The 57,459-nt window shown below is 70.7% G+C and carries 47 protein-coding genes, 5 pseudogenes and 1 riboswitch (1 of these 53 cut by a window edge); of the genes and pseudogenes, 25 read left to right on the forward strand and 27 right to left on the reverse strand.

The features are described 5' to 3' along the window. The 6 genes from OG322_RS03380 to OG322_RS03405 all read right to left on the reverse strand — a co-directional run. On the reverse strand, window positions 1–49 hold the start of the coding sequence (locus OG322_RS03380; protein WP_266410614.1) for a 6-phospho-beta-glucosidase. The gene continues 1,292 nt to the left of window position 1, outside the view; the window shows 49 of its 1,341 coding nt (coding positions 1–49); its start codon is at window positions 47–49; the stop codon falls past the left edge of the window. A gap of 144 nt (window positions 50–193) precedes the next feature. Continuing rightward, on the reverse strand, window positions 194–1,762 hold the full coding sequence (locus OG322_RS03385; RefSeq protein ID WP_266410616.1) for a cytochrome P450: 1,569 nt from the start codon (window positions 1,760–1,762) through the stop codon (window positions 194–196). A 93-nt stretch (window positions 1,763–1,855) separates the two neighbouring features. After that, window positions 1,856–2,470 carry a GTP-binding protein gene (locus OG322_RS03390; protein WP_329306013.1) on the reverse strand — a complete coding sequence of 205 codons (615 nt, stop codon included), beginning with the start codon at window positions 2,468–2,470 and terminating at the stop codon, window positions 1,856–1,858. Further along, window positions 2,451–2,822 carry a DUF742 domain-containing protein gene (locus tag OG322_RS03395; protein ID WP_123464317.1) on the reverse strand — a complete coding sequence of 124 codons (372 nt, stop codon included), beginning with the start codon at window positions 2,820–2,822 and terminating at the stop codon, window positions 2,451–2,453. The genes OG322_RS03390 and OG322_RS03395 overlap by 20 nt, the downstream gene beginning before the upstream one ends. Beyond that, window positions 2,819–3,226, reverse strand: a complete 408-nt coding sequence (locus OG322_RS03400) for a roadblock/LC7 domain-containing protein (protein WP_123464316.1) — start codon at window positions 3,224–3,226, stop codon at window positions 2,819–2,821. Before OG322_RS03400 ends, OG322_RS03395 begins: the two co-directional genes overlap by 4 nt. Further along, window positions 3,223–4,836, reverse strand: a complete 1,614-nt coding sequence (locus OG322_RS03405; RefSeq protein ID WP_123464313.1) for a sensor histidine kinase — start codon at window positions 4,834–4,836, stop codon at window positions 3,223–3,225. The genes OG322_RS03400 and OG322_RS03405 overlap by 4 nt, the downstream gene beginning before the upstream one ends. 488 nt (window positions 4,837–5,324) lie before the next feature. Between OG322_RS03405 and OG322_RS03410 the strand changes: the two genes are divergently transcribed. After that, a complete protein-coding gene (locus OG322_RS03410) occupies window positions 5,325–6,107 on the forward strand; it encodes an IclR family transcriptional regulator (RefSeq protein ID WP_124285682.1) in 783 nt (260 codons plus the stop codon). Window positions 6,108–6,142: 35 nt separating this feature from the next. Here OG322_RS03410 and OG322_RS03415 read toward each other — a convergent pair whose 3' ends face one another. Together OG322_RS03415 and OG322_RS03420 are read right to left on the reverse strand one after the other, a co-directional pair. After that, window positions 6,143–6,649, reverse strand: a complete 507-nt coding sequence (locus OG322_RS03415; protein WP_123464309.1) for a MarR family winged helix-turn-helix transcriptional regulator — start codon at window positions 6,647–6,649, stop codon at window positions 6,143–6,145. Continuing rightward, window positions 6,646–8,358 carry an FUSC family protein gene (locus OG322_RS03420; RefSeq protein WP_124285681.1) on the reverse strand — a complete coding sequence of 571 codons (1,713 nt, stop codon included), beginning with the start codon at window positions 8,356–8,358 and terminating at the stop codon, window positions 6,646–6,648. The genes OG322_RS03415 and OG322_RS03420 overlap by 4 nt, the downstream gene beginning before the upstream one ends. Before the next feature lie 138 nt (window positions 8,359–8,496). Between OG322_RS03420 and OG322_RS03425 the strand changes: the two genes are divergently transcribed. The 3 genes and pseudogenes from OG322_RS03425 (at window position 8,497) to OG322_RS03435 (ending at window position 9,909) form a co-directional block, all read left to right on the forward strand. Beyond that, a complete protein-coding gene (locus tag OG322_RS03425) occupies window positions 8,497–9,255 on the forward strand; it encodes a VOC family protein (protein ID WP_124285680.1) in 759 nt (252 codons plus the stop codon). Window positions 9,256–9,464: 209 nt separating this feature from the next. Continuing rightward, window positions 9,465–9,512 (forward strand): annotated as a pseudogene (locus OG322_RS03430) (hypothetical protein); the annotation flags it as partial. Between the two features lie 94 nt (window positions 9,513–9,606). Continuing rightward, a complete protein-coding gene (locus OG322_RS03435) occupies window positions 9,607–9,909 on the forward strand; it encodes a hypothetical protein (protein ID WP_329306014.1) in 303 nt (100 codons plus the stop codon). 73 nt (window positions 9,910–9,982) lie between these two features. Here OG322_RS03435 and OG322_RS03440 read toward each other — a convergent pair whose 3' ends face one another. Then, entirely contained in the window at window positions 9,983–10,843 is an 861-nt protein-coding gene (locus tag OG322_RS03440; RefSeq protein WP_123464301.1) for a phospholipid scramblase-related protein, read from the reverse strand. Between the two features lie 114 nt (window positions 10,844–10,957). On the opposite strand from OG322_RS03440, the gene OG322_RS03445 reads away from it, so the two are divergent. The 4 genes from OG322_RS03445 (at window position 10,958) to OG322_RS03460 (ending at window position 14,129) form a co-directional block, all read left to right on the forward strand. Beyond that, a complete protein-coding gene (locus OG322_RS03445; RefSeq protein ID WP_329306015.1) occupies window positions 10,958–11,383 on the forward strand; it encodes a hypothetical protein in 426 nt (141 codons plus the stop codon). 80 nt (window positions 11,384–11,463) lie between these two features. Then, window positions 11,464–12,114: a DUF3105 domain-containing protein gene (locus OG322_RS03450; RefSeq protein ID WP_329306016.1), complete on the forward strand. Its 651-nt coding sequence runs from the start codon at window positions 11,464–11,466 to the stop codon at window positions 12,112–12,114. A 26-nt stretch (window positions 12,115–12,140) separates the two neighbouring features. Next, window positions 12,141–12,758 carry a DUF305 domain-containing protein gene (locus OG322_RS03455; protein ID WP_443066587.1) on the forward strand — a complete coding sequence of 206 codons (618 nt, stop codon included), beginning with the start codon at window positions 12,141–12,143 and terminating at the stop codon, window positions 12,756–12,758. Between the two features lie 123 nt (window positions 12,759–12,881). Then, entirely contained in the window at window positions 12,882–14,129 is a 1,248-nt protein-coding gene (locus OG322_RS03460) for an ROK family protein (RefSeq protein ID WP_329306018.1), read from the forward strand. A gap of 76 nt (window positions 14,130–14,205) precedes the next feature. Here OG322_RS03460 and xylA read toward each other — a convergent pair whose 3' ends face one another. After that, window positions 14,206–15,375, reverse strand: a complete 1,170-nt coding sequence (xylA, locus tag OG322_RS03465) for a xylose isomerase (protein ID WP_123464293.1) — start codon at window positions 15,373–15,375, stop codon at window positions 14,206–14,208. A gap of 250 nt (window positions 15,376–15,625) precedes the next feature. Between xylA and xylB the strand changes: the two genes are divergently transcribed. From xylB to OG322_RS03480, 3 genes are all read left to right on the forward strand, one after another. After that, the gene (xylB, locus tag OG322_RS03470) at window positions 15,626–17,119 is read left to right on the forward strand and encodes a xylulokinase (RefSeq protein WP_266410619.1); all 1,494 of its coding nucleotides are present in this window, start codon (window positions 15,626–15,628) and stop codon (window positions 17,117–17,119) included. Between the two features lie 139 nt (window positions 17,120–17,258). Then, window positions 17,259–18,533 carry a VWA domain-containing protein gene (locus OG322_RS03475; RefSeq protein ID WP_164494476.1) on the forward strand — a complete coding sequence of 425 codons (1,275 nt, stop codon included), beginning with the start codon at window positions 17,259–17,261 and terminating at the stop codon, window positions 18,531–18,533. Beyond that, window positions 18,530–19,360 (forward strand): hypothetical protein, encoded by an 831-nt coding sequence (locus OG322_RS03480; RefSeq protein WP_123464287.1) that lies wholly within the window; start codon window positions 18,530–18,532, stop codon window positions 19,358–19,360. The genes OG322_RS03475 and OG322_RS03480 overlap by 4 nt, the downstream gene beginning before the upstream one ends. Window positions 19,361–19,829: 469 nt before the next feature. Here OG322_RS03480 and OG322_RS03485 read toward each other — a convergent pair. The 4 genes and pseudogenes from OG322_RS03485 to OG322_RS03500 form a co-directional block, all read right to left on the reverse strand. Further along, window positions 19,830–20,063: pseudogene (locus tag OG322_RS03485) on the reverse strand (alginate lyase family protein); the annotation flags it as partial. A gap of 24 nt (window positions 20,064–20,087) precedes the next feature. Beyond that, window positions 20,088–20,771 carry a ThuA domain-containing protein gene (locus OG322_RS03490; protein ID WP_329306020.1) on the reverse strand — a complete coding sequence of 228 codons (684 nt, stop codon included), beginning with the start codon at window positions 20,769–20,771 and terminating at the stop codon, window positions 20,088–20,090. A 90-nt stretch (window positions 20,772–20,861) separates the two neighbouring features. Then, on the reverse strand, window positions 20,862–22,049 hold the full coding sequence (locus OG322_RS03495; RefSeq protein WP_123464283.1) for an SGNH/GDSL hydrolase family protein: 1,188 nt from the start codon (window positions 22,047–22,049) through the stop codon (window positions 20,862–20,864). Between the two features lie 80 nt (window positions 22,050–22,129). Further along, the gene (locus tag OG322_RS03500; protein ID WP_123464280.1) at window positions 22,130–22,699 is read right to left on the reverse strand and encodes a TetR/AcrR family transcriptional regulator; all 570 of its coding nucleotides are present in this window, start codon (window positions 22,697–22,699) and stop codon (window positions 22,130–22,132) included. Between the two features lie 526 nt (window positions 22,700–23,225). Between OG322_RS03500 and OG322_RS03510 the strand changes: the two genes are divergently transcribed. Together OG322_RS03510 and OG322_RS03515 are read left to right on the forward strand one after the other, a co-directional pair. Then, window positions 23,226–24,593: a cytochrome P450 gene (locus tag OG322_RS03510; protein ID WP_329307699.1), complete on the forward strand. Its 1,368-nt coding sequence runs from the start codon at window positions 23,226–23,228 to the stop codon at window positions 24,591–24,593. A gap of 157 nt (window positions 24,594–24,750) precedes the next feature. Beyond that, complete coding sequence (locus tag OG322_RS03515) at window positions 24,751–25,287, forward strand: DUF4232 domain-containing protein (RefSeq protein WP_329306021.1); 537 nt, start codon at window positions 24,751–24,753, stop codon at window positions 25,285–25,287. Between the two features lie 63 nt (window positions 25,288–25,350). Here the strand turns inward: OG322_RS03515 and yicI are convergent, their stop codons facing one another. Next, complete coding sequence (gene yicI, locus OG322_RS03520) at window positions 25,351–27,633, reverse strand: alpha-xylosidase (RefSeq protein WP_124285677.1); 2,283 nt, start codon at window positions 27,631–27,633, stop codon at window positions 25,351–25,353. Window positions 27,634–27,694: 61 nt separating this feature from the next. After that, window positions 27,695–30,610, reverse strand: a complete 2,916-nt coding sequence (locus tag OG322_RS03525) for a glycoside hydrolase family 3 C-terminal domain-containing protein (RefSeq protein ID WP_329306022.1) — start codon at window positions 30,608–30,610, stop codon at window positions 27,695–27,697. Between the two features lie 520 nt (window positions 30,611–31,130). Between OG322_RS03525 and OG322_RS03530 the strand changes: the two genes are divergently transcribed. The 7 genes from OG322_RS03530 (at window position 31,131) to OG322_RS03560 (ending at window position 42,227) form a co-directional block, all read left to right on the forward strand. Next, on the forward strand, window positions 31,131–32,732 hold the full coding sequence (locus OG322_RS03530) for an extracellular solute-binding protein (RefSeq protein WP_329307700.1): 1,602 nt from the start codon (window positions 31,131–31,133) through the stop codon (window positions 32,730–32,732). A 100-nt stretch (window positions 32,733–32,832) separates the two neighbouring features. After that, complete coding sequence (locus tag OG322_RS03535) at window positions 32,833–33,969, forward strand: ABC transporter permease (protein WP_123464267.1); 1,137 nt, start codon at window positions 32,833–32,835, stop codon at window positions 33,967–33,969. Then, window positions 33,966–34,937, forward strand: coding sequence for a carbohydrate ABC transporter permease (locus OG322_RS03540; RefSeq protein ID WP_123464265.1), 972 nt, complete (start codon window positions 33,966–33,968; stop codon window positions 34,935–34,937). The genes OG322_RS03535 and OG322_RS03540 overlap by 4 nt, the downstream gene beginning before the upstream one ends. 61 nt (window positions 34,938–34,998) lie before the next feature. Then, complete coding sequence (locus OG322_RS03545) at window positions 34,999–37,245, forward strand: WD40/YVTN/BNR-like repeat-containing protein (protein ID WP_329306023.1); 2,247 nt, start codon at window positions 34,999–35,001, stop codon at window positions 37,243–37,245. Window positions 37,246–37,260: 15 nt separating this feature from the next. Further along, window positions 37,261–39,237 (forward strand): beta-galactosidase, encoded by a 1,977-nt coding sequence (locus OG322_RS03550; RefSeq protein ID WP_123464261.1) that lies wholly within the window; start codon window positions 37,261–37,263, stop codon window positions 39,235–39,237. Next, complete coding sequence (locus tag OG322_RS03555; RefSeq protein ID WP_329306024.1) at window positions 39,234–41,486, forward strand: glycosyl hydrolase family 95 catalytic domain-containing protein; 2,253 nt, start codon at window positions 39,234–39,236, stop codon at window positions 41,484–41,486. The genes OG322_RS03550 and OG322_RS03555 overlap by 4 nt, the downstream gene beginning before the upstream one ends. Before the next feature lie 27 nt (window positions 41,487–41,513). Then, complete coding sequence (locus OG322_RS03560; protein WP_329306025.1) at window positions 41,514–42,227, forward strand: glycoside hydrolase family 12 protein; 714 nt, start codon at window positions 41,514–41,516, stop codon at window positions 42,225–42,227. 64 nt (window positions 42,228–42,291) lie between these two features. Here OG322_RS03560 and OG322_RS03565 read toward each other — a convergent pair whose 3' ends face one another. From OG322_RS03565 to OG322_RS03575, 3 genes are all read right to left on the reverse strand, one after another. Beyond that, window positions 42,292–43,299 carry a LacI family DNA-binding transcriptional regulator gene (locus tag OG322_RS03565; RefSeq protein WP_123464255.1) on the reverse strand — a complete coding sequence of 336 codons (1,008 nt, stop codon included), beginning with the start codon at window positions 43,297–43,299 and terminating at the stop codon, window positions 42,292–42,294. 495 nt (window positions 43,300–43,794) lie between these two features. Continuing rightward, window positions 43,795–45,051 carry a cytochrome P450 family protein gene (locus tag OG322_RS03570; RefSeq protein ID WP_123464253.1) on the reverse strand — a complete coding sequence of 419 codons (1,257 nt, stop codon included), beginning with the start codon at window positions 45,049–45,051 and terminating at the stop codon, window positions 43,795–43,797. Beyond that, window positions 45,048–46,343: a cytochrome P450 gene (locus OG322_RS03575; protein ID WP_123464251.1), complete on the reverse strand. Its 1,296-nt coding sequence runs from the start codon at window positions 46,341–46,343 to the stop codon at window positions 45,048–45,050. Before OG322_RS03575 ends, OG322_RS03570 begins: the two co-directional genes overlap by 4 nt. Window positions 46,344–46,447: 104 nt before the next feature. Here OG322_RS03575 and OG322_RS03580 point away from each other — a divergent pair, with 104 nt between their 5' ends. Continuing rightward, entirely contained in the window at window positions 46,448–46,627 is a 180-nt protein-coding gene (locus tag OG322_RS03580; RefSeq protein WP_329306026.1) for a hypothetical protein, read from the forward strand. On the opposite strand, the gene OG322_RS03585 is transcribed toward OG322_RS03580, so the two are convergent. Further along, on the reverse strand, window positions 46,618–47,007 hold the full coding sequence (locus tag OG322_RS03585) for a hypothetical protein (protein ID WP_124285671.1): 390 nt from the start codon (window positions 47,005–47,007) through the stop codon (window positions 46,618–46,620). The two genes, OG322_RS03580 and OG322_RS03585, sit on opposite strands and share 10 nt — an antisense overlap. Window positions 47,008–47,055: 48 nt before the next feature. After that, window positions 47,056–47,165: riboswitch (SAM riboswitch) on the reverse strand. A gap of 163 nt (window positions 47,166–47,328) precedes the next feature. Further along, window positions 47,329–49,395, reverse strand: coding sequence for a phosphocholine-specific phospholipase C (locus OG322_RS03590; protein WP_123464249.1), 2,067 nt, complete (start codon window positions 49,393–49,395; stop codon window positions 47,329–47,331). Window positions 49,396–49,717: 322 nt separating this feature from the next. Here OG322_RS03590 and OG322_RS03595 point away from each other — a divergent pair, with 322 nt between their 5' ends. The 3 genes and pseudogenes from OG322_RS03595 to OG322_RS03605 form a co-directional block, all read left to right on the forward strand. Then, window positions 49,718–50,302: a hypothetical protein gene (locus tag OG322_RS03595; protein ID WP_260146922.1), complete on the forward strand. Its 585-nt coding sequence runs from the start codon at window positions 49,718–49,720 to the stop codon at window positions 50,300–50,302. A gap of 73 nt (window positions 50,303–50,375) precedes the next feature. Beyond that, on the forward strand, window positions 50,376–50,993 hold the full coding sequence (locus OG322_RS03600; protein WP_123464247.1) for a hypothetical protein: 618 nt from the start codon (window positions 50,376–50,378) through the stop codon (window positions 50,991–50,993). 250 nt (window positions 50,994–51,243) lie between these two features. After that, window positions 51,244–51,462, forward strand: a pseudogene (locus tag OG322_RS03605) (hypothetical protein); the annotation flags it as partial. Between the two features lie 72 nt (window positions 51,463–51,534). Here OG322_RS03605 and OG322_RS03610 read toward each other — a convergent pair. From OG322_RS03610 to OG322_RS03630, 5 genes and pseudogenes are all read right to left on the reverse strand, one after another. After that, window positions 51,535–51,774, reverse strand: a complete 240-nt coding sequence (locus OG322_RS03610; RefSeq protein ID WP_123466338.1) for a DUF397 domain-containing protein — start codon at window positions 51,772–51,774, stop codon at window positions 51,535–51,537. Window positions 51,775–51,788: 14 nt separating this feature from the next. Next, window positions 51,789–52,406: pseudogene (locus tag OG322_RS03615) on the reverse strand (DUF5753 domain-containing protein); the annotation flags it as partial. A 381-nt stretch (window positions 52,407–52,787) separates the two neighbouring features. Beyond that, complete coding sequence (locus OG322_RS03620) at window positions 52,788–53,699, reverse strand: NADP-dependent oxidoreductase (protein ID WP_123464245.1); 912 nt, start codon at window positions 53,697–53,699, stop codon at window positions 52,788–52,790. Between the two features lie 66 nt (window positions 53,700–53,765). After that, window positions 53,766–54,326: an NADPH-dependent FMN reductase gene (locus OG322_RS03625; protein ID WP_123464242.1), complete on the reverse strand. Its 561-nt coding sequence runs from the start codon at window positions 54,324–54,326 to the stop codon at window positions 53,766–53,768. Further along, window positions 54,323–54,877 (reverse strand): MarR family winged helix-turn-helix transcriptional regulator, encoded by a 555-nt coding sequence (locus tag OG322_RS03630; protein ID WP_123464239.1) that lies wholly within the window; start codon window positions 54,875–54,877, stop codon window positions 54,323–54,325. The genes OG322_RS03625 and OG322_RS03630 overlap by 4 nt, the downstream gene beginning before the upstream one ends. Window positions 54,878–54,922: 45 nt before the next feature. Here OG322_RS03630 and OG322_RS03635 point away from each other — a divergent pair, with 45 nt between their 5' ends. Further along, complete coding sequence (locus OG322_RS03635) at window positions 54,923–56,389, forward strand: MDR family MFS transporter (RefSeq protein WP_123464237.1); 1,467 nt, start codon at window positions 54,923–54,925, stop codon at window positions 56,387–56,389. Window positions 56,390–56,404: 15 nt separating this feature from the next. Here OG322_RS03635 and OG322_RS03640 read toward each other — a convergent pair. After that, a pseudogene (locus OG322_RS03640) lies at window positions 56,405–57,335 on the reverse strand (IS5 family transposase). Window positions 57,336–57,459: the final 124 nt, after the last annotated feature.

A 57,459-nucleotide genomic window follows, 5' to 3' on the forward strand; every position in this document is an offset into this window, starting at 1 on the left:
ACACCAGAGGAACCCGGAACCCGCCGCCACCCAGAATTGTCAGCTTCACGCTTCCGCATGGTACGTGGGGCACCGCGCACGGCTCCCCGCGACGGGCCGGTACTGCCGCCGGGCGGAAGGCGGACGGACGACGGCCCGGTGGCAGGGGATACCGGTCCCCTGCCACCGAGCCGTCGTCGTCATCCGCAGCCGGTCAGCAGCCGTTCCACCAGCGGGCCACGACGCGCCACAGCCGGGCCGGGGCCGGCCGGCGTTGCTGCGGGATCAGGCCCGCCGTCGCCTCGCCGGGTGCTGCCGCCGAGCCGTCGGCCGCGGCGGTCGCTCCCGTCGGGCCGCCGTCCGCCGACGCGGGGGCCGGTTCCGACGGTACGGGGGCGCGCACCGGGATGGGCGCCGTGTGGCGGACCGCCGACTGCACCTCCCAGTCCTGGCGGGTCGGGTTCGGCTTGCCCATGGACGGCGGTTCCCTGTCGTCCTGCGGGGAGCGCGCCGCGAACTCGGCGGGCATGGTCACCAAATGACGGCCCAAGATGTTACCGACCCACTGGAGCTCGCTGTCGTCGACGGCGAGTTCGAGGTCGGGCAGCCGCATCAGCAGCGCCTCGACACCGACGTCGGCGATGGCCCGCCCGATGTCCTGCCCCGGGCATTCGTGCGGTCCGCCGCTGAACGCGAGGTGGGCGCGGTTGCCCTCCATGTTGGCGCCGAGGTCGGGCCGTACCACCGGGTCGGTGTTGGCCGGGGCGATGCCGACGATCATCGCGTCGCCCGCCTTGATGCGCTGCCCGCCCAGCTCGGTGTCGCCGACCGCCCAGCGGCCGAAGACCGCGGTGAACGGCGGCTCGTCCCAGAGGGTCTGCTCGACCGCCTCCGGGACGGTCATGTGACCGCCGCTGAGCCTGGCCCGGAACCGCGGGTCGGTGAGCACCATGCGGAGCACGCTGGCGATCAGGTTGGTGGTCGCTTCGTAGGAGGCGATCAGGATGAGCCGCAGATGTTCGGCGACCTCCTGGTCGTTCATGTCCGCGGGGTGCTCGACGAGCCAGGTGGCGAAGTCGTCCGCGGGTTCGCGACGGCGCCGTTCGACGAGACGGCTCAGCGCGGCGAGCACATAGGCGTTGCTCTGGACGGCGGTGGCGGTGCCCCGGGTCATGTCCCGGGCGGCCTGCACCATCCGGTCGTTGTACTCCTCGGGCATGCCGAGGATCGCGCACATCACCATCATCGGCAGCCGCTCGGCGAAGTCACCGACCAGGTCGGTGCGGCCCTCCCGGCAGAAGTCGTTGACGAGCCTGTTGCTGTAGCGGTTGACGTGACGGCGGACGCCGCGGGTGTCGATCCGGCCCATGGAGTCGGTGACGGCGCCGCGCTGGCGCTCGTGGGTCGCGCCGTCGGCGAAGACGCAGATCGGCTGCCAGGTGAAGATCGGGGCCAGCGGGTGGTCCGGCGCCACGCTGCCGTCCTGCAGGGCCCGCCAGCGGCGGGAGTCACGGGAGAACTGCGAGGGGGTACGGGTCATGTGCAGGTTCTCGCTGTGCCCGAGGACCAGCCAGGCCGGCACGTCGCCGTGCAGCAGCACGGGCGCCACCGAGCCGTGCTCGGCGCGCAGCTTGTCGTACAGGCCGTGCGGGTCCTGCTCGGCCTCGGGGCCGTAGAACCGTCGCAGGCCGCCGGGGCCGATGCCGAGGCCGTGGGCCGGGCACTCGGGGGGCGGAACCGGCCCAGTGGCCGCTCCGGGCTCGTAGTGGAATGGGGTTGTCACGATCGCTCCAGGGATCAGGCTCGCAAGGGCCGGACGAATGGGGCACGCGGTGGGGGCGCGTGGAACGGGGGCGCGGGACGCGTTCGGGGAAGGTCAGCCGCGCGGGACCGCCGCACTGTGCAGATACCGCATCAAGGTCATCAGCACATCGCGGCTGGAGACGCGCAGCCGGGCGTCGCAGTCGATCATCGGGACCTCGTCCGGCAGGTCCAGGGCGCTGCGCAGGGCCTCGACGGGGTGCTTCGGCCCGTCGGGGAAGGTGTTGACGGCGACGACGAACGGCACGCCGCGTTCCTCCAGCCGTCCGATGACGTCGAAGCTGACCTCCAGCCGGCGGGTGTCGATGAGGACGACGGCGCCGAGTGCTCCCTCGAACAGGCCGTTCCACAGGAACCAGAAGCGTTCCTGGCCGGGGGTGCCGAACAGATAGAGGATCAGCTCCTCACTGATGCTGATCCGGCCGAAGTCCATGGCGACCGTGGTGGCGGTCTTGCTCTCCACGCCGAAGTTGTCGTCCACGCCGACGCCGGCCTGGGTCATGGTCTCTTCGGTGGTCAGCGGCCGGATCTCGCTGACCGATCCGACCATCGTCGTCTTGCCGACCCCGAACCCGCCGACGATCACGACCTTCACCGCGGCGGTGGCCGTGGTGGGAAGGACGTCCTCGCTCCGGGGGCCCGTGATCGTGTCAGAGTTTCTGAAGTCCATGCATCACCGCTTCGAGGAGGGACCTGTCCGGGAGGGTTGCGCGGATGATCGGCGCTCGCGATTCGATCAGTTCGGTCGCGAGGAGCTCGGTGAGGAGCGAGGTCACCACGCTGAACGGCAGGCTGAGGTAGGCGGAGATCTCGGCGACGGACAACGGGGCCTGACAGAGTCGCAGGATCACGGCCTGCTCGGGCTGGACCGTCGGTGTCGGTTGTGACTTCGAGACCACCATCGTGACCAGGTCGAGTGCTGCCCGCTCGCTGCCGTCGGGATCGCCGGTGATCACGTAGAGCCGTTCCGGATCGCTCAGCTCCGGATCGACCGTGCGGCGTTCTCGTCGGATAGAACTCATCCGGCCTGCCCGTCGTGCCGGGGCGGGCTCGTCAGATGGGCGCCGATCCGTACGACCATGTCGCGCATCCGCGATCCGACCAGGCCCGCGTCCACCGTCTCACCGGCGAGCACGGCGAGATACGCACCGGTCCCCGCGGCCATCAGGTAGAAGAATCCGCCGGTGACCTCGATGACGACCAGCCGCATCCGTCCGTCGCTGTACGGGATTTCCGAGGCGACGGCCGCGGCCAGGCTCTGCAGTCCGGCGCAGGCCGCCGCGAGCCGGTCGGCGACATCGGGGTCGCCGCCGTGCCGGGCGATGCGCAGGCCGTCCGCGGAGAGCACCACGATCTGGTGGATGTCCGGAACGTCGTCGGCCAGCTCTTTGAGCATCCAGTCCATGTTTCCCCGTTGCTGGATCACTTCAGGTCTCCCTTGTCCCACGCGTCATCGGAGTCTTCGTCGGGCCTGGGCTCCCGGGGAACGCCGTTGGCCGCCTTGGTGAACGCCTCCAGCCAGATCCCGGGAGGCGGTTCCTTGCCGTTCTCATGGCCGTTTCCGTGGCCGTTGGTCCGGCCCGCGGTGGGATCCGCGGGCTGCGCGGGGAGGTTGTGGGAACCCAGTGGTGCGCGGCCGCGGCTGCGTCGTTGCGGGAGTCCGCCCGCGGTCCACTCCGTCACCACGGGGAGTTCGTCCTCCATGGCTACGGCCGGGGTGGCGGGGATTGCGGGCCGGGTGGCGGGTGCCACCGGGCCGGTGGCCGAACGGGCGCCCAGGGGGCTGGGCTTGCGGTGGGTGCTGCGTGCCGGGACGACGTGCTTCATGTCCGCGAGGTCGATATCGCTGGTGGGCCGCGATGTGGCGCCGATGCCGTGGGCGATACCGGGAGCGGGACCGGTGGTGATCATGGAGCGGGGCACGATGAGCACCGCGCGGACGCCGCCGTACGCGGACTGCCGCAGCGAGACCTGCAGGTCGTACATGCGCGACAGCCGGCCGACGACCGCCATGCCGAGCCGCGGGGACTCGCCGAGGTCGTTCATGCTGGAGCCGGCCTGGGCCCTGGCGAGCATGTTCTCGGCCCGGGCGCGGGCCTCCTCGCTGAGGCTGACGCCGCCGTCCTCGATCTCGATGGCGATGCCGGTCTGCACCTCGACGGCGGTGACGTGCACGCGGGTCTGCGGCGGCGAGTACCGGGTGGCGTTGTCGAGCAGTTCGGCGCAGGCGTGGATGAGCGGTTCGACCGCGGTGCCGACGACGGCGACCTTGGCGATCGAGTGCAGATCGACGCGCGGGTACTCCAGGATCCGTGACATGGCACCGCGCAGCACGCTGAACAGCGGTACGGGCTTGGGCCACTGGCGGCTGGGACGGGCGCCGCCGAGGACGGCGATGGAGTCGGCGAGCCGTCCGATCAGGGCGGTGCCGTGGTCGATGCGGAGCAGGTCGTCGAAGACGTCGGGGTTGCGCCCGTGATGCTCCTCCATCTCCCGCAGTTCACTGGCCTGCCGGTGGACGATCGCCTGGACGCGGCGGGCGACGTTGACGAAGGCGCGCTGCGCGGAGTCACGCGTCGCCTCCTCGTTGTCGATGATGTCCAGCACCGTGTAGACGAGGGAGCGCTGGGCGTCGGGGAGGTGCCGGTAGACCGGGTCGGCGTCCACGACGTCGCGCAGCACCTCGTCGGGGGAGTTACCCACCCGCAGCCGGTGGATCGCGGCGGGAAGGAGCTCCTTGCTGATCCGTACGGTCTCTTCGTCGTGGCTGGCGAGACGCCGCTCCAGGCCGGTGCAGCGGTGCTCGTACTCGGCGCGCTGCCGGCGGATCGTACGTCCGCGGCGAGCGAGTTCGGCGGTGAGCGCGGCGACCACGACGGTGGCGAAGGCGCCGCACCAGACGACTGGCATCCGCGCGGCCTCGGCAACCAGTGCGACGGCGGCGGCAGTCGCGCCCGCCATCACGACAACGGGCAGCAACACGGCGCGGACGACGGGTGTTTCTCGGTCGATCGGCGGTGATTCAACACGAACCATCTAAAACCTCTGGCGGTTGACTCGGGAGGTATACGCGCTTACAGGGTAGTTGGGAACAAGCGCTCGAATTCATATCAACTCGACTTCACTGCGCGTGAGCTTAGTCAGATCGAAACAGTGCTTCGGCACATTCACCCAACCCCCTGCGCGAGCACTCCAGCGGTAATACACTCGCGGGTTTTACACACACCGCCTCCGAGCGTGCGCAGGGAGTGACGGTGTGGAAGGTTTCGGGAGAATCACTCCCCCACGTCCCGCACTGCGGGACGGACTTCCCATCCCGCAACCCTGGAGAGACCTCAACACCCGGCAAACGTAAGGTGAATGGGCAAGTCGGCGAGCGCATCCTCTCCTGGGTGAGCCATTCCGTACCGGACCACGGGACAGGGGCACATGTGATCGAACTGGATCGAAAGGAACAGATTCATGACCGACACGCGAGTGGAGCGCACGGTCGCCGTACGAACGAACAGGGGAACGGGCATCTCATGGGGACGACGCGGGACTACACCATCGAGTCACTCGACACCGGACTGCGGCTGATGCGGCTGTTCCTCACGCATGACTCGCTCACCGTCTCCGAGGCGGCCGTGAGGCTCTCGGTCGGCCGCTCCACCGCCCACCGCGTGCTCAGCACACTGGAGGGGCGCGGTTTCGCGATCAGGGACTCCTCCGGCCGCGGCTACTCCCCCGGCCCCGAACTCGTGCGGCTGGGCCGCCCCGCCGGATTCGGCACCGATGTCCGCGAACAGGTCGGTGCGGTACTCGACGACGCGGTGCGGCGCACCGGCGAGACCGTGCAGAGCGCCGCGCTCATCGGCGACCGGATCGTCGTCACCGACGGCCGCGAGTCCCCGCACCCGGTGCGGGTGGTGCTGGAGCCGGGCCGCACCCACCCCGCGCACGCCACATCGGGCGGCAGGATGCTGCTCTCCCGGATGACCACGGAACAGGTCTGCGCCCTGTATCCGCAGGAGCGGCTGGACGAGGACACCCCGCACCCGGCCGGCTCGCGGTCGGCGCTGCTCGACGAACTGGCGGAGATCCGCGCGTGCGGATACGCCCTCAGCCGCGGCGAGTCGGCGCCGGGCATGAACACGGTCGCCGTACCGCTGACGGGTTCCAGCTGGCGGGACCGGCTCGCGCTGATGGCCTGCGCGCCCGCCGACCGCGGTGACGATGCCGCACTGGTGCGCCGCGCCGAGGAGCTGCGGCGGTCCGCCGCGCTGCTGTCCGTGGCCGGGCGGCCGCCGGTGCCGCACGGCTCCTGACGAAGCCGGCGGCGGGGCGGCCGCGCTTCGGACGGTCAGCGGCGGGCGCCGCCGATGCGTCCCTCCAACTGGACCAGCAGCTCGCTGAGCTGGGCACTGAGCCGGTCGCGGGACTCCGCGTCGAGACCGGAGAGCACCGCGCGTTCGTACGCCAGCTGCTGCGGCAGCAGTCCGTCGACGAGCTCCCGCCCCTCGTCGGTGAGCCGGACGTGCGCGACCCGGCGGTCCCGGTCGTCGCTGCGGCGGTCGGTGAGGCCGCGCTCCTGGAGGACCCGCAGGCGCTTGGTCACGGCCGCTCCGGAGGAGAACGTCTCCCTGGCCAGTTCGCCGGGGGTGAGTTCACGGTCGGTACGGCGCACGGCACCGAGCAGGTCGAACTCGGCGCGGGTCAGTCCGGCCGCCCGCAGCGGGGCGTCCTCGGCCTGCTGAAGCAGGGCGGCGCAGCGGTTGATCCGGCCGATGAGCTCCATGGGTCCGGTGTCGAGGTCCGGGTTCACTGCCCGCCACTGCCGTACCACCGAGGCGACGATGTCGTCGGTCACACCGCTCCGTTCTCCGGGGCCGGGGCGATCAGCCCCTGCCGTATTGCTGTCGCCGCGAGCGTACGGTGTCCGGCCTGCTCGGCTGCGAGTACCTCCTCCTGGGGCAGGTCGCGCTGCCACCATTCGCCGGCCGCCGTGTCGTCCGCCTCGCGCAGCTCGACCAGGGATGCGGTGAGCCTGCGGCGGGCGGCTTCGAGGGCGGTGGGGGCGGGGCCGGGAGCCGCGAGGGTCTGCACGGCGTGGGCGCGGGCCAGTTCGGCGGCCGCGAGTGCGCTCTCCACCCGGCCGGTGGCCCGGCGGTTGGTGACGAGCATCGCGGCGAGGAATCCGACGGCGGCGCCGATGACGGTGTCCAGGACCCGGTCGCCGATGAGTTCACCGGCCGGGTGGCTTCCGGCGTACTCCAGGACCAGCAGGGCCATCGGGGTGACGGCGACGGAGCCGAGCCAGTAGTTGCGGGTGATCAGGGCCTCGGCGGCGAAGCTGAAGAAGAGGCAGCAGCCGATCAGAGCCAGCGGGCCGGTCCGGGTCACCGGGAGGACGGCGGCGAAGACCAGGACGCCGATGAGGTTGCCGAGGGTGCGCTGGAGGGTCCGGTTCCAGGAGAGCGTGACGTTGGCCTGGTAGAGGGAGGCCGCGGTGACGATCGCCCAGTAGGGGCGCCCGACGCCGGCGGCCGACGAGACGTAGCCGGCCAGGGCGCAGCCGATCAGGGCGCGTGCGGCGATCGGCAGCAGCGGGGACCCGGGGCCCAGGCGGCGCAGCAGTGCGCGGCGCGCCTGACCGGGGGCGGTGGGGCGCAGGACCGCGCGTTCGGCGTCGATGCCGAAGAGTTCGGCGGCCGTTCCGGGGGCGGCCGGCGGGGTCGGCACCGGTCCGCGGGCCCGGGTCCGCGCGGCCCAGTCACGCAGTACCGCGGGGTCGGCGGCGGGAGCTCCCCCGTCCGCGGCCGGTGCGCCCGCGGAGAGTGCGGCCTCCGCGTGTACGACGAGGCGTTCCAGGGCGCGGCGTACGGGGGTGGGGCGTCCGGCGGCGAGGAGGGTCTGCCACGCCGCGTGCACGGCGGCGACCGCGGCGCGCCGGGTGCGGTGACCGGGCTCGGCGGCGTAGGCCGCGGCGGCGTTCAGGGCGCGGGCCGTCGCGTGGCGCTCGGGCCCTTCACGGCGGATCAGCGCGGGACCGGCGACGGTGACCAGCCAGGAGACCGCGCCCGCACCGAGGGTCAGGGCGAGGTGACCGGGCACCTGGCCGAGCTGCTGCGGGGAGAACAGGGCGGCGGAGCTGACGAATGTGAAGATCAGCGGTCCGGGCGGCCCGATCCGGGTGGCGTCGCAGAGCAGCTTCTGCCCGGCTGCCAGGAGTGCGCCGACGGCGATCAGGACGGCGGTCGAATCGGTCAGCGATGCCGTGACCAGGGATACCGCCAGGCCGGCGAGCATCCCGAGGACGACCGCGACGACGGTCCGGGCGCGTCGCGCGTACGGCAGGCTGTGGCCGTACAGCGCGCAGAGCGAGCCGGCCATCGTGTACATCACGAGGTCGAGGCGGTCGATGGAGAACAGCACCAGGTTGGGTATCGCCGTGGCCACGACCACGCTGGACGCCGGTTTGAGCCACATGTCCGAGGGCCGGGCCAGGCGCAGCGGGGCCGCCAGGGGGAGTCTGCGGACGGAGGGCTGCCGACGGGGCCGCGTAGTTGTATCGCTCACTTAAATACGTTAGCAGGTATTACACATATAAAACACTTCGATCGGGATCTCCGCACCGATGGCCCGCCGCCACGCCCGGCCATAGCGTTCACACAGGCAGGAGAGTCGCACAGACCGACATACAGACGGAGGAATCGAATGAGGCTCACCGCACCAGTGCCCGGTGGTCCCTGCTGGATCGAGCTGAGCACTTCCGACGTCCAGGCGGCCACGTCGTTCTACGCGACGCTCTTCGGCTGGCGGTGCGAGACCGATCCGCGCGAGGAGGCGGGCGGCTACACCACGGCGCACCTCGGCGATGCCCGCGTCGCCGCGCTCAGCCCCGTCTACCAGCCCGGGCAGCCGCCGGCCTGGACGGTCTCCTTCGCCACCGAGGACGCGGACGCCTCGGCCGGGAAGGTGACAGCGGCGGGCGGTTCGCTGCTGGTCGGCCCGATGGACATCTTCGACCAGGGCAGGTTCGCCGTGGCCGCGGACCCGTCAGGCGCGGTGTTCTCGCTGTGGCAGGGCCGCGCGTTCGCGGGCGCCGACCTGTTCAACGACGCGGGCACACTGGGCTGGGCCGAGCTCGTCACCCGTGAGGCCGCACCGGCGCTCGCCTTCTACCCCGCCGTCCTCGGCTGGACGGTCAGCGCGTCGGAGACGTACCCGCAGTGGGGCATCGACGGCGCGGACTTCGGCGGCGTGCTGACGATGGACGAGACGTTCCCGCCGCAGGTGCGGCCGCACTGGCTGCCGTACTTCGTCGTCACGGACGTCGACGCGACGGCCGCCTCGGCGCAGGGAGCCGGCGGCGATCTGCTGATGGCGCCCACGAGCATTCCGCAGGGCCCGCGGATCGCCGTGATCCGGGACCCGCAGGGGGCCTCGTTCGGCATTCACCGGACGGACCAGTGAGGGCGAAGCGCTGCGCGTCACCGGCGCCGTGAGGTCCGGCCGGCCCGGACGTGGCACATCGCTCGACCGCACCGGCTGAGGCGCCCCGGTCAGCCGCTCTGTTCGTCCGTCGCCCGGACGTGGTCCGCGATGCCGACCGCCAGGACATCCCGCGGATCCGCGCCGACGCCGTCACCTCGCTGGGCGCCGGGGTCTTCGGTACGTCGCTGATGGTGACCAGCGCCGAGAACATCGGCATCGTCCAGCTGACCCGGGTGCGCGGCCGGTTCGTCACGGCCGGCGCGGGGGTGCTGCTGATCCTGTGCGGTCCCATCACGCCGCTCCCGGCTGCTCGCCGCCATCCCGGAGCCGGTGGTCGGCGCCGCGGGGCTGATCATCTACGCGGTGATCGCGACGATGGGCTTCGGCATGCTCAGCCGGGAGAACCTCACGCACGGCACCAACGCAATCGTGGTGGCGCTCGCGCTCTGCGTCGGGCTGCTGCCGGTCTTCGCCCCCGAGATGTACGCGGGGACGCCGGTGTGGGCCCGGACGGTCTTCGGCAGCGGCGTGGCCGCCGGGGCACTGGCCGCGGTGATCCTCGCGGCGGTGTTCGCCAGGCTGGGGCCGCCGGAAGCCGTGCCCGATGGAGAGAAGGACGCCCCGGAGGCCTGAGTACGCGCAACCGCCCGCGCCCCGCACACCTGTGCTGTGCGGGGCGCGGGCGGTCGGGTGCGCGGGGCCGGACTCAGCCGAGGCCGCGGGAGTCCTGCTTGAGGGCGGTGTCCACGGTCAGCGCCGTCGCGACCACCAGGCTCAGCAGCGGCTCGGGCAGCTGGTAGTGGATCTGCAGCACGTAGTTGTCCGCCGTGGTGAACAGCGTCTTGGCGAGGCCTTCCCAGGTCTTGGTGATCCGGGCTATCTCGGCGTCGTTGTGGTCCACGATCGCGAAGTTCCAGGCGCGCCAGTTCTCCGCCTTGATCGCACCGACCTGCTGTCCGTCGACCATGATCGCGAAGTTGATCTTGCCGATGGCGTTCTGCTGGACGATCTCGCCGACCTGTCCGCCGTCCGGCCGCTGCACGATGACCCGGGACTTGATGAACTTCGCCGGGCGGGTGAGCAGGAGCTGCGGCTGACCGTAGGCGTCACGGATCTCAAGACGGTGGGTCAGGTACTGGTCGATGCTGGTGAGGAAGCGCAGCACCTTGCGGAACGCGCCCTGACCGACCTCGACGACCGAGCCGACGGTGTTGCCGTGCTGGTCGAAGACGCTGTACTCGTTCGTCACCTCGATCAGCTTGGCCTTCTGGTTCACCACCAGGACCTGCTGGTTGAAGAGCGAGCCCGCACCCGGGGCGCCCCCCTGCTGCGGCGCCGCGGCCGACTGCTGGGCAGCCGCCTGCTGCTGGTACTGCTGCTGCGGAGCGGCCTGCTGCTGCGGTACCTGCGCCTGAGCGGGGGCCTGGCCCTGAGCCGGGGCCTGCGGCTGCCCGCCCGCCGGGTTGGTGTGCTCGGTCCACTGGGAGCCGTCCCAGTAGCGCAGCAGCTGGGGCGCGCCGTGCGGATCCGGATACCAGCCCGCAGATACGTTCGAGTGCGTTGTCACCGGAGCACACTATCCCGCCGTGACGCCGGCGGAACCCCTTCCCCCGCACATCCACAGCTTCCCGAACCGGCATCCGCACTCATTGAATCTTCACGCACCGGTACGATGTCCGGGATGAACAGGCCGAGTGGACGAACCGACCGGGTACGCGACGCCCGCGCCTCGGTGCTGCTCAGCTGGGTGTTCGTCCTGCTCGCCATGGTGTCGTGCTGTTCGCTCGCCTCCGCGCAGTCCGCCGAGGCGCAGCACCGTAGCGCCCCCTTCGCCGCTCCCCGGACCATCACTCCGGCGCCCGCGGCCGCGGCGCGGATCGTGGTGGCCGACGCTCCGGGAGACAGGGGCATCGGGAGTTCCTGCCACATCACACCCGACGATGCGACGCCGGTCGTCCTGCCCGCCCCACCCGCCCCGGCCGCGCTCCCCTGCGCCCCGGCCGTCCTCCCGGCCGGCTCCCTCACCGGCGCCGCCGGCATCCGGGGCCCCTCCAACGACGCCGTCGGCGACGTCGACAGCCTGCGCCTCCAGGTTCAACGGATCTAGCAGCAGGGCCTGTCCCCGCACCCCGGGGACACATACGCCTGTCTGCGAACCGTCCGGCTCACCGAACCCGAGGACCCGTCATGACCTCCGCCAAGAAGCAGCACACGCCTGCCACCGCCCGCCGCGCCAAGCTGGAGGAGGCCCGCCGCAAGGAGCGGGCCCGTGAGCGCCGCAGCCGCATCATCACGATCACCGCCGCCGTCGCCGTCGTGGCCGGCCTCGTCGTGGGCGGCGGCTACCTGATGAACACCGCCGACGAGCAGGACAAGGCCGAGACGGCCGCCAAGTCCTCGCCCGTCCAGGGCGAGAAGAGCTGGGAAAAGCTCTCGCGGGAGCACGTCGACAAGAAGGTCGACTACCCGATGAACCCGCCGGTCGGCGGCGACCACAGCCAGGTGTGGATGAACTGCGACGCCGATGTCTACACGGAGGCGATACCGAAGGAGAACGCGGTCCACTCGCTGGAGCACGGCGCCGTCTGGGTCACGTACAACGGCAAGGCGAAGCCCGCCGATGTCAAGAAGCTCGGCGAACGGGTCTCGGCCACCCCGTACTCCCTGATGAGCCCCGTCGAGGACCAGGCCGCCCCGCTCATGCTCAACGCCTGGGGAAAGCAGCTGACCGTGAAGAGCGCCACCGACGCCCGGGTGGCGCAGTTCTTCACGAAGTACGTCCAGGGCCCGCAGACCCCTGAGCCGGGCGCCGCGTGCAGCGGCGGGATCGCCAAGTGACCTCCTCGGCGCGTGCGTCCCGTCCGATGGTGCTGGCCGGCGGTGCCCTGCTGGTGCTGGCACTGGCCCTGGTCGCGCTCATGCTGGCACGCCCCTCGTCCTCTGCCCCCGCTCCGACCGCGGCGGCGTCCGCCCCTGCCGAGACCTCGGCGGACGTGGGGTTCGCCCGCGACATGGCGGTCCACCACCAGCAGGCGGTCGAGATGTCGTTCATCGTCCGGGACCGGACCACCGATGTGGCGGTGCGCCGGCTCGCGTTCGACATCATCAACACCCAGGCCAACCAGCGCGGCATGATGCTGGGCTGGCTGGAGATGTGGGGCCGTGCGAAGAGTTCGCCCGGCCCGCCCATGGAGTGGATGGGCCACACCGTCACCCCGCGCGGCGAGGGGGCGCTGATGCCCGGCATGGCGACCGACGCCGAACTCGACGCGCTGCGGGCGGCGAAGGGCAGGGACGCCGAGGTGCTGTTCCTGCGGCTGATGACCGCGCACCACCGGGCCGGTGCGGACATGGCGCAGGCCGCCGCGGCCGCGGCGGGCACCGCCGAGATCAAGAACCTGGCGTCGGGCATGGTGCTGGGCCAGCGGTCGGAGATCGCGCTCATGGCGGACATGCTCAAGGAGCGCGGGGCCGCGGTCTGATCCCACCGGCCCCGGCCACACCCATGGACCGGCCACGCCCCTTGAGCAGGGCGTGGCCGGTGCCGTCGGGCCCGCGCATCCCGACCGTACTGGCGTACGGGATCGCATAGGCTCGGCAGCGATATGAAGAGCAACCTCACGCCGCTGGGGCCCAAGGCCGACAAGGACACCGTCCGGCGCAGCAACCTCAGCCTCGTGCTGCGGGCCGTCCGCGACGAGAGCGAGGGCGAGGCGACCCGGGCCGGGGTCGCCTCGCGGGTCGGGCTGACGCGGGCCGCCGTGTCCTCGCTCGTCGAGCAGCTGCTCGACAGCGGGTTCCTCACCGAGTCCGGCAAGACGTTCAGCGGACAGGCGGGCAGGCCCGGTACCGCGCTCAAGATGGCCCGGACCGGTCCGGCCGGGCTCGGCGTCGAGGTCAACATCGACTATGTGTCGGTGTGCGTCGTCGACCTTGCGGGCACCGGCCGGGTCAGGCTCACCGAGCACCTCGACAACCGGGGCGCGCCGCCCGCAGAGGTACTGGCGCGGGCGGCCAGGATCGCCGCGCGCACCATGGAGTCGGCGGGCGAGCAGGAGCTGTTCCCCGTCGGGGTCACGTTGGCGCTGCCCGGTCTGGTCTCGGGCGGCGCGGTGCGCCAGGCCCCGAACCTGGGCTGGAACCAGGTCCCGGCCCAGGAGCTGTTCGCGGCCTCACTGGCCGACGAGCGCCCCGGCCGCGAGGCGCTGACCGTGAGTTCGGAGAACGAGGCCAATCTGGCGGCGCTGGCCGAGCTGTGGTTCGGCGGGCTGGAGCGGATCCGGAGCTTCCTGTACCTGACCGGCGAGATCGGCGTCGGCGGCGCCCTGGTCATCAACGGCGAGCTGCTGCGCGGGGCGCACGGGTTCGCCGGGGAGATCGGGCATGTGGTGGTGGACTCGGAGGGGCCGCAGTGCCGGTGCGGTTCGCGCGGCTGTCTGGAGCAGTACGCGGGACAGGCGGCGCTCCTGCGGGCCGCCGGTATCGAGGAGACCGGCAGCGGCGTCGGGATCGCCGAACTGGAGCGGCGCATCCGGGCGGGCGACGAGCGGGCGGTGGCCGCGGTCGCCGGTGCGGGCCGGATGCTGGGCCGGGTGCTGTCCGGGGCGGTGAATCTGCTGGACCCCGACGCCGTGGTGCTCGGCGGGATCTACCGGAACCTGATGCCGTGGCTGTCGCCGCCCGTCGACCGGGAGCTGACGGACCGGGTCGTGTCCGGGCTCTGGTCGCCGGGAAGCGGCCGGCTCCGCGCCTCGTCCGTCGCGGGTGACGCGGCACGGGGTGCGGCGGCACTGGTCATGACGGACGTGCTCGCCGACCCGGTGGCGTACGCGGGGCGGACCGCGGTCCGTTGAGCCGAGGAGGACGCAGGGGGCGGACGCGCCGCGCGTGTCCGCCCCCTGCGGCACGGCCGCACCCCGTGCGGCAGGGTCAGCGGACCCCGAGCAGGTGGTCCATCGCCAGCTGGTCCAGGGCCTCGAACGCCATGCCGCGCTCCGCCGCGGCCGTCACGTCGAAGTCCTCGTAGGCGGAGCGGTCGGCCAGCAGTCCGGCCACGCCGTCGGCGGCGGTGGGCTGTGCCAGCTCGTCCAGCCGGGAGGCGCGCAGCGCGTCCCGCACGGCCGGGTCGGCGCGGAAGGCGGCGGCGCGCTCCTTGAGGATCAGGTAGTTGCGCATGCAGCCCGCGGCAGAGGCCCAGACACCGTCGTAGTCCTCGGTCCGCGGCGGCTTGAAGTCGAAGTGGCGCGGACCCTCGTAGCCCGCCGTCTCCAGCAGGTCGACGAGCCAGAAGGCCTGGCGCAGGTCGCCGGCGCCGAAGCGGAGGTCCTGGTCGTACTTGATGCCGGACTGGCCGTTGAGGTCGATGTGGAAGAGCTTGCCCGCCCAGATCGCCTGGGCGATGCCGTGGGCGAAGTTCAGTCCGGCCATCTGCTCGTGGCCGACCTCGGGGTTCACGCCGTACAGTTCCGGGCGCTCCAGACGCTCGATGAAGGCCAGGGCGTGGCCGACGGTCGGGAGCAGGATGTCGCCACGCGGCTCGTTCGGCTTGGGCTCGATGGCGAACCGGAGGCCGTAGCCCTGGTCGACGACGTACTCGCCGAGCAGGTCGAACGCCTCCTTCATCCGGTCCAGCGCGACCCGCACGTCCTTCGCTCCGCCGGACTCCGCACCCTCCCGGCCGCCCCAGGCCACATACGTCTGGGCACCCAGTTCGACCGCGAGGTCGATATTGCGGATCACCTTGCGCAGCGCGAACCGGCGCACGTCACGGTCGTTGGACGTGAAACCGCCGTCCTTGAAGACCGGGTGCGTGAACAGGTTCGTCGTCGCCATCGGGACCTTGAGACCGGCCGCGTCCAGCGACTGACGGAACCGCTTCACGATGCCTTCGCGCTCGGAGTCCGTCGAGCCGAACGGGATCAGGTCGTCGTCGTGGAAGGTCACACCGTAGGCACCGAGCTCCGCGAGCTTCTGGACGGAGTCGACCGGGTCGATCGCCGCGCGGGTCGCGTCGCCGAACGGGTCGCGCCCCTGCCAGCCCACGGTCCACAGGCCGAAGGTGAACTTGTCCTGCGGGGTGGGGGTGAAGCGTTCGGTCATGGTCCATCCGCCTTCGGTGCCATGGGTCCGCAGCCGGTCGGGCAGCCGAACCTCTATTTGTTCACTGTCATGATTAATCATGCACGGACCATCCCGGCGACGTAACCCCCTCGTCGCCACGTCGTCGGAAATCCACTCCTCACCTCTGTTCCCCGCACGTTCGATCACCTAATTTGTTCTTCGTACGAGCAAATGCCCGCAGAGCGAGACCGCAGCGCGGGATCCCTGAGGCCAGAGAATGAGGTCAGCCATGCCGCCGCATACCGTCGTCATCGGTGTGGACAGCTCCACCCAGTCCACCAAAGCGGCGTTCGTCGACATCGCGACCGGCCGGCTGCTCGCCGTCGGCCGCGCCCCTCATGCCGTCACCGGGGAGGCCGGGGCCCGCGAGACGGACCCCGAGGTGTGGTGGCGGGCGCTGCGCGACGCGGTCGCCGCCGGGCTGAAGGAGTCCGGTGTCCCCGCCGAGGCCGTCACCGGCATCGCCGTGGCGGGCCAGCAGCACGGCCTGGTCGTCCTGGACGCGGACGGCAGCCCGCTGCGCCCGGCGCTCCTGTGGAACGACACCCGCTCCGCCCCGCAGGCCGCCGCCCTCACCGAGGCGCTGGGCGGGGCCGACGCCTGGACCGCGCGCACCGGATCGGTGCCGGTGGCCGCGATGACGGCGTCGAAGTGGATGTGGCTGCGGGAGAACGAACCGGCCACCGCCGCGGCGGCCACCGCGATCCGGCTGCCGCACGACTTCCTGACCGAGCGGCTGTCCGGCGTCGCCGTCACCGATCCCGGCGACGCGTCCGGCACCTGCTGGTACTCCACCGCGACCGGCGCCTACGACCCCGAGCTGCTCGAACTCCTCTCCATCGAGCCCGCGTCGCTGCCCGAGGTGGCTTCGAGCGGGGCGGCCCGCATCGGGTCCCTGACCGCCGGGGCGGCCGGGGCGCTCGGCCTGCCGGCCGGTATCGCCGTCGCGGCGGGCACCGGTGACAACATGAGCGCCGCCGTCGGACTCGGGCTCGGCGGCGCCGGGCTCCTGGACCACCCGGTACTCAGCCTCGGGACCTCGGGCACGGTCTTCGCCGCCTCCCGGACCAGGCCCGCCTCGCCCGCGCTCTCCGGCTTCGCCGCGGCCGACGGCACATACCTCCCGCTGGCCTGCACCCTCAACTGCACGCTCGCCGTGGACAAGGTCGCCGCTCTGCTCGGCCTGGACCGCGCCGACGCCGCACCCGGCGGCGAGGCCGTGCTCCTGCCCTACCTGGACGGTGAGCGCACCCCCGATCTCCCCACCGCCTCCGGCCTCCTCACCGGACTGAGGCACGACACCACCCCCCAGCAACTCCTGGGCGCCGCCTACGAGGGCGCGGTCTTCACCGTGCTGCGCGCGCTCGACGAACTGCTCCGGGCCTGCGGGCTCGACCCGGAAGACCCGGAGGTGGCGGCCCGGCCGCTGCTGCTGATCGGCGGCGGCGCCCGGGGCCACCAGTGGGTGGAGACCGTACGGCGCCTGTCCGGACGGCCGGTGACCGTGCCGGCCGGCGGGGAACTCGTCGCCATGGGTGCGGCGGCCCTCGCGGCGTCGGCCGTCACGGGCAGGGACCCGGTGGCGATCGCCACCGGCTGGCAGACCGGCGAGGATCCGCAACTGGCAGCGGTCGAAAGGGACCTGGCCACCTGGGCGCGGATCGGCTCGGTCCTGGACCGGGCATCGCAACCGCTGCTGGGCGCGGACCGGCCGCGGGGCTGAGTGCGAGACCCGGCGGACAGCGCCGACCGGGCCCCTGGCCTGACCTGCTGTCACATTCCGTCGTACGTCGGGTACAAGCGGGCGCGAAGGCCGGCGCACCGGTTTTGGATAGCGAACTGATGTTCACTACTATCCGGCGATGATCATAAGAAGAAGGCTGACGGTCGGGGTGGGTATTCTGCTCGCCACCCTGACCGCCGGGCTCGGCTCGGCGCTCCCCGCCGCGGCCGATGAAACCCCCACCAAAGCGTCCCCCAAGGTCGAGCTGGTGCTCGATGTCAGCGGCTCCATGCGGACCCGCGACATCGACGGCCAGTCCCGGATGACCGCGGCGAAGCAGGCGTTCAACGAGGTCCTGGACTCGGTGCCCGAGCAGGTGCAGCTCGGCATCCGCACCCTCGGCGCCGACTACCCGGGCGACGACCGGAAGGTCGGCTGCAAGGACACCAAGCAGCTCTATCCGGTCGGCCCGCTGGACCGCACCGAGGCCAAGACCGCGGTCGCCACCCTGGCCCCCACCGGCTGGACCCCGATCGGACCCGCTCTGCTGGGCGCCGCCGACGATCTGGAGGGCGGCGACTCCACCCGCCGGATCGTGCTGATCAGCGACGGCGAGGACACCTGCGGCCCGCTCGACCCCTGCGAAGTGGCCCGCGACATCGCCGCACGCGGCATTCACCTGGTCATCGACACCCTCGGCCTGGTGCCGAACGAGAAGATCCGCAAGCAGCTGACCTGCATCGCCGAGGCCACCGGCGGCACCTACACCGCCGTCCAGCACACCGATGAACTCTCCGGCCGCGTCAAGCAGTTGGTCGACCGGGCGGCTGAACCCGTCGTCACCCCGGTGGCGGCCGAGGGCGCGGACAGCTGCACCGACGCCCCGAAGCTCAAGGCGGGCCTCTACACCGACCGCGAGAAGTTCGGCGAGCACCGCTGGTACCGGGTGGACGTGCTGCCCGGCCAGGAGCTGCGCGCCTCGGCCAGCGTCTTCGCGGACCGCGCCGTGAACAACGACTACGGGACGCTGCTGCGAGCGGTGACCGTGCACGGCCGGGAGATCGTCAGGGGTTCCGAGTCCGGCACCGGGCGCACCGACGCCATCTCGTCCGGGCTGCGCTACCCGAAGCCCGAGCAGGACACGGGCGACGACGAGCCGGTCGCGGAGACCGTCTGCCTCCAGGTCAGCAACTCCTTCTCGGCGCCCGCCTCGGTGAAGACCTCTCCCGGTATGCCGGTCGAGCTGACCGTCGACGTGGTGGACGGTCCCGACAACGCGGCCGACGTCGCCGCGTTCGGCCTCGGCCGCGGCTGGTGGCTGCTCGGCGTGCTCGTCCTCACCGGACTGATCGCGGGCCTGCTGACCGGCTGGATCTCGCGCTGGCGCATCGCCGTCTGGAGGACCAACCGATGATCCGTACGACACGAGTACTCGCGGGTGCGCTGCTGACCGGCCTCGCCGTGCTGACCGGGGCGGGAGCCGCCGTCGCGGACGACCCGTCGGCGAGCCCGAGCCCCAGCGCCTCCGGCGACGGCTCCGGCCCCACGGAGGCGGGCACCGCCTTCCGTACCGCCACCGCGATCCAGCAGAACCAGACCGCCACCGCCGGCGGCTCCACGGGCGACTACCTGTACTGGGTGTTCCCGGCCGACGCGGGCCAGCGGGCCACCGTCAAGGCGAAGGTCACCCTGCCCGAGACCGCCACCCGACACGGCGCCTCGACCTGGCAGGTCGACGTGTACGACGGTCTGCGCCGCCGCCAGGCCTGCATGTACGGCAAGCAGACCGGCAAGGCCGCGGCCGACGCCGCCACGGTCGAGCTCACCTGTGTCCTGCGCACCGTCAGGGCTTGGTCCGAGCCGTGGGCCAACGACCCGCTGCCGGGCAGCTACTACGTCCGCCTCACGGTCGTCGATCTGCCCTCGGCGGATCTCGGTCTGCCGGTGCGGACCGAGATCGAGGTCACCTCGACCGGGAAGGGCGGTGCCGGGGACGTCGACGGCACGCTCGCCAAGCCGCTGGTACCCGGTGTCTCCTCGGTCGAGCAGGCCGCCGACGGCGCCTCGGCCGCCCCGGTCCCGCTCGCGGGTGAGCCCGAGGACGGCTGGGCGTCCGGCTGGTGGACCGACCGCTGGCTGTGGACCGTCGGCGGCGGGGTACTGGGCGCGTTCGCGGCCGTCTTCGGCTACTCGCTGACCCGCGGCAACGGCCGCCCCTCCCGGGTCCCGCCGGGCGTCTGACGCACGGCCGTCGGCCGGACCGGACACCCCGGTCCGGCCGACGGCAGGCAACCAGGCCGTGTCCGCACCGATGGAGCCAACCGCGCCATTCGAGAGTTCTCGACGGCGACTGGCACTTCCGGCTCGGCGCCGGACTCCACGACCTGACACCCGGCTTCGGGGACCCGGCACACGATGTCACCGGCTGGGGGACCGTCTCCGCACCGTCGTGCTGACGGCTGGACGGCGTCCCGCACGCACCTCGCCGGGGCTCCCCCGCGTACACCAACCAGATCTACCCCTTCCCGGTGGACCCGCCGCGGGTCCCGGACGCCAACCCCACCGCCGAGTACCGCTCACACTGCCCGAACAGTGTCCCGCGGACGGCGACGGGCGGACCGTCCTGCGCTTCGAGGGCGTCGACTCGTGCTTCGCCGTCCGGCTCAACGGCACCCCGCTCGGCGACGGCAAGGGCAGAGCGTTCTGGTTAGGCGGCGTGGATGTCGTTGCACAGCGAGCCGTAGTTCTGGCCGGTTCCGCCGCGCACCACGGTCGCCACCGGGCACGGGGCCCAGGTGCACTGGGCATGGGGGTTGGCGACGAGCCCGTTCCAGCCGGCGAGCCAGGGATCGGCGCCGGCGGCGACCTGCACCCTGGCCCGGTTCGGCTCGCCTCAGGCGTGGAGCATCCCGGGGTGCGCGAAGGCGGCGGGCGCGGCGTCCGCGTGTTCCGTTACGGAAGCGGGGGGTTACGCAGGCGGGGAGACCGGGGGCCGGTGCATCACATGGCGGAGCCCGCCGAGGAGGTGGGTGCGGAAGTCCGGGTCGGTGTAGGCCTGCGGGGCGTGTCCGAGCGCGGTGCAGAAGACCCGGGCCGCGCCGTGTTCACGGGTCCGGACGAGGGGGTGGTCGGCTCCCGTGCCACCCTCGTAGGAGGACGCGTCGGCGGAGGCGAGCACCCGCACCCGGCCGCGCGGGTTCTCCCGGAACTCGTACCACTCGTCGGCGAAGTCCCAGGTGTCGCCCAGATGGGCGGTGGCCGGGTGCTCGTGGTCCTCGATCACGAGGGTGCCCGGCTGGAACGCGGGGTGCCGGTCGAACCGGGCGCCCAGCAGCTCTCCGTAGAACGGCCAGTCGTACTCGGTGCAGGCCGCCGCGTGCACCCCCATGAAGCCGCCGCCCGCCACGCAGTACGCCCGGAGCCCGGCCCGCCCGGCGGGTGTGAGGACCTCTCCGCTGGTGGAGAGGAAGACCACCGCCGCGTATCCGTACAGCCCGTCCTCGAACACCACTGGGTCTTCCGTCGCGTCGACGGCGAAACCGTGCTCCGCACCGAGTGCGCGGAACGCGGCGATGCCGTCGGGGATCGAGTCGTGGCGGTAGTCCGCAGTGCGGGTGAAGACGAGGATCCGGGGAGAGCTGTGCGGCGGCATCGGTTGCTCCGGGTGCGCTGGGGTGGGTGCCCCATGATGTCCTGGTGGGGGCAAGGTTGATGCCGCCCCCACCCGGGTCCGGCCGTCCGGTCAGGAAGCGCGGCCGGCGGTGAACGGGCCGCCGGGGGCGAAGGCGAGCGCGGCGAAGCGGTCGCCCATGCGGCGGTGGGTGGCGGCGTCCGGGTGGAGCTGGTCCGGCAGCGGCAGTTCGACGAAGTCCTGCTCGCCGTACAGGCTGCGGCCGTCGAGGTGGTAGAGGTTCGGATCGTCGGCCGAGCGCTGCTCGACGAGGCCGCTCAGGGCCTCCCGGATGACGTTGAGCGTCAGCTTTCCGGCGGCCCGTTCCGCTGGGTCGCCCGCGGCCTTGAACTGGAGCTTTCCTTCACCGAGGTTGCTGAAGTCCGGGACGCTCGGGCCCGGGGTGTCCTCGTGGATGGGGCACAGGACGGGCGAGACGACCAGCAGCGGCACGGTGGGGTGCCCCTCGCGGATGGTGTCGAGGAAGCCGTGCACCGCCGGGGTGAAGGCCCGCAGCCGCATCAGGTCGGTGTTGACGAGGTTGAGGCCGATCTTGACGCTGATCAGGTCCGCGGGGGTGTCGCGCATCGCGCGGGCGGTGAACGGGTCGAGCAGGGCACTGCCGCCCAGGCCCAGGTTGATCAGTTCAACTCCACCGAGGGAGGCGGCGAGTGCGGGCCAGGTGGTGGTGGGGCTCGCGGCGTCGGAGCCGTGGCTGATCGAACTGCCGTGGTGCAGCCACACCTTGCGGCCCCGGTCGGGTGTGGGCTCGACGGGGGCGTCGGTGCGCAGGGCGACGAGTTCGGTGGTCTCGTTGTACGGCAGCCAGATCTCGACGTCCTTGACGCCTTCGGGCAGGCCGGGGAACCGTACGGTGCCGACCGGGCCGGGCCGGGTCTCGGCGGTCCCGGCGGTCATGTCGACCATGAGGACGTTGCCGCCGGTCACGCTCTCCTGCCCCGCGAGGCGGCCGTCGACGAGCAGGTCGTACACGCCGTCCGGACGGGGCGGCGCGCCCTGGTAGGCCGTCTTGGTACGCAGTGCGTCCAGCTCGATCCCGGTGGCCCTGGTACGGAACACCAGCCGTACGCCGGAGGGCTGAGCCTCCGCCATGGCCAGCTGCCCGTCGGCGCACTGCGCACGGGCGCGGGCGGGCAGCCGGTGCGGACGCACCCCGTGCTCGGTGTGCTCCAGGTCCAGCGCCCCGCGCAGGAGTCCTGCGGTGATCGGCGTGGTGATCCAGTCGGTTTCAGTGTGCATGTCTCTACCTGTTGCTCGGAACGTTGGCGTGGTGGGTCGGACCGGTGGGCGGCCGCCGCCCACCGGTGACGGAACTCCGCTCAGGGCGCGGGCCAGTTCCGCAGCAGGGCGTCGAGGGCGTCCAGGGTCCGTGACCAGCTCTCCTGCGAGTCGGGGGCGCTGTGGCTGAACCCGCCCTGCATTTCCAGGCTGACGTAGCCGTGGAAGACACTGCCCAGCAGCCGGACGGCGTGCGTCTGGTCGGGCTCGGTCAGGTCGTAGCCACGCAGGATGGCCCGGGTCATCTGCGCGTGCCTGCCGCCGGCGCTGGCGGCGGCCGCCTCCGGGTCGAGCCTCAGCTGGGCCGCGGCGTAACGGCCGGGGTGCTCGCGGGCGTAGTCGCGGTAGACGTCCGCGAATGCCCTGAGGGCGTCCTTGCCCGCTCGCCCGGCCAGTGCGGCGGCGCCCCTGTCGGCGAGCTCCTCCAGGGCGAGCAGGGCGATTCTGGTCTTGAGGTCGTGGGAGTTCTTCAGATGCGAGTACAGGCTCGCGACCTTGACGTCGAACCGCCGGGCGAGCGCCGAGACGGTCACCTGGTCGAAGCCGACCTCGTCGGCCAGCTCCGCTCCGGCCCGGGCCAGGCGTTCAGCGGTCAGCCCTGCACGCACCATGATCTCCCCTTCGTCAGACGTTACCCATTATGCAGTTACCTAATAGTTTTAGGCAAATAGGTATACCCCACGAAGGTCCTCGAAGGCCGTGTGCCGAACTGACACCGTCCCCGTACGCCTGGCTCCGCCAGCACCGCATTCCCTTCGTGCTGATCGACACGCTGCCGGACCCCGCCGGGCGTTCACGCGGGTCGGAGCCGCGAACCACCGGGGCGGCCGCACGGCGACCGAGCACCTGCTCTCGCTGGGCCATGAGCGGATCGCGGTCATCGGCGGCTACCGGCGCAAGGTGTGCAGCCGCGCCCGCATCAGAGCGCCGCACCACCGCCCCGCATCGCCCGGCCCGGCGCGGACACCCGCGCCCCGTAGCTCCGCCCGGCCACCTCGTGCACCGCGCCCGTCGCGGCTACTCTCGACAACTCACGTACTCCGCAAGGCCGGTGACAGGAGTCATGGTCAGCGGATCCGCCGGGGGCGTGTCGCCGCGCGCCGACCCGGGTGCGCCACCAGGGAGCGGAGACCTCTCATGTCCACGGAGACCGGTCCGGCCGTCGGCGCCGAGCCGCGCGGCCACCGGATCGCGCCGGGCCCGAAGGGGCTGCCCTTGCTTGGGAACATGCCGCAGTTCGCCCGGAACCCCCTCGCTTTCTTCGAGCGGCTGCGCGGCCACGGAGACCTGGTCCAGTGGCACTTCGGTCCCAACTCCTGCGTATTCGTGGCCGATCCGGAGTGCATCGGCGAACTGCTCACCGAGACGGAACGCTCCTTCGACCAGCCGGCCCTCGGTATCGCGTTCCGTACCGTGATGGGCAACGGCGTGGTGGTGGCGCGCGGGACCGAGTGGCGGCGCAAGCGCTCGCTGGTGCAGCCCTCCGTGCGGCCGAAGCAGGTGCGGTCGTACGCGGCCACCATGGCGGGCAGCACGGTGGAGCTGGCGGACACCTGGTCGGGCGGTGAACGCATCGACGTCAAGCGGGAGATGGCGGCACTGACCCAGCGGATCGCCGTCCGCACGATCTTCGGCGTCGACACACCGGCCGACGCCGAGGCGATGGGCCGGGCCATGGACGTGGCCCAGACGGAGATCGGCAAGGAGTTCGCGGGGATCGGCGCACTGCTGCCGGACTGGGTGCCGACACCCGGACGGGCCAGGATCAGGAAGGCCGCCGCGGTCATCGACGCCGAGGTGGGCCGGGTCGTCGCCCGGCACCGCGACGGCGGGGACGAGCGCCCGGACCTGCTCAGCCGGCTGCTCACCGCCGTGGACGAGACGGGTGCGCACCTCACGGACGAGGAGATCCGCGACGAGACGGTCACGCTGTATATCGGCGGTCACGAGACGACGAGTTCGACACTGGTGTGGGCCTGGTACCTGCTCTCCCGCAACGCCAGGGCGCGCGCGGCACTGCACGAGGAACTGGACCGGGTGCTCGGGGACCGGGAGCCGGAGTTCGACGACTACGCGCGGCTGGTGTACGCCCAGGCGGTGGTCAAGGAGACGCTGCGGCTGTACCCGACGATCTGGCTGGTCACCGGGGTCGCGAAGGAGGGGGCGCGGATCGGCGGCGTCGCGATGCCCAAGGGCACCAGGGTGTGGAGCAGCCAGTGGGTCACGCACCGCGACGAGCGGTGGTTCCCCGAGCCGGAGGCGTTCCGCCCGGAGCGCTGGGACGCGGACGCGGGCGACGAGATCGCGGAGTACGCCTGGTTCCCGTTCGGCGGCGGCCCGCGGGTCTGCCTGGGGACGCGGTTCGCGATGGTCGAGGCGGTGCTGATCCTGGCGGTGCTCGCGCGCCGGTTCGAACTGGAGGTGGATCCGGGCACGGTCGGCCCCGTGCCGACGCTGACGTTGCAGCCGGACCGCGAGATGCTGGCCACGGTGCGGGCGCGGTAACGGGTACGGCGGGACGGCTGACGACAGACATCGAATCGGACATGTCCGATCTGTCGCCAGGAACGTGGCATACCGTTCAGAATGTCCCTGTCGGCCATACCGGCCGCCGGGCCCTCCGGCCACGAGCGCAGGCTGTCGATCCAAGGGGAGAAACATCATGCGTCTGTCCTTCGCCCTCACCGCCGCCCTCACCGCGACGGCCGCCGTGGCCCTGACGGCCACGGGCGCGTCCGCCGCCCCGGGCGCCACCCCAGCCGGTACGGCGGCCCGCCCGGGCGTCTGCCAGGAGAAGGCCCTCAGGATCTCGGCCTCGCCCGGCGGGCAGCGACATGTGGCGCGGATCGCCGTCACCAACCGGGGCGGCAGCGCCTGTGTGGTGGACCGGATCCCGACCGTCACCTTCCGGGGGCTGGACGGCTCGGCCGAGCCCGTGCCGCCGGCGGCGAGCGGCGCCTATGTGCTGTCGCCGGGCGAGCGCGGGTACGCCGCCGTGCGCACGGCGGCGCCGGGTACCACCGAGGGGCATGTCGTGCGCACCCTGTCCGTGGCGGCGGACCCCTCGCACCTCGGCGTCACGTTCGGCGCCGCGGCGGTGGGCATGGACGGCGGAATCCGGGTGTGGGAGCCGGTCTCCACCCTGTGGCACACCTCGCGGGCCGCGGCCGACCGGGCGCTGGCCGACGCGACACGCTGAGCGCCGGGAGGTGCGGGTGCGGGGCGCCGGCCACCCCGCCCCGCAACCCCCGTCCCGCGCGTCTCAGGCGCCCCGCACCGTCACGGTGCCCGTCCCCTCCCCCGTGGCTCCCGTCTCCTCGGCAACCACGCGGAAGGGCCGGTCGGTGCCCTCGGCAGTGACGCTCAGGGCCTCCCCGTCCCGTACGACCCGGAACGTGGCGGCGGTGGTACCCGTCAGGTCCGGCACCGTGACCAGGGCGCCTGCGGCGGCGGCCGCCGCCGGGCCGAAGGCCCGCAGAGTGAGCCCGTCCAGCCAGTCGCCGTCCGGGCGCTGGTCGTCGGCGCCCCAGGGGAGCACCGCCCCGGGCCGCACCAGGATCGGCAGGCTGTCGAAGCCGTGGGTCTCGTGGCGCCAGAGCGGTCCGGTGATCGTCTCGCCGGTCAGCAGTGACGTCCAGGTGCCCTCGGGGACGTAGTACTCGACCTGTCCGTCCTCCGTGAAGACCGGCGCGACCAGCAGATCCGGTCCGAGCATGTACTGGCGGTCCAGCATCCGGGTCGTCGGGTCGCCCGGGAACTCCAGCAGCATGGGGCGCATCATCGGGACGCCCGTCCGGTGGGCGGAGGCAGCGGCCCCGTACAGGTACGGCATCAGCCGGTGCTTGAGCAGGGTGAACTTCCGGGTGACGTCCACCGCCTCCTCGCCGAACGCCCACGGCACCCGGTACGACACGTTGCCGTGCAGCCTGCTGTGCGAGGACATCAGGCCGAAGGCGAGCCAGCGTTTGAAGACCGCCGGGTCGGGGGTGCCCTCGAAGCCGCCGATGTCATGGCTCCAGAAGCCGAAGCCGGACAGGCTCAGCGAGAGGCCGCCGCGCAGCGACTCGGCCATGGCGGTGAACGAGGCGAAGCAGTCACCGCCCCAGTGCACTGGGAACTGCTGGCCGCCGGCCGTCGCCGAGCGGGCGAACAGCACCGCCTCGCCGTGGCCGCGCTCCTTCTCCAGGAGTTCGAAGACCGTGCGGTTGTAGATCTGCGCGTAGTAGTTGTGCATCCGCTCCGGGTCGGAGCCGTCGTGCCACACCACGTCGGTGGGCACGCGCTCGCCGAAGTCCGTCTTGAAGCAGTCGACGCCCTGGTCGAGCAGGACCCGGAGCTTGCTGTTGTACCACTCGCGCGCCTGCGGGTTGGTGAAGTCGACCAGGGCCATCCCAGGCTGCCACAGGTCCCACTGCCAGACGTCGCCGTTGGGCCTGCGCACCAGGTACCCGTGCTCCGCCCCCTCCGCGAACAGCGAGGACTTCTGGGCGATGTACGGGTTGATCCACATGCTGATCCGCAGACCGCGCTCCTTGAGCCGGGCCAGCATGCCTTCGGGATCGGGGAAGACGTCCGGGTCCCACAGGAAGTCCGACCACTGGTACTCGCGCATCCAGAAGCAGTCGAAGTGGAAGACGGAGAGCGGGATTTCGCGCTCGGCCATGCCGTCGACGAACGAGGTGACGGTCTCCTCGTCGTAGGCGGTGCAGAACGACGTGGTCAGCCAGAGGCCGAAGGACCAGGCAGGCGGCAGCGCGGGGCGGCCGGTGAGCGCGGTGTAGCGGGCCAGCACCTCCTTGGGCGTCGGCCCGGCGACGACGTAGTACTCCAGCGACTGGTCCTCGACGCTGAACTGCACCTGGCCGACCGACTCCGAGCCGATCTCGAAGGAGACCTTGCCGGGGTGGTTGACGAAGACGCCGTAGCCGCGGGAGGAGAGGTAGAACGGGATGTTCTTGTAGGCCAGTTCGCTGCTCGTGCCGCCGTCGGCCTGCCAGATGTCGACGCTCTGGCCGTTCTTCACGTACGGGGTGAAGCGCTCGCCGAGACCGTAGACGTTCTCACCGATGTCCAGGGCGAGCCGGCCGATCATGTGGTGGGTGCCGTCCGGGGCGGCGGCGAAGGCGGTGCCCTTGGCGTCGACACCGGTGAGACGGCGGCCGTCGGCGTCGAGGAAGGTGAGGCCCCACGGCCCGTCGCCGTCCATGCGCAGGGTGAGCGGTCCGCTCGTCAGTTCGGTGACCGCGCCGTCCCGTCGGGTCCGGGACCCGGCGGCCGCCGGGTCCAGACCGGGGAGGGCGAAGTCGGGTCCGCGGTTCACCGTCCCGGCGTGGTGGGTGGCGCGCACACCGATGATCCCCTCGGCCGGGGAGAAGCATTCGACGGTGATCAGCGGGGTGTTCAGGGTGTCGCCGCGTTCGGCGACGTGCTTGACCGCCGCGTAGGCGGTGAACCGGTCGGCTTTGACGCGCAGATCGCGAATCTCGGTCGCGTAGCAGGCGCGTACGCCCTCACGCATGAGCCAGAAGCCGTCGGTGAACTTCATGGGGACTCCTTGCCGGGGGCAACTGGACGGAGAGGGAAGGGGGTTCGCGGGGCGGCCCGGTTCATTCGGTGTCCCCGGTGAAGGTGATCCGGGCGAGACGTACGGTGCCGTCCAGGGTGACGCGCAGATCGCGGACGCCCGAGGCGGCGAGGGCGGCCCGCTGGGTGCGGTAGTCGTACGGTCCGTCGGTGGCAGTCACCGGGACGGTGACCGTGGCGCCGTCCATGGTGATCCGAACGGCCCCCTGCCCCGATGCCGACACCGCGACACCGCGCACTCCGGCTCCGAAATCGCAGCGGCGGTAGAGGAGTTCGTTGTTCCCGGCGACGGCATTCACGGCGTCGCCGTCCGTCTTGGTCCGGTCGGTGATCTCGGTGGCCAGCTGCTCGTCGTAGTCGGCCGCCTCCAGACCGCGCTCCAGGACGGGCCGGGGGCCGGCCGGTTCGCCGTCGACCGTGACGACCGCGACCATCCGGATGTCCGTGCTGGAGGCGCCGGCCTGGATCTCGTACGCGCCGGGGTCGACGGTCCAGCGGCCGTGCGCCACGTCCCAGTGCCCCAGTTCGGCGACCGGGACCGTGAAGTCGACGCGCTCCCCGGCGCCGGGCGCCAGGTGCAGCCTGCGGTGGGCGGCCAGCTGACGCAGCGGCCGCACGACGGACGGCGCGACCGCCCGCACGTAGAGCTGGGCGACCTCGTCGGCGGCGACGGCGCCGGTGTTGGTGACGGTCAACGACACCCGCAGGAGCTCGCCCTCGCGCTCGGCGGTCAGGGAGCTGTAGGTGAAGTCGCTGTACGAGAGGCCGTGGCCGAACGGGTAGAGCGGCGTGCCCTCGTAGTAGAGGTAGGTCTGGCGGGAGCCGATGATGTCGTAGTCCAGCAGGCCGGGCAGCTCCGCGTCGCAGGCGTACCAGGTCTGCGGCAGCCGGCCGGCCGGGGATACGTCGCCCGCCAGGACCCGGGCGAGCGCCGTTCCGGCGGCCTGTCCGCCGTGCGCGGTCCACAGGAGCGCGGGGAGCGCGGCCGCCGCGTCGGTGAGGGCGTACGGGTAGGCGGAGGTGACCGCCAGGACGGTGCGCGGGTTGGCGGCGTGGGCGGCCCGCCAGAGGCGTTCCTGCTGGGCGGGCAGGTCGAGGGTGGTGCGGTCCTCGGTCTCGCGCCCGTTGATGTGGGTGTCGTTGCCGGCCACGACGATCACGGTGTCGGCCGCGGCGGCGGCGCGGGCCACGGCGTCCTCGCCGCGTTCGGTCACCTCGGTCTCGAAGACCGTTCCGAGGGCGTTCGACGGTCCGGAAGCCGCCTCACCGGGTCCCGGCACTTCTCCCCCCGGTCCGGAAACTTCTTCGCCGGGGGCGGCAACCTTTACGCCGTCGGCGGCAACAGAGACATACCTACCCGTTCCGACGTGCAGAAGGCGGTGACCGCCCGCATGACCCTCCACCGCCTCCAGGCGGAACGTCTCCTGGACGATCCAGCCGCCGGGCTCGTCCGCGGAAGCGCGCACATAGCCGTCCTCGGCCACCGACAGATAGCGGCCGCCCGGCTCCCGCAGGGTGATCACTCCGTTGCCCCAGTCCACGAGCGCCAGCTCAGACGGGATGTCGCCGCAGGTCAGCGCGGGCAGGTCGGTGCGGCCCGCGAGGAGCGCCGGGTCCAGGGCGCCCTCCGCGCCGCGTACCGGATCCTGGCCGGTATCCGCGGCCGGCACCTGGAGCCAGCCGTCCGCACACTTCAGCCGGACCAGGTCGGCGCCCTCCGCGAAGACGATGTGCTCGGCACCGAACCGTTCCCGGAGCCCGTCGAGCGGGGTGGAGCGGTGGATCAGCGTGCCGCTGTACCAGTCGAGTTTGCAGGCGTCCGCGAGCAGCCCGACGACCGCGACGGTCTTCCCGGCGGCGGGGTCCAGCGGCAGCAGCCCGTCGTTCTTGAGCAGCACCACGGCCTGCTCGGCGGCCTCCTGGGCGAGGGCCCGGTGCTCCGCGGTGTCGAAGCCGGCGGCATCCGCGTGCGGGTCGAGGCCGGGGTCGAACTCACCGAGCGAGAAGCGCAGTCCGAGCAGCCTGCGGACGGCGGTGTCGATGTCGTGCTCGTCGAGCAGTCCGCGTTCCAGGGCTCCCCGGATGCGGCCGGTCATGACGGCGGAGTCCTGGCCGTGGTCGGTGAAGCTGTCGACACCGGCCCGCAGGGAGGCGGCCGTCGCCTCCTCGTGGGTGTCGAAGTAGTGCTCGGAGTCGACCAGGTTGGACGGCGCGCCCGCGTCGGAGCAGACCACCAGCGACCGGTCGGTCCAGCTTCGCAACTGCTGGGACAGGAGCGGCGAGAGGTGGTTGGGCCGCCCGTTGACCAGGTTGTACGCGGGCATGACACCGGCCACCGCGCCGGCCCGGACCGCGTCACGGAAGGCCTTGAGGTCGTACTCGTGCAGGACCCGCGGGCGGACCGAGGAGGACGCAATGTCGCGGTCGGTCTCGTTGTTGTGGGCGAGCCAGTGCTTGAGGACCGGGGCGGTCCGCCAGTAGTGCGGATGGTCACCGCGCAGCCCCCGGGTGTACGCGACCGCGATGGCGGAGGTGAGGCCGGCGTCCTCGGAATACCCCTCCTCGCCGCGCCCCCACAGCGGGTTGCGCAGCAGATTCACTGTCGGGGCCCAGACGTTGAGCCCGACCCGGTCGTCCTCGGCCCGCTTGGCCCGGACCTCGTTGCCGACCGCCTCGCCGACCCGGCGCACCAGTTCGTCGTTCCAGGTGGCGCCGAGTCCGACGGCCTGCGGGAAGACCGTCGCCGGTCCCATCCAGGCAACGCCGTGCAGGGCCTCCTGGCCGGTCCTGAAGGCACCGAGTCCGAGCCGGTCGACCGCCGGTGCGAACTGGTGCAGCATCGCGATCCGCTCGTCGAGCGTGAGCCGCTGGAGCAGATCGTCGATGCGCTTGGCGAAGGGCAGCCGCGGGTCGCGGAAGGGCTGCTGTTGTTCCGTCACGTGCGGGTCCCCTTGGAGAGGTGGGAGGTTTTTGGCGCCAGGGCCTCGTGCGAGCCTCCGAGAAGTCTCAGAAGATCTTTCGAAGCGCTTCGATGCTCCGTGGCCGACCCCACCAGTGTCAAGGCCTCGCCCTCGACCTCCGTACACGACAGCCCCCATTGAGCCAGGAAACGGTTCGGAAACTGGTCGGAGGAATCTGGAAACGGACTCTTGTGCGGCCGAGACCCTTCACTTAACCTCGCTGCAACATCGAAGCGCTTCGACAGAGCTTCGACGGGGCGCCCGGCGCCCCGGAATTCCCGGGACGGTGACAGGTTCTGCCGCCTCCATGTTGAACCGCTTCACCTGCGGCCGGTCACGCCGGCTCAGCCAGCAACGCTCCACCTCAGACACAGGAACCGAACGGCGGTCACCCGCCACGTGTCGTCCTGGTGCGCCTCGAAGGGTTGACGCAATGACGCCGAATTCCTCCCCCTCCTCCACGGCTCCGAGCCGGAGAAGCTTCCTCGCCACCGGCGCGGTGGCCGCTGTCGCCGTGGCCGGTGGGGTACCGCTGCTCGCCGCGTGCGGCGGTTCCGGTTCCGGGACCAAGGAGGGCACGACAACGGGCAAGGCACTCAAGAAGGTCGTGCCGGCATACGCCCCGCTGAACCTGGTCGAGCCGGATGTCGCGAGCGTCAACGGTTCGAGCCCCGGCTTCACCACGCTGCCGGACCCGCTGGTCACCTCGGTGAAGTCGGTCCCGGGCAAGGGCTCGGAGTTCCGCGTCATGACCCCGCTGTGGGGCACCGTCCCGAAGAAGAACAACCCGTACTACACGGCGGTGAACAAGGCGGTCGGCGCGACGCTCGACTTCGACCCGCAGGACGGCAACACCTACCAGGACAAGATCGGCGCGGTGCTCGCCGGCTCGGACATCCCGGATGTCATGACGATCCCCGGCTGGAACATGCAGGGGCAGATCCGCAACGCGATCACCGCCAAGTTCGCCGACCTGAGCCCCTATCTGGCGGGCGACGCGGTCAAGAAGTACCCGAACCTGGCGAACATCCCGACGGGTGCCTGGCAGTACTCCGTCTTCGGCGGCAAGCTGCGCGGGCTGCCCATGCCGACGCCGGTCATCGGCAACGCGATCTTCTACCGCAAGGACCTGATCGGCTCGGGCGCGGTCCCGGCGAGCGCGGACGACCTGCTGGCGTTCGGCAAGGAGTACACCGCGCCCAGGAAGAAGGTCTGGGCCTTCGACGACCTCTGGACCTGCATCCAGAAGATCTACGGTCTGCTGCCCGACGCGCCGCACTACTGGCAGTTGGAGAACGGCAAGCTGGTCCACAAGATCGAGACGAAGGAGTACCGGGAGGCGCTCGCCTTCGCGCGCAAGCTCCACGACGGCGGATACGTCCACCCGGACGCCGAGGCCAACAAGGACGCCGACTCCAAGATCCGCTTCACCAGCGGACACGTGGTGATGTACAACGACGGCACCGGCGGCTGGAAGGGCATGGTCACCGAGCAGGCGACCGCCAACGCCAAGTTCGACATGCAGGCGCTCGACTTCTTCGGCCACGACGGCGGCAAGCCGGTGCTGTGGCAGGACGACCCGGCGGGCATCTTCACCTTCCTGAGCAAGAAGCTCTCCACGGCGCGGATCGAGGAGTTCCTCGCGATAGCCGACTACGCGGCCGCGCCGTACGGCACCAAGGAGTTCATGCTCACCAACTACGGCGTCAAGGGCACCCACTACACGCTCAAGGACGGGGCCCCGGCCTACACCCCGCAGGGTGTCCAGGAGGCCCAGCCCTCCACCTTCCTGTTCCTCGCCTCGCCCCCGGCCTCCATCGCCTACCCGGACCAGCCGCAGCTGGCGAAGGACTACGCGGCCTGGATGGCGCGGCAGGCCCCGCACGTCAAGAAGCCCCTCTTCTTCGGCATGCAGATCGTCGAGCCGCAGCGGTACGCCTCGCTGTACACGCCCTTCGACGACCTGCAGAAGGACATCCGCCGCGGCCGCAAGAAGGTCAGCGACATCGACGACGCGGTGAACACCTGGAAGAAGAGCGGCGGCGAGAAGCTGCGCGCCTGGTACCAGGACATTCTCGACAAGAACGGCTCCGGCAACTGACGCGTACGAGGCGCACCAACCGTACGCAGGAGAGCGAGAGAGCCGCCGGGCTCACGAAGCCCGGCGGCCGGGGCCAGGAGCACGACATGGGGAGCACACGGTGAAGCCACGGGCCACGGTCGCGACCGACCCGGCCCGCACCGCCGACGGGGCCAGCGCCCCGGCCGGTGGCAGCGGGAGCGGTGACGGCGACGGCAGGGACGACACGGACGGAAGCGGCGGGCGGACGGGCGGGCCCCGCGCGATCAGCGCCCGCCGGCCCCGTACGGCGAAGAACGGACCGGCGAGGAACAGGCCGGCGGGTTCCGGACCGCGGGCGGGCGGCATCACCTGGCGCCAGCGGCTGCGGCGCGACCGCACCCTGGTGCTGATGACGCTGCCGGCCATCGCCCTGCTGCTGATCTTCAACTACGTACCGCTGCTCGGGAACATCGTGGCCTTCCAGGACTACGACGTCTACGACCTGGGAATCACCGGCAGCCCCTTCGTCGGCTTCGACAACTTCACCCGGATCTTCGAGGACTACCGCTTCTGGGAAGTCCTCATCAACACCCTGGTCATCTTCGTCACCCAGCTCGTCCTCTTCTTCCCCATCCCGATCGCGATCGCGCTGCTGCTCAACACGATCATGAGCGCACGGGTGCGGGCCTGGGTCCAGGCGGTCGTCTACCTGCCGCACTTCTTCTCCTGGGTACTGGTCGTCACGGTCTTCCAGCAGATGTTCGGCGGCGCCGGCCTGGTCGCCCAGTGGCTGCGCGACCACGGTCACGAGGGCTTCGACCTGATGACCAACCCGGGCTTCTTCAAGTTCCTGGTCTCCGCCCAGGCGGTGTGGAAGGACGCGGGCTGGGGCGTGATCGTCTTCCTCGCCGCGCTCGCCGCCGTCAACACCGATCTGTACGAGGCCGCGGCCGTGGACGGGGCCGGCCGCTGGCGCCGCATGTGGCACGTGACGCTGCCCGCGCTGCGCCCGGTCATCGCCCTGCTGCTCGTCCTGCGGGTGGGCAGCGCGCTCAACCTCGACTTCGAGCAGATCCTGCTCCAGCGCGACCAGGTCGGTGCCGGCGCATCGGAAATCCTCGACACCTACATCTGGTGGACGGGCATCAAGACCGGCGACTTCGGCTACGCGGCCGCCGCCGGAATCTTCAAGGGGCTGTTCAGCGTCGCCATGGTGCTGGGGGCCAACAAGGTCGCCCACATGCTGGGTGAGCAGGGGGTGTACTCCAAGAAATGACAACGCTCCTGGAACATGAGAAGGACCCGGCGCAGGCCGCGCCCCGCGCGGAGACCCCGCTCCAGCGCGCCCTGCGCATGGAACCCCGCCCCGTGTGGGAGGAGGAGCCCACCAAGGCGGGTCTCGCCTTCAAGGGCGTCGGTCTCGTCGCGATCTGCGCGGTGGTGATCATCCCGATCTGGGTGGTGCTCGTCACCAGTCTCTCCGACACCAGGACGATCAACGAGGCGGGCGGTCTGGTCGTCTGGCCGAAGCACATCACCTTCATCGCCTACAAGGAACTGCTCAGCGGGGGCGCGGTGACCCGCGCGGCCGCGGTGAGCGTGGGCCTCACCGTCGTCGGCACGGTGGTCAGCATGGTGGTCTCGGTCCTGTGCGCGTACGGGCTGAGCCGCCGCGACTCGTACGCCCACCGTCCGCTGCTGATGACCCTGATGGCGACGATGTTCTTTGGTGCCGGTCTCATCCCGACATATCTGCTGGTCACGGGAATCGGGCTCAGCGACAGCTACTGGTCGATGATCCTGCCCAGCGCGATCAGCGTCTTCAACGTGCTGGTCCTGCGCGGCTTCTTCATGGACACCGCGCCCGAACTCATCGACGCGGCCCGGATCGACGGCGCCGGCGAGTGGCGCATCCTGCTCCAGATCATCATGCCGCTGTCGCGTGCGGTGATCGCCGTGATCTCGCTGTTCTACGCGGTCGGTTACTGGAGCCAGTGGTTCAACGCGATGCTCTACATCCAGGACAGCGACAAGTACCCGCTGCAGATGATTCTGCGTCAGCTGGTCCTCCAGCACCAGGTGCCCCCGGGCGCCATGGGCGCGGCGGTCAGCAGCGGGGCGATCAACAGCCTCGCCGTGCAGATGGCGGTCATGATCCTCGCGCTGATCCCGGTCGCGGTGCTGTCGCCGTTCGTCCAGAAGCACTTCCAGAAGGGCATGCTCACGGGCGCCGTGAAGGGCTGACTCCCTCCGCCGCCGGGCCAGCAGCTCCTCCCTCCCCTCCCCTGTCCGGAAGGTGTTCGCCATGCGCGCTTCGTCCGCGCCCACGCCCAGCCGCCGTACCGTGCTCGCCGGAGCGGCCGTCGCCGCGGCGGCCACGGCCCTGCCGGTCGCGGCCCCCGCCGCTGCCGCCCCGACGCACCGGCCCGACGAGAGGCACCAGCCGCACCGCTGGCGGACCGCCGCGATCGGCGGCACCGGATTCGTCACCGGGCTGCTGTTCCACCCGGCCGTGAAGGGACTGGCGTACGCCCGTACCGACATCGGCGGCGCCTACCGTTGGGACGCCGCGAAGGCCCGCTGGACCGCGCTCACCGACCACATCGGCTGGGACGACTGGAACCTGCTCGGCGTCGAGGCCCTGGCCGTCGACCCGGCGCACCCGGACCGCCTCTACCTGGCCTGCGGTACGTATGCCCAGGACTGGGCGAGTCCCGGCGCGGTGCTCCGGTCCGAGGACCGGGGCGCGACCTGGAAGCGGGCCGATCTGACCGTGCGGCTCGGTGCCAACGAGGACGGGCGCGGGACCGGTGAGCGGCTGCTGGTCGACCCCCGGGACAGCGGGACGCTGTGGCTCGGCACCCGGCACGACGGGCTGCTGCGCTCCACCGACCGGGGTGCCACCTGGGCCCCCGCCGCTTTCCCGGCCCCGCCGTCGGCGGGCGGTCAGGGCGTCGTGTTTCTCGCCGCCGCGGGCCGGACGGTGTACGCGGGCTGGGGCGACGGCCCCACCTCGCTCTACCGCACGGACGCGTCCGGCGGCTGGGAGGCGGTGCCGGGCGGGCCGTCGGGGAGCGCGGCGACGAAGGTGCCGGTCCGGGCCGCGTACGACGCCCGCGGCCGGGCGCTGTACGTCACCTACGCGGACGCCCCGGGCCCCAACGGCCAGTCGGACGGCTCGGTGCACCGGCTGGACACGGTGACCGGCACCTGGAGCGAGGTCACTCCGGTGAAGCCGGACGCCGCGGCCGGGGACGGCTTCGGCTACGGCGGTGTCGCGGTCGACGCGCGCCGCGCGGGCACCCTCGTCGTCACGACCAACAACCGCTGGTCGCAGGTCGACACCGTGTTCCGTTCCACCGACGGCGGCGCCTCCTGGACCTCGCTCAAGGAGGCCGCGGTCCTCGATGTCTCGGAGACGCCGTATCTGCGCTGGGGCGAGGCGGAGGCCAAGTTCGGCTGGTGGATCCAGTCCGTCGCGGTCGATCCCTTCGACTCGGAGCACATCGTGTTCGGGACCGGCGCGACGGTCTTCGGGACCCGCGATCTCGTCCACTGGGCACCAGAGGTCCGCGGTCTTGAGGAGTCGGCGGTGCGATTCCTCATCGCCCCGCCCGGGACGGGCGCCCGGCTCCTCAGCGGGCTGGGCGACATCGGGGTGATGTACCACGACTCGCTCACCGCCTCCCCGTCCCGCGGCATGGCGTCGAACCCGGTCTTCGGCACGGCCGCCGGTCTCGCCCTGGCCGCGCGTCGGCCCTCGTACGTCGTGCGGACGGGCCGGCCGTCAGGATCGAACGCCGCCGGAGCCTTCTCGCACGACGGCGGCAGGAGCTGGCAGCCGTTCGCCGCCCAGCCGGAGATCGCGGCCTCCGCCCCGGGCCCCGTCGCGGTCTCGGCGGACGGGGCGACGCTGCTCTGGTCCTTCGTCCACTGGGACGGCACGAAGTATCCGGCGCACCGCTCCACGGACGGCGGTGCGACCTGGACCGAGGTCGCGACCTTCCCCGAGGGCGGTACTCCGGTCGCCGATCCGCTCGACCCGCAGCGCTTCTACGTCTACGACACCGACACCGGATCGGTCTTCCGTTCCCGGGACGCGGGGGCAACGTTCACCCAGGGGGCGACCGGACTCCCCTCCGGCGACGTGCAGTTCAAGGTGGTGGCCGCGCCGGGCCGCAGCGGTGATCTGTGGCTGTCCGCGAAGGACAACGGCCTGTTCCGCTCGACGGACTGCGGGCGCGCGTTCACGGCGGTGGCCGGCTGCCAGGCCTCGCACGCCCTGGGCTTCGGCAGAGCCGCACCGGTGAGGGACCGCAAACGGCCCGGCGCCGGCTACCCGGCCGTCTTCCAGACCGGCAGGGTCTCCGCGACGTTCGACGGTGTGGCGGTGCTCCGCTCGGACGACGCGGGCGCCACCTGGGTCCGGATCAACGACGACACCCATCAGTGGGGCTGGACCGGCGAAGTGATCACCGGTGACCCCCGCGTCCACGGCCGGGTGCACCTGGGCACCAACGGCCGCGGCATCCAGTACGCAGAACCCGAATAAGGAACGAGAGACGCCATGCCGTCCCTGCGCGACGCGGCCCGTGGCCGCATCCTCTTCGGAGGCGACTACAACCCCGAACAGTGGCCCGAGGAGGTGTGGGAGGACGACGCCCGGCTGATGAAGGAGGCCGGGGTCAACTCCGTCACCCTCGGTGTCTTCTCCTGGGCGAAGATCGAACCACGCCCCGGTGCACGGGAGTTCGTCTGGCTGGACCGGCTGATGGATCTGATGCACGGACACGGCATCGGCGTCGTGCTCGCCACCCCGACCGCCTCCCCACCGCCCTGGATGGGGGCGCGGCATCCCGAGACGCTGCCGCGCGCGGAGGACGGTTCGATCGTCTGGTACGGATCGCGCCAGCAGTTCTGCGCGAGCTCCCCCGTCTACCGGCGCTACGCCGCCGCCCTCACCGAGGACCTCGCGGCGCGGTACGCGGACCACCCGGCGCTCACCGTGTGGCACATCAACAACGAGTACTGCACCCACTGCTGGTGCGACGAGACCGCCGCCCACTTCCGCCGCTGGCTGCGCAGCCGGTACGGAACCGTCGACGCGCTCAACGAGGCCTGGGGCACCGCTTTCTGGAGCCAGCGCTACGACTCCTGGACGGAGATCCTGCCGCCGCGCAAGGCGCAGTACATGAAGAACCCGGCGCAGGTGCTGGACTTCAAGCGGTTCACCTCCGACGCACTGATGGAGTGCTACGTCGCCGAGCGCGACATCGTCGCCCGGCACACCCCGCAGATTCCGGTGACGACCAACTTCATGCCGCTGTGGTCGGGGCAGGACGCCTGGGCCTGGTCGGCCCAGGAGGACATCGTCTCCGTCGACATCTACCCGGATCCCCGGGACCCGCAGGGTGGCCAGTACAACGCGATGATCGCCGACATGACGCGCTCGCAGGCCGCCGGGCCGTGGATGCTCATGGAACAGGCCGCCGGTCCGGTCAACTGGCGGGGGGTCAACCACCCCAAGCCCGAAGGGCTGAACCGGCTCTGGTCGCTCCAGGCGGTGGCGCGCGGCGCGGACGCCGTCTGCTACTTCCAGTGGCGCCAGTCCCGGCAGGGCTCGGAGAAGTTCCACTCCGGGATGCTCACCCACGCCGGCGAACAGGGCCGCACCTTCCGGGAGATCAAGCGTCTCGGGGCGGAACTGGCCGCGCTCGGCCCGGCCGTCGGCGGCAGCGACGTCTGCGCCGAGGTGGCGATCCTGCACGACTGGGACTCCTGGTGGGCGGGCGCGCAGGAGGGCAGGCCGTCCTCACTGCTGGACTACGCCGAGGTCGTGCGGAGCTGGCACCGGGCCCTGTGGGAGAACGGGTTCGCCACGGAGTTCGCCCGGCCCGACGCCGATCTGAGCCGGTTCAAGGCGGTGGCAGTCCCGCACCTGTATCTGCTTGACGACCCCGCGATCGACAACCTCGTGGCGTACGTGCGCGGCGGCGGGAGCCTGGTCTGCGGCTTCTTCAGCGGGGTCGCGGACGTGGACGACCGGATCAGGCCGGGCGGCATGGACGCACGGCTGCGTGAGCTGTTCGGCATCAGGACCCTGCACGAGTGGTGGCCGCTCGACGCGGGCTCGGCTGTGGAGTGCGACGGCTTCCGGGGCGGACTCTGGTCCGAGGAGCTGGAGCCGGAGACGGGCACCGAGGTGGTGGCCGCCTACCGCGACGGCGAGCTGGCCGGGCTGCCCGCGGTGCTGCGCCGCGGCCGGGCCTGGTATCTGTCGACGCTGCCCGAACCGGAGGCGCTGCGCGCCCTGCTGGGCGGGGTGGCGCGGGAGGCCGGCGCGGAACCGGTGCTGGCGGGGCTGCCCGACGGAGTGGAGGCGGTCCGCCGCGGCGAGCTGCTCTTCCTGCTCAACCACGGGCGGGCCGCGGTCACCGTGGCCGTGCCCGGCGCCCAGGAGGACCTGCTGACCGGCAAGGCGGTCGAAGGCCCCGTGGAGCTGGGCCGCCACGGCGTGGCCGTACTGAGAAGCGCCGCGCCGTGACCGGCCGCACCCGGACCGACGGCACCTGGGAGCCGCGCCCCGCCGTCCGCTGGGAGGACGCCTTCCTGGGCGGCAACGGCCGGCACGGCGCCATGGTGTACGGGGATCCGGTCGACGACCGGGTCATCGTCAACCACCACACGCTGGTCCGGCCCAACGGCAGCGAGCACACCCGTCCGCCCGAGCTCGCGGACCTGCTGGACCGGCTGCGGGACTCCCTGCTGGCCGGGGACACCACGGCCGCCGAGCAGATCGGGGCGGGAGGGCCGCCAACGTGGGTGCAGCCCTTCCACCCGGCGTTCCAGACCCGGATCCGCCCCACCCCCGCCTCGGCACCCGCCCCCGGTGACGACACGGCGCTCACCGGCTACCGGCGCACGGTCGACTTCGCCACGGGTGAGATCGGGGCCGTCTGCGAGGGCAGACGCAGCCGGGTCTTCGTCTCCCGCGCGGACGACGTGATCGTCCAGTCCGTGACCGGCCCGGGGCTCGCGGTGGACCTGACCCTGGACCACGCCCTGCCCGGAGCGCCACCGAGGCTGTCCATCGGGCGCAGCACCGTGCTGATGCCGGGCGGCGGCCGGCTGGCGCTGCGGGCGGGCTACCCGGACAGCGAACTGGCGTACACCGGGGTGCCCGTCGTCCGGGCGGACGGCGGCAAGGTGTCGGTGTCGGGTGAGGGCATCCGAGTCGAGGGGGCCCGGAGCCTGCTGCTGCTCACCCGGGTGCGGCGTCACGCGGGCGACCTCGACCTCGCGGCGGAGTGCGCCGCGCTGCCGGGGGACGACTACCCGGCGCTGCTCGCCCGGCACCTCCCGCTGCACCGGGCGGCCTTCGAGCGGGCTTCCCTGACGCTGGAAGCCGATCCGGCCGAACGTGCCTTGCCCGGAAGCGAGTTGGTCCGTCTACCGGGCAGTTCCGCGCTCCTGGAGAGGCTGTTCGCGGCTGGGCGCTACCACCTGTTGTCGTCCTCCGGTGTGCTGCCGCCCCGGCTGACGGGTCTGTGGACGGGCGACTGGGACACCGCCTGGTCGGGGGCGTTCACCACCAACGCCAACCTCAACCTGCAGATCGCCTCGGCGGCGGCCGCGGCGCTGCCGGAGGTGTCCCTGGCCCATGCCGCCCTGGTGTACGGCCAGCTCGGCGACTGGCGGGACAACGCGCGGGCGGTCTTCGGGGCGCGGGGGATCGTCGCTCCGTCCCACACCGACGGCGAGTCCGGACACACCCGCCACTTCCAGCGCGCGTATCCGCTGCACCTGTGGACGGCCGGTGCGGACTGGCTCCTGGAGCCGCTGCTCGAACACGCCGAGACCACCGGGGTGACGGACCCGCGGCTGGTCGACGCCCTGCATGAGGCCGCCCTGTTCTACGAGGACTTCCTGACCCGTACCGCCCCGGACGGAACCGTCGCCGTCGTGCCCTCGTACTCGCCGGAGAACCGGCCCGCCAACGCGAGCTGGGTGACGGTCAACGCGACGATGGACCTCGCGGCCGCCCGCCACGCGCTGACCGTGTCCGCCGACCGCTCCCCCACCCATCCGGCGTCCGCCCGCCGGCGCGCGCTGGCGGCCCGGCTCCCGGATTTCTCCGTCAACCGGGACGGCGCACTCGCCGAATGGGCGTGGCCGGGCCTGGAGGAGAACTACGACCACCGCCATCTCAGCCATCTCTACCCGGTGTGGCCGCTGGACGCGATCAACCCCTACGACACCCCGGACCTGTCGGCCGCCGCACATCGCGCGCTGGAGCTGCGCGGCTCGGAGAACGACTCCGCCCACGGCCATCTGCACCACGCGCAGATCGCCGCGCGGCTGCGGGACGGCGTACGGGCATCCGCGGCGCTGGACGCCGTGCTCGCGGGCGACTTCTTCCATGACTCCCTGATGAGCGCGCACTACCCGGGGCGCGACGTCTACAACGCGGACGCCGCCCATGCGCTGCCCGCTGCGGTGATCGAGTCGCTCGTCCAGTCGACACCCCGACGGCTGGTCCTGCTGCCCGCACCGCTCGCCGGCTGCCCCAGCGGTGAACTGCGCGGCATACGTACCAGGTTCGGCGCGGGTCTGGATCTGCGCTGGTCCGTCGACGGCACCGCGACCGCGGTGCTGCACCCCACCCGTGACGCCCGTGTCGATGTCCGCACGGGAGACGGCAGCACACTCACCCAGTCCTCCGCCGGACGCACCGTGGCTCCGCTGGAGCTGGCGGCCGGCGTGGACCGCGTCCTCGAACTGGGGCCGCGGTAGCACTCCCCCCACCATGGAAGGACAACCATGGCAACACGCACCCGCACGCTCAGCACGTTCGTACTGGCCCCGGCAACGGCAGTGGCGGCTCTGATCGGCTTCGCCGCCGCCCCCGCCCAGGCCGCGATCTGGTCCTCCTCGGACCAGTGGGGCAACTACACCACCTCCGACGGATACACCCTGTACAACAACATCTGGGGTTCCGGCGCGGGTTCGCAGTCCATCTGGGCCAACTCGTCCTCCAACTGGGGCGTTTCGGCCAACCACCCGAACACCGGCGGCATCAAGTCGTACCCCAACGCCAAGAAGGTCGTCGGCAAGTCCATCACCGCGCTGTCGTCGCTGACCAGCAACTACAACGTCACCGTCCCGTCGTCCGGTGCCTACAACACCTCGTACGACATCTGGGACACCGACTACGACTACGAGCTCATGCTCTGGGTCAACTACAACGGCGCCGTGGGCCCGCTCGGCACGTCGCAGGGCACGGTGACTCTCGGCGGCCACTCCTGGACCGTCTACAAGGGTGGCAACGGGGCCAACCAGGTCTTCTCGTTCCTGCGCACCTCGGACTCCGCCTCGGGCACGGTGGACATCCTGCCCATCCTGAAGTGGATCAAGGACACCAAGGGCTGGTGGGGCAACGAGACCATCGGCGACGTCCAGTTCGGCTACGAGATCACCTCGTCGCCGGGCGGCCTGAACTTCACGACGAACGGATTCGGTGTCTCCGCGAGCTGAGCCGTACGCACCAGGAGCCGGCCCCCGCACGGGGGCCGGCTCGCGTGCGCACTGCCGTCGGATGTCACCTCGGGGCGGGGCCGGTGCTCTCCCGTACCGTCAACTCCGGTGCCAGCAGCTCCACTTCGTCCGTCCCTCGGCCGGAGAGCTTGGCGACGACCTGTTCGACCGAGCGGCGCCCCATCTCCTGCGCGGGGATGGCCACGGAGGTCAGCCGCACCGACGCCTGGGCGGCCACCTGCTCGGGGCAGATCGCGACCACGGACACGTCCTCGGGCACGGCGCGGCCCTGCTGCCGCAGGAGATTGAGCAGCGGCTCCACCGCCGACTCGTTCTGCACGATGAAGCCGGTGGTGCCGGGGCGCTCGTCGAATATCCGCGAGAGGGTCTGGGCCATCGCCGGATAGCCGCCCTCGCAGGGCCGGTGCAGGACCCGCACTCCGGCCTCCCGCGCCTTGGCCCGCACCCCGTCGACGGTCCGCTCGGCGAAACCGGTGTGCCGCTCGTACACCGCGGCCGCCTCGCCGATCACCGCGACCTCACGGTGCCCGAGGCCGGCGAGGTGCTCCACACAGAGCGCCCCGGTCGCCTCGAAGTCGAGGTCCACGCAGGTGAGTCCGTCGGTGTCGGCGGGCAGTCCGATGAGCACGGCCGCACGGTCGGTCTCGCGCAGCAGCGGCAGCCGCTCGTCGTGCAGCTCGACGTCCATCAGGATCATGGCGTCGGCGAGCGAGCTGCCGGCGATCCGGCGCACCGCGGCAGGACCCTCCTCACCGGTCAGCAGCAGGACGTCGTAACCATGGGTGCGGGCCGTGGTGGCGACCGCGATGGCGATCTCCATCATCACGGGGACGTACATGTCGGTACGCAGCGGCACCATGAGCGCGATGATGTTCGACCGGCTGCTGGCGAGCGCCCGCGCACCCGCGTTGGGGTGGTAGCCGAGCTGCTTGATGCTCTGTTCCACCCGCTCCCGGGTGGGTACCGAGATGGACCGCTTCCCACTGAGGACGTAGCTCACCGTGCTCGCGGAGACTCCGGCGTGCTGTGCGACCTCGGCAAGGGTGACCATTCAGCTCTCCATCACAGAACGACGTCGGACACCGGCACGCATACCGGCCTGCATCGGCAGTTTCGGCCAGATATGGCGAAGCGCTTCGACTTCTCAGTATTTGGCTGTGACATGCACGAATGGTTCGAGCCTAGACCTGCACGCACAGCGTGTCCATAGAACAGTCGAAGCGCTTCGACTCAGTGTCCCCTGCCGCCGCAGGCCATCAGCGGCGCCCGTACGGCTACCGCCACGATATGCCGGACAGCCGGCTCGGGACATCAGCGGGACCGGCGCGCTGGCCGCTCAGGTGGCCGCGAGGGCCCATGCGCCCAGCCGGCCGGCGGTCTCCTGCCCGGCCGCCCGGGCATCGCTGAGCTGCGACCGGTCACCGCTCGCCGAACCCGCCCCCGGCCCGGGCGCGAACGCCGGGAGAAGTGCGGCGGGGAGGACCGCGAGGGTCCTTCCGCGGGTGGTGCGGGCACTCCCCTGCCCGCGCGGCCGGCCGATTCGGATTCAGGCGTTGAGCAGGACGGGAAAGGCTTCCATGTCGTTCTGGGTCATCACCGGAAGCTTGCGGATATCCGCGTCCGGCACCGCGAGGCGCAGTCCGGGGAACCGTGCGAAGAGGGCAGGCAGGGCTATCCCCGCCTCGACCCGGGAGAGCCCCGCCCCGGGGCAGATGTGCGGACCGTGGCCGAAGGTCATGTGCCGGATGGGGGTGGGGCGGGTGATGTCGAACGCGTCCGCGTCGGCGCCGTGCTGCTCGAAGTCCCGGCCGATCGCCCGGTACGAGATGACGACGCCCTCGCCCTTGGCGATGACGTCGTCACCGACCTGGATGTCCTCGGCGGCGAACCGCATCAGCAGATGAGTGGTCGGGGTGTCCCACCGCAGCGTCTCCTCGATCACGCTCTCCCAGGAGACCTCTCCGTCGAGGACCATCCGCAACTGTTCCGGGTGGGCCAGCAGGGCTCGTACGGCATTGAGGATGAGCCCGATGGTGGTCTCGTGGCCGGCCGCGACCATCGCCTTGAGATTGCCCACCACCTCTTCCTCGGTGAGGGGCTCGCCGCCCTCTTCGGCAAGGATCAGCGCGGAGGTCAGGTCATCAGTGGGCCGTGCGGCCTTCTCTCGCACGAGCCCGGCGTAGAAGACGTCCAACTCGGCCAGCAGGGCGAGCCGTTCGTCCTGCGGGGTGAGCATCGAGAAGAAGGCCTTGTACTGCCTGGTCAGCATGGCGTTCTCGGCGGGGTCCACGCCCATCAGCATGCCGACGACCCGCATCGGCAGCGGCTGTGCGAACACCGACTTGAGGTCGACGACGGCCCCGTCCCTGCCGCCTTCGGCGAGGGCGTCCAGCAGTTCCCCGGTGAACTTCTCGATGTCGGGCCTGATGGCCTCCAGCCGGCGAGGCGTGAGCGCCTGGGAGGTCTTGGTCCGCAGCCGCCGGTGCTCGGCGCCGTCCACGGTGAACATGGACCGCCCGGCATCGATCATCCCGATCAGGGGCCACGCATGTGTCACCTCTCCGCTCTGCCACAGCCCCCAGGCGTCGATGTCCTTCACCAGCCGCGGGTCGACCAGGAGCTGACGGGCGTCGGCATGCCGGGTGACGGTCCAGGCGGGCACGCCGAGCAGCTCGATCCGGGCGAGCCGCCCGGCGTCGCGCAGCCTCGTCGTCTCACCGTCCAGGTCCTGGACCATGGGGTCGATGACGACGGTCCCGCCGCCCGGGGCAGCTGTGTGCGCGGCGGCGTGAGGGCAGTTCACGAGGGGTCTCCTGTCGTACGAACGGGGGTGAACCGAACGGGGAGCGAGGTGGTCCCGCGCAGAAACGCGGAAGGCCGCCGTACGAGGTCCGCGACGGCGACCCGGAGGTCGAGGTCGGGCAACCGGTCGAGCAGCACCTCGATACCGGTACGGGCGATGGTCTCGGCGATCTCCTGAGCGGGGAAGGGGCACCGGTACTCGCCGTGGCTGAAGGCGAGATGCGCGCCGTTGCCCCCTTGGGCCGAGGCACCGCCGCCGGACAGGTTCTGCCGGATGAGCGGATCGGTGTTGGCGGCGCCGAGCCCGAGCAGCAGCATGTCCCCCGCCCTGATCCGCTGCCCGCCGAGCTGGGTGTCCCGGGAGGCCCAGCGTCCGGCGAGGATCTGCGTCGGCGTGTCCTGCCAGAGCACCTCGTTCATGGCCTCGGCCACGCTGCGCCGCCCACCTGCCATCGAGTCGGCGAACTCGGCCTCGGTGAGCATCAGCCGCAGCGAGTTGCTGATCCAGTCGGCGGTGGTGAGGTGCCCGGCGGCCGTGATGGCCATCAGGTCGAGCATGTACTCCTCGTCGGTGAAGGCCTCGGGGAAGGCGAGCATCCGGGAGGTCACATCGTCCCCGGGCTCGGCGCGCTTGGCGGCGACCAGCCGCCGCATGTGCTCCCCGAAACGCAGATGAGCCTCCTGCGCCCCCGGACCGCCGTCGGCCAGGTCCTTCAGCACCTGGGCGATGTCGGCGCCTTCGTCATCGGGGAATCCGACCAGCCGCGCGAGGACGAGTACGGGAAGGGGCTCGCAGAAGTCGGCGACGAGGTCGGCGGTGCCCCGGCTGCACACGGCGTCGATCAGCCGGTCGGCCAACTGCTCGCAGTGGCTGCGGATCTGGAAAGGGTCGGCTCCTTCGAGGGCGGGCCCGACCATCCGGGCGTGCCGCCGGTGTTCGTCACCCGCACTGAAGTAGATGGACGGCAGGGGCCGCCCGACCATGGGCAGCAGCGGCCAGTCCTCGGGGATGTTCTTCCACTGGTTCCACAGGCCGACATCACGCGGGAAGAGCTCGCCGTCGCTGGTGACTTGATGCAGTTCGCGGTACCCGATCACCAGCCAGGCGGGGAATCCGCCCAGCAGTTCCACCGGGGCGACCGGCCCGTGATCACGCCGCATGGCGCGATAGACGGCATGCGGCTCGGTCTGGAACGCGGGCCCGCTGAGCGGCACGGCCCCCGGCGCCGCGTGCGCGGGGCACTCCGGAGGGGGCAAGGTGGGCTCGGGCTCTGCGGAGGAGGGGCGCGTCATCGTCCTGACTTCTGTGGCGGAAGCTTCACGCGTCACGATCATGCGATCAACGCACGCCCACTATAAGGATTTTATGTGACGCCACAGCGGTCAACTGCGATCAAATGTGCAGCCCGAACGAAGCCCCGAGCGGACATCTCCACACAATTGACCAACATCTCGAAGTACCGCCCCCGACCACCCCGCGCCCGACCACGCGTCGCCCTCGCCCCGGCTACGGCTACGGCTACGGCTACGGCTACGGCTACGGCTACGGCTACGGCTACGGCTACGGCTACGGCTGACTGGAGCCTGCCGCGGCGCCGCACAACTCCCCGCTGACGAGGGCCACGTTGACGAGTCCGGCGACCTGGTCGTCGCCGTTCACGAGCTTCAGCGCATGCCACCGGGACAGCCAGTACACGCGTCCGCGGTGACCGGCGAGCGCCTCCCTCAGCAGGTCCGGAGCGTGCGTCCACACCTCTGGAAGGCCGCCCGCGTAGTCGAACGCGGCACGCAGTTCGACCCACCCGTCGTCCCGGACGTCACCGGCGGTCAGCAGTATCTCGACGGCCTGCCCCGGCTCCTGCCGGCACTTCTTGGCATGGATCCAGTGCACCTGATGGCCTGCGGCGTAGCGCTCGCAACCGTCGCTCCGCACCGAGCCGGTGAGGTGACGCAGCATGGTGAGTCCCGCCTTCCGGGGATGAGGGACCCCGAGCGCCTGCACCACGGTCCGCTGTTCCCCGCACCTCGCGCACGGGGCAGGTCGTCACCCGGAGCACCCGCAGCGGAGCGGGGTGCCGTCCAGCCAGCCGGGGCTGCGCGCTGGAGCTCATGACCCGTCAAAACCCTAACGCATTGGGGCGGTACGCCCCGACGGGCGGCGCCGCACAGCCGACGGATAGTCAGGGGTGCATGGGGACAGGGCCGGACCCGGTCCCCATGCACCCCTGTCCTTGCGATGACGGCTCGATCAGCCGGTGCCGCGGCACGGGCCGGTCGGTCAGCCGGTGACGAGCCCGGGGTCGCTCGTGCCGGCCTCGCCCGTCTCGATGTGCCCGGCGAACCGCCGCAGGAACGTGGCGTCCGCGTCCGAGACCACCGTGATGTCGTACCAGCGCTTGCTTCCCCGCAGGTCAACGGCGTGCTTCACGGTCGTGCCCGCACGCACCTTGAATGTCTGCGCCCCGCCGCCGTAGGCATCCGCGTTGCGCACGGTCAGCTGGACAGTGCCCGTGCCGGCATGGGTGAGAGTCAGGTCGAGCCCTCCGTTCGTGGCGTTATGACGTGCCGTCACCTCCGGTCCTGCCGCCTTGCCGGGCCCCCGGAAGGCGCGCAGGAACCCGTTCGGACCGTGCACGGTGAGGTCGGTCACTTCCTTGGAGTAGGCCGTGTTCCAACGGTCGGAGAGCGACTTGCCCGCCTCGGTGGTGTAGGTCCAGGGCCCGTCGCCGCGATTCGCGGACGTCACCAGGAACTGCGCCCCGGCCGCGTCGCCGCCGCTGAAGGTGAGCTGATACTTCCCGGAGGCCGGGTCGGCCACCCCGTCCACGAGGGGCGCGTACCGCAGTGGCCGGGTGCGCCGCGAGCCGGGCTCCTGCTTCGGCACGCTGCCGGAGGCCGGCGGCGCCGGTACGTAGTCGGGGTGCCGGTTGCCGTCCGGCGGCGCGTATCCGTCCGTGGAGGGCAGCGAGACGGGTGCGGTGTCCTTGCGGCGGAAGTCGAAGGCCGAGGTGAGATCGCCGCAGACGGCGCGCCGCCAGGGCGAGATGTTGGGCTCGTGCACGCCGAAGCGCTCTTCCATGAAGCGGATGACGGAAGTGTGGTCGAAGACCTCCGAGCACGAGAAACCGCCGGTGCTCCACGGGGACACGACCGTCATGGGCACACGCTGGCCGAGCCCGTACGGACCGGCCAAGTACCGGATGTCGCCGGGAAAGTGATCGGCGGAGGTGTCCACGGTGGACAGCCCCTGCGCGGCCCCGGACGGTACGAACGGCGGCACGACGTGGTCGAAGAATCCGTCGTTCTCGTCGTACGTGATGAACAGGGCGGTACGGCCCCAGACCTCGGGGTTGGAGGTCAGCGCGTCCAGCACCTGCGAGATGTACCAGGCTCCGTAATTGGCGGGCCAGTTGGGGTGCTCGCTGTAGGCCTCTGGCGAGACGATCCACGAGATCTTGGGGAGCGTCCCGGCCCGGACGTCGGCCTTCAGATCGTCGAGGAGCCCGTCACCGTTCTTGACGTCGGTTCCGGTGCGCGCCTTGTCGAAGAGGGGTTCTCCGGGCTTGGCATTGCGATAACTGTTGAAGTAGAGAAGCGAGTTGTCGCCGTAGGTCCCCCGGTAGGCGTCGTTGATCCACCCCCAGGAGCCGGCGGCGTCGAGCCCGTCGCCGATGTCCTGGTAGACCTTCCACGACACCCCGGCCTCCTCCAGCCGCTCGGGGTAGGTCTTCCAGCCGTACCCCGCCTCGTCGTTGCCGAGCACGGGACCGCCGCCGGTGCCGTCGTTGCCGGTGTACCCGCTCCACAGGTAGTAACGGTTCGGGTCGGTCGAGCCGAGGAACGAGCAGTGGTACGCGTCGCAGACGGTGAACGCGTCGGCGAGCGCGTAGTGGAACGGAATGTCCTCACGGGTGAGGTGGGCCATCGTCGTAGCGGTCTTGGCAGGCACCCACTGGTCGTACTTGCCCTTGTTGAGAGCCCAGTGACCACCGGCCCAGTCGTGGTTCAGGTCCTGGAGGAACTGCAGCCCGAGATCGTCGGCGGGCGGCCGGAACGGCAGCACCTCCCGTCCGAGGAAGTCCTTCTGATGCCAGACCGGCTTCCCGCTGGGCAGCGTGACCGGACGCGGGTCACCGTAGCCGCGCACACCCTTCATGGTGCCGAAATAGTGATCGAAGGAACGATTCTCCTGCATCAGCACGACGATGTGCTCGACGTCCTGGAGCGTGCCCGTACGGCCCTTCGCGGGCAGTGACGCGGCCCGGGCGATGCTGCTCGACAACGCGGTGAAGGCGACCGTTCCCCCGGCGAGTTGCAGGAGTCGGCGACGGTTGAGTTCTTCCATGAGAGGGGCCTCTGTGGGGTGAGGAAACATAAGGGCGAAAGCGACTGGAGTGTTCCAGAACCGGCGGGCCGGCGGAAGACCCGTGCAGTGTGCACACGGTGGCATTCGGCCGAACACTCGGCGGCGGGAAGGCGGGGGCTCCCGTTCGCAGTCCGGACCGTGGCATCCGCCGCCGCGTCCGGGTACGCATGAATGCTGCGAGCCGGAACTGGACTGCGAGGTCGACATGTCGGCGAAAGAGAGCGCGACCGGGCCGGTTTGCCGTGAGCGATCCCGGAAAGACGCGGGGAGCCAACTGACCCCAAGGAAAGCGATGTTGCCTATGCGTGCAAGATCCGTACGTACCTCCGGCATCCTGACCGCGGCGCTGCTGCTTTCGGCCGCCGCCGTCGCTCCGTCGGCCGGCGCAGCCGTCCGGGACACGGCCGGACCACTGACTGGTGACGGTGGCGCCCCGCACTGCACAGTGAACGCGACGTCCGGCAGCGAGCGTTGTTATCGGACGTTCACGGAGGCCATCGAGGCCGCCAGCGGAGGCCGGGTCACCGGGGCACCACTGTCCGCGACCGAAGCGGTGCGCAGTGACGCGTTCAACGCCCGAATGGCCGACCAGGCGCAGGACGGGGTCATCCAGGGAACCTTCTTCGAGGACGAGCAGTACGGAGGCGCGTCCCTGACCATCTGGGGCGCCGAGCCGTGTGTGAAGGACGGCTGGGTCAACTTCCAGTTCGACCTCGAGGACGACTGGAAGAACCGCATCTCCTCCTTGCAGCCGTGGGGCGGCTGCGCACTCTGGCTCTACCCCGAGCCGGGACTGAACGGTGACCGGGACGGCCCGTTCGAGGCGAACAGCGCCGCCATCGGGTCGTTCATGAACGACCGCACCCAGTCCATCGGCTTCAGCTGACCACCGTTCCCACCGGGCGCTCATGCCCTCCCTCCCCCCACACAGGCACGATCACCCCCCACGGAGATCACCCATGACAGTGAAAGTCCGGCTCCCCCTGCTTCTCGCGGCGCTCGTGACCGCGGGCAGCGCCGTCCTGAGCGCTCCGGGCACCGCGCTCGCCGAGGACCAGCCCACCATCCGTGAACTGCTCGACAAGTGCGACAACGGGACCGACAGCTGCGTCTTCCACCCCGACGGGGCAGCCGAGATATCGATGGGCGAGTCCCACCAGGTAGGCGACTCGGCCTTCAACTGCACCCCGGACAGCCAGACCACCACCGTCGGCTGGTCGGACACGACGGGCGAGTCCAACAGTGTCGGCGTCTCCCTGACCGCGGAGTACGGCTTCTCGCTCGTGTTCAAGATGAGCATCACGGCCACCTACGGGCACACGTGGGAGAGTTCACACACCGAGTCGGAGCTGACGGCCGTGAACGTCCGGCCGGGCGAGGTCGGCTGGGTGACCCGCGAGGTCCAGATGCAGCACGTCAGCGGAACGTACGAGCTGCACTTCCCGGACCGTTTCCACGGCCACTACTACTGGTACGTGCCCTTCGACGCGACGGGCCCGATGCCGGACGCGCCGAGCACCAAGACGCAGCACACCCGGGCGATGACCGATCAGGAGAGGGCGGACCACTGCGGCTGACGCCGCCCGGCGGGCCTCTGCCCGGCCGGAGGCCCGCCGGAGCCCCTCCCGATCCCGGACGGAAGGGGCTTTGCGGGGCTGGAGCTCCGCCGTGCCAGGGACGCCTGTCCCCCTTCCCTGCCGGAACACCCACGCAACCCGCACCCCCCGTGACTCCCTGCTGTTCCTCAACTTCGCTGCGAAGCCGCCATCCGGTGAGGAATCATGCGATTCATGGCTCAGCTCGAAGCGCGCGAAGTGCCGCTGCACAAAGGTCCGACTTGCCGCTGTCGCCAACGACGACGTGGCGAACTTCGGCAAGGTCTTCGACCGCGTCTTCGCCGACAAGATGGCCGACCACATCGATACGATCGCCGGCATGGGGCGGCAGTACTTCGGGCCCGACAAGGCAGTCAAGTCCAGCCTCGACCGCAGCGCGCGCCGGGCGGCGTGGCGGATGATCCGCCGCGAGGAGAGCGTGGACGAGTAGTCCCGCCGCACGCAGGAGGTCCCGCCGTTACGCCCTGTGCGGGCGCGCCGGGGCTCTCCTAGCGTTTCGCGCTCAGTTGGTGACTAGGCCGACGAATCCGGTCCATGCGCCTGGACCGACGGTCAGCATGGGGCCGCTGAGCTGCTTCGAGTCGCGGATGTGCACATGGGTTGCTGCGGCGACAAACTCCACGCACTGGCCGCCGTTGCCGGTGCTGGAGCTGCTCTTGCGCCAGGCGACTTCGACGCATTCGCCGCCTTCGCCACTGCTGTAGCTGCTCTTGAACCAAGCCGCGTCCGGCACGCTCGGCATCTCCGTCCGGCCCATCATCCCTCTTCCAGAAGTCCCTTGACGAAATCCAGCGATTCACTCGGTGTCAGAGCCTGAGCTCGGATGATCCCGTACTGCTCCTCGATATCCCGCACAACGCCGCGCTCGGTGTGCAGACGGCTGTCTCGCTGAACTTCAACGTATGCCATCCTGCGCCCGTCGCCCTTTTCGATCAAGGTGAACGGCCCAGCAAGTCCGCAGTGTCCATGCCGATCGGTCGGCATGATCTGGATCTCCACGTTCCGCCGGTGGCCATGGAGGATGATCTGTTCCAGTTGGCCACGTTGCACGTCCCAGCCCCCGACCGGACGTCGCAGCACCGACTCCTCGATCACGAAGCTCAGAGTTGGCATCGGCTTCCGAGCAAAGATCGCCTGCCGCGCCAGACGTGCCGACACGCGCTGCTCGATCGTCTCCTCGTCGAGAAGCGGTCTCCGCACAGCGAATACAGCGCGCGCGTACTCCTCTGTCTGCAACAGGCCAGGCACAGCCATCGTTGCGTACACGTGCAGGGTGATGGCCTCCGCCTCCAGCCGCGCCATATCCCGGAAGAACGGCGGATACTGCGCCCGCGCAAGCTCCTCCTTCAACGCCATCAGCAAGCCCCCGGCGCTCACCTCGGCCGACCGGCGCGGTCTGACCCCGCTGTTCTGGTCCCACGTACGCCCGTACGGGGAGGTGAACCTCGACATGGACACCCGGCTAACCTCACCGCGGCTGCCGCCGTTCCCGCGCCGCGCACCCCGGTGGACGAGCGGCATCCGGCCCAGTCAGGCAGGCCGTAGAGTCGACAGTGGTCCGGAGTCAGCTGCAATTACTCCGGACCACTGTCCCAGCCTGAAGGCTTCGCTACTCGTCGGCGTCCGGATTTTCGGCGGCGAGCGCATTGGCGACGCTGTGCCTGTTCACGACTGTACCGGCTCGCGATTCGGTGGCGGACTCCCAGTCCGGCCGCAGGCCCGACGGGGTGCCGTGTCGAGAATGCGTGGACGGGCCTACCTGACCTGCAAGACGACCTTGCCTTGAGTGTGACCGGCTTCAACGTGGCGGTGGGCGGCGGCGACGTGATCGAGTGGGTAGACAGTGACGCTGGGGATCGTGACAGCGCCTGTGCGGTACCACTCGACCACCTGCCGCAGACCAGGCGTCGTTCGGCCGCCGACACGGTGGAATCCGTACTTCTCAGCGCCTTCGGTATCGATCGTGGTCCCGATGCGGTCGAGGCCGGCGACGAGCTCCAGCGAGGCGGCGGTGGCATCGCCGCCGATCGCGTCGAGTGCGGCGTCGAGCCCTTGCGGTGCGATCTTGCGCACACGTTCAACGAGTCCGGGCCCGTAGGCCACCGGGATCGCGCCGAGGGAGCGCAGGTAGTCGTGGTTACGCTCACTCGCGGTACCGATGACGGTGGCGCCCCACAGCCTGGCGATCTGCACCGCCATCGTGCCGACCCCGCCCGCGGCAGCGTGCACGAGCAGCGTGTCGCCGTCCTTCACACCGCCGATCTGCTTCAGCGCGGTGTACGCGGTCTGGCCAACGGTCGCGATTCCCCCTGCAACGTCCCAGCCCATCGACGCCGGTTTCGCGACGGTGTCCGCGGCCTCGATGACGACCCAGTCCGCGTAGCACTGGCCGGTGGCCGAACCCAGCACCTCGTCGCCGACCGCGATGCCTTCGACCCCGTCCCCGAGCTGGTCGACGATGCCCGCGTATTCATTGCCCAGACGCAGCGGGAACTGGGCCTGGGCAATGGCGGAGAAGTATCCGCCGCGCTGCTTGACATCAACCGGGTTGACGCCGGCGGTGTGTACTCGAATCCGTACCTGGGCGGGGCCAGGAGCAGGTTCGGGGACCTCGGCGAGCCGGAGGACTTCGGGGCCGCCGTAGCCGTCGATCACGACAGCACGCATAGTGGCACTTCCTCGTTCTGTGGTTGTGGGTCTCGCGGCGGAAGGACGGATCGGACAGGAAAGCCGTCAGGCAGGGTAGGGCTCATCGGTGCGGCCCTGTTTCAAGGCATTCGTCCACCAGCCGAGTTGACCCAGCAGTTCGGTGGCCGCGTCGAGCGGGGCGTCCGGGGCGAGCGGCTGCCCGTCGGCGCCGAACAGGCTGTGGGCCCCGTGGAAGCTCACGCTGGCGCGAACGCTGACCATATGGAGTTCAGCTACGACCTGACGCAGTGATTCGACCGCACGCAGCCCGCCGGAGAGACCGCCGTACGAGACGAAAGCGACGGGCTTGGCCTGCCATTCGGTCCGGACACTGTCGAGCGCAGTCTTGAGCGGCCCGGGGAAGCTGTGGTTGTACTCAGGAGTCACGATCACGAAGGCGTCCGAGGCGCCGACCTGCTCGCTGAAGCGCGCCAACGCAGGGCTGGCGTCGAAAGACGGGGACAGGTCGACGTCGGCCAGGTCGAGGACATCAACGTCGAATGTCTCGTCCTTCCGAGCTATGTCAGCGAACCAGTGTCCTACGGTGGGACCGAACCGTCCCCTGCGGGTGCTGGCGATCACCACGGTGAGCTTGGGACGGGTCACTGTTGTCTCCGGCTTTCAGAAGGTACGGACGCTCTTTCATGGGAGCGTTTCTCAAGGGTCACGGCGAGAGCCTGTTGGGAGGCGTCCATAGCGGCAATCAAAGCGGCGCGGCCCTCGGACGAGAGGTGGGAGAAGGCCGCCTCCTCCAACTCGGCCCACGCATCCCGCACCGCAGGACACAAGGTGCGCCCGGCGTCGGTGATGCTGACGTCGAGCGCCCGGCGGTCACTGCGCGACGGACTGCGGGTGATCAGCCCGGCGCGCTCCATCGCTTGCAGGGTCGCGCTGGTGGTTGACCGGTCGCGGTACAGATAGCGGACGAGGTCACCCTGCGGCAGCGTCCCGTGTTCCTCCAAGCGCAGCAGGATGAGCTCTTGCGGCGGTGGGACGCCGATCCTGGCCAGCAGAGCGGTGCCGAGCTGTGCGTGCGCCCGCAGCAGCCGCAGGAGAGCGGAGCCGACCGGAGCCTCCGGTACGTGAACGCCTCCTCCGGGCCGGCCGCTCGGCGGTTCCCGTTCGGGGGGTGAGGGATTGAGCGATGCGTCGGGCATGGGGCAACGCTAACACTTTGTTGGCATGCCATCTATTCTGTTGGCATGCCAACAATCAAAGCGCCGGGGCTGGATCGCGGACTGATCGTGCTCGCCGCGGTGCTGCTTGCCGGCGCTGTCGCCTCCCTGCTGGACACGACGATCGTCAGCGTCGCTCTGGAGTCCATCGCCCGGGACTTCGGCGCCTCCGAGAACTCGTTCCAGTGGGTCAGCACCGCCTACCTGCTCACCCTCGCTCTGGTCACCCCGCTCGTCGGATGGAGTGTCGACCGCTTCGGTGCCAAGCCGATGTGGATGTTCTCGATCACTCTGTTCCTGCTCGGCTCGGTGCTCTGCGGCACCGCGTGGTCGATCACCAGCCTCGTCGTCTTCCGGGTCGTCAAGGGCATCGGCGGAGGCATGATCCTCCCGCTGTGCCAGGCGATCCTTGCGCAGGCGGCAGGGCCCCAACGGTTCGGCCGGGTCATGAGCCTGATCGCCCTGCCCGCGCAGCTCGCGCCGATCGTCGGTCCCGTGCTCGGCGGCTTCATCATCGATGGTCTCGGCTGGCGCTGGATCTTCTTCGTCAACGTGCCGATATGTATCGTCGCGCTGGTCCTGGCCTGGCGGATACTCCCAGCGCCCGGCGGACGTCATGCCGCCCCCGTCGACCGGGGCGGCCTCTTGCTCCTGCCGCCCGGTCTTGGTCTCCTGGTCTACGGCTTCTCCCGCTTCCACGACACTGAGGGCTTCACCAACCCTGTCACCATGCTGGTCCTGTCCGCGGGTATCGCGCTCCTGGGCGGGTTCGCCGTCCATGCCCTGCGAACCGTAAATCCGCTGCTCGACCTGCGGTTGTTCTCCTCCCGCGCGTTCTCCGCTTCCTCCGTACTGATCTTCCTCCACGGCGTTGCCGTCTACGGGCCGCTCTTCCTGCTGCCCCTGTTCTACGCCCGCACTCGCGGCTACGACGCCGGCACCATCGGATGGCTACTCGCACCACAAGGACTGGGAACCCTGCTGGCAATCGCGTTCGCCGGCGTGCTGGCCGACCGATACGGATCGCGACCGCTGGTGCTGTGGGGCACGGCCGTTACCGCTCTCGGAACCGTGGTCTTCACCCAGCTCTTCGCCGCGCCGGACGATATCCTGCTCAGCGTCTCCTTGTTCGTACGAGGTCTCGGTCTTGGATTCGTCGGGGTGGCCATCACCGCCGGGGCGTACCGTGACATCTCCGCGGTAGCCATCGCCGGAGCGACCGGCATGATCAGCGTCGTCCAACGGCTCGGCGCGTCGTTCGGCACCGCCGTGATCGCCGTCATCTTGGCCGTCCAACTCCCGAATGCGTCGACGTTGCCCGGAAGCGGGCACATCGCGAGCGCCTACGGCAACACCTTCTGGTGGATGCTGACCTTCACGCTCATCAGCTTCATCCCCGCCGCCGTCCTCCCGAGGCCCCGGTCCAAGCGTCCGAGTGGTACGGCACAGCCCGCCGATACGGATCCGACACCCGAGCGTGGACCGCTGGCCTAGGTCCTGTTTCTCGGATCATGTACGGAGCCAGATCATGAGTGCTGCGAGTGTGACGGTGCCGAGGTAGATGTAGGCGCGTTTCTCGTAGCGGGTCGCGACGGCGCGGAAGCCTTTGAGGCGGTTGATGGTGCGTTCGACGGTGTTGCGCTTCTTGTAGAGCTCGCTGTCGAAACCGGTAGGCCGACCGCCGCGTGAACCTCGGTTCTTGCGGTGTCTCTGCTGGTCGAGACGTTCGGGGATGGTGTGCCGGATTCCGCGTCGTCGCAGGTAGCGGCGGTTCTTCCGGGACGTGTAGGCCTTGTCCGCCAAGACATGGTCGGGCCGGGTGCGTGGCCGGCCGACTCCGGCTCGCGGCACCAGAACCTGTTCCAGCACCCGCTCGAGCTGGGGTCCGTCTCCGTAGTGTCCGGGTGTCAGGACGAAGGCGAGGGGCGGCATCGTCCCTCGGCAACGAGGTGGATCTTGGTGGTGAATCCTCCGCGGGAACGTCCCAGACATTCGCCGACCTGACCACCTCCTCCAGGCGGATGGTCAGTCTCCGCAGTACCGGATCGACCTGGTTCGTCCCCCACTTGGCCCCCCTTTGAGGGACGGCGGCCGGGGGCGCTTTCCTCGCACCGGCGGCGTGCTGGTGGGCTCGCACGGCTGTCGAGTCCACCGACACGTCCCAGTCGATGCCGCCCTCGGCGTCCTCGGCTACCTGGATGCGAGACAGCAGCATCTGCCAGGTTCCATCGGCTGACCAGCGACGATGTCGTTTATAGACCGTCTCCCATGGCCCGAATCGCTCCGGCAGATCCCGCCACTGCACGCCGGTCCGCACCCGGTAGAGAACCCCGTTGATCACCCGGCGGTGATCGCTCCACCGACCTCCACGCGTACCACCAGGAGGTAGGAACGACTCCAGCCGATCCCACTCCGCATTCGTCAGATCCCCACGGCCCATGAACCCAGCCTGGCCCCAACACCCCTCGCAGGTCAGGAGATCCGAGAAACAGGACCTAATACAGCTCTCACGAAATCACGACGAAGCGTCAAGCGGTGTCTGGGCTCGACGATACCGCTCAAGA

Source organism: Streptomyces sp. NBC_01260 (assembly GCF_036226405.1).
Classification (GTDB): Bacteria; Actinomycetota; Actinomycetes; order Streptomycetales; family Streptomycetaceae; genus Streptomyces; species Streptomyces laculatispora.

Coding starts and splice junctions, on each gene's coding strand:
- OG322_RS03390 (WP_329306013.1), bottom strand. CDS start 2,470: ATGGACTTCAGAAACTCTGACACGATCACGGGCCCCCGGAGCGAGGAC.
- OG322_RS03395 (WP_123464317.1), bottom strand. CDS start 2,822: ATGAGTTCTATCCGACGAGAACGCCGCACGGTCGATCCGGAGCTGAGC.
- OG322_RS03405 (WP_123464313.1), bottom strand. CDS start 4,836: ATGGTTCGTGTTGAATCACCGCCGATCGACCGAGAAACACCCGTCGTC.
- OG322_RS03410 (WP_124285682.1), top strand. CDS start 5,325: ATGGGGACGACGCGGGACTACACCATCGAGTCACTCGACACCGGACTG.
- OG322_RS03425 (WP_124285680.1), top strand. CDS start 8,497: ATGAGGCTCACCGCACCAGTGCCCGGTGGTCCCTGCTGGATCGAGCTG.
- OG322_RS03445 (WP_329306015.1), top strand. CDS start 10,958: ATGAACAGGCCGAGTGGACGAACCGACCGGGTACGCGACGCCCGCGCC.
- OG322_RS03450 (WP_329306016.1), top strand. CDS start 11,464: ATGACCTCCGCCAAGAAGCAGCACACGCCTGCCACCGCCCGCCGCGCC.
- OG322_RS03455 (WP_443066587.1), top strand. CDS start 12,141: ATGGTGCTGGCCGGCGGTGCCCTGCTGGTGCTGGCACTGGCCCTGGTC.
- OG322_RS03460 (WP_329306018.1), top strand. CDS start 12,882: ATGAAGAGCAACCTCACGCCGCTGGGGCCCAAGGCCGACAAGGACACC.
- xylA (WP_123464293.1), bottom strand. CDS start 15,375: ATGACCGAACGCTTCACCCCCACCCCGCAGGACAAGTTCACCTTCGGC.
- xylB (WP_266410619.1), top strand. CDS start 15,626: ATGCCGCCGCATACCGTCGTCATCGGTGTGGACAGCTCCACCCAGTCC.
- OG322_RS03475 (WP_164494476.1), top strand. CDS start 17,259: ATGATCATAAGAAGAAGGCTGACGGTCGGGGTGGGTATTCTGCTCGCC.
- OG322_RS03480 (WP_123464287.1), top strand. CDS start 18,530: ATGATCCGTACGACACGAGTACTCGCGGGTGCGCTGCTGACCGGCCTC.
- OG322_RS03490 (WP_329306020.1), bottom strand. CDS start 20,771: ATGCCGCCGCACAGCTCTCCCCGGATCCTCGTCTTCACCCGCACTGCG.
- OG322_RS03495 (WP_123464283.1), bottom strand. CDS start 22,049: ATGCACACTGAAACCGACTGGATCACCACGCCGATCACCGCAGGACTC.
- OG322_RS03500 (WP_123464280.1), bottom strand. CDS start 22,699: ATGGTGCGTGCAGGGCTGACCGCTGAACGCCTGGCCCGGGCCGGAGCG.
- OG322_RS03510 (WP_329307699.1), top strand. CDS start 23,226: ATGTCCACGGAGACCGGTCCGGCCGTCGGCGCCGAGCCGCGCGGCCAC.
- OG322_RS03515 (WP_329306021.1), top strand. CDS start 24,751: ATGCGTCTGTCCTTCGCCCTCACCGCCGCCCTCACCGCGACGGCCGCC.
- yicI (WP_124285677.1), bottom strand. CDS start 27,633: ATGAAGTTCACCGACGGCTTCTGGCTCATGCGTGAGGGCGTACGCGCC.
- OG322_RS03540 (WP_123464265.1), top strand. CDS start 33,966: ATGACAACGCTCCTGGAACATGAGAAGGACCCGGCGCAGGCCGCGCCC.
- OG322_RS03545 (WP_329306023.1), top strand. CDS start 34,999: ATGCGCGCTTCGTCCGCGCCCACGCCCAGCCGCCGTACCGTGCTCGCC.
- OG322_RS03550 (WP_123464261.1), top strand. CDS start 37,261: ATGCCGTCCCTGCGCGACGCGGCCCGTGGCCGCATCCTCTTCGGAGGC.
- OG322_RS03560 (WP_329306025.1), top strand. CDS start 41,514: ATGGCAACACGCACCCGCACGCTCAGCACGTTCGTACTGGCCCCGGCA.
- OG322_RS03565 (WP_123464255.1), bottom strand. CDS start 43,299: ATGGTCACCCTTGCCGAGGTCGCACAGCACGCCGGAGTCTCCGCGAGC.
- OG322_RS03575 (WP_123464251.1), bottom strand. CDS start 46,343: ATGACGCGCCCCTCCTCCGCAGAGCCCGAGCCCACCTTGCCCCCTCCG.
- OG322_RS03580 (WP_329306026.1), top strand. CDS start 46,448: ATGTGCAGCCCGAACGAAGCCCCGAGCGGACATCTCCACACAATTGAC.
- OG322_RS03585 (WP_124285671.1), bottom strand. CDS start 47,007: ATGCTGCGTCACCTCACCGGCTCGGTGCGGAGCGACGGTTGCGAGCGC.
- OG322_RS03590 (WP_123464249.1), bottom strand. CDS start 49,395: ATGGAAGAACTCAACCGTCGCCGACTCCTGCAACTCGCCGGGGGAACG.
- OG322_RS03595 (WP_260146922.1), top strand. CDS start 49,718: ATGCGTGCAAGATCCGTACGTACCTCCGGCATCCTGACCGCGGCGCTG.
- OG322_RS03600 (WP_123464247.1), top strand. CDS start 50,376: ATGACAGTGAAAGTCCGGCTCCCCCTGCTTCTCGCGGCGCTCGTGACC.
- OG322_RS03610 (WP_123466338.1), bottom strand. CDS start 51,774: ATGCCGAGCGTGCCGGACGCGGCTTGGTTCAAGAGCAGCTACAGCAGT.
- OG322_RS03620 (WP_123464245.1), bottom strand. CDS start 53,699: ATGCGTGCTGTCGTGATCGACGGCTACGGCGGCCCCGAAGTCCTCCGG.
- OG322_RS03630 (WP_123464239.1), bottom strand. CDS start 54,877: ATGCCCGACGCATCGCTCAATCCCTCACCCCCCGAACGGGAACCGCCG.
- OG322_RS03635 (WP_123464237.1), top strand. CDS start 54,923: ATGCCAACAATCAAAGCGCCGGGGCTGGATCGCGGACTGATCGTGCTC.